Annotated in this window: 44 protein-coding genes; 16 read left to right on the top strand and 28 right to left on the bottom strand. The window is 73.8% G+C overall.

Translation table 11 applies throughout. The annotated features are described in order from the left end of the window. Nucleotides 1-173 precede the first annotated feature (173 nt). Together MNZ39_RS09555 and MNZ39_RS09550 are read left to right on the top strand one after the other, a co-directional pair. Nucleotides 174-2,552, top strand: a complete 2,379-nt coding sequence (locus MNZ39_RS09555; RefSeq protein WP_242337766.1) for an alpha-amylase family glycosyl hydrolase — start codon at nucleotides 174-176, stop codon at nucleotides 2,550-2,552. 119 nt (nucleotides 2,553-2,671) lie between these two features. Then, nucleotides 2,672-4,690, top strand: coding sequence for a PAS domain-containing protein (locus MNZ39_RS09550; protein WP_242337763.1), 2,019 nt, complete (start codon nucleotides 2,672-2,674; stop codon nucleotides 4,688-4,690). Between the two features lie 6 nt (nucleotides 4,691-4,696). Here MNZ39_RS09550 and MNZ39_RS09545 read toward each other — a convergent pair whose 3' ends face one another. The 5 genes from MNZ39_RS09545 to MNZ39_RS09525 all read right to left on the bottom strand — a co-directional run bounded on the left by MNZ39_RS09545 (nucleotide 4,697) and on the right by MNZ39_RS09525 (nucleotide 12,193). Further along, entirely contained in the window at nucleotides 4,697-5,989 is a 1,293-nt protein-coding gene (locus MNZ39_RS09545) for an acetyl-CoA hydrolase/transferase family protein (protein ID WP_242337761.1), read from the bottom strand. Between the two features lie 44 nt (nucleotides 5,990-6,033). Then, the gene (locus tag MNZ39_RS09540) at nucleotides 6,034-8,037 is read right to left on the bottom strand and encodes an acetyl/propionyl/methylcrotonyl-CoA carboxylase subunit alpha (RefSeq protein ID WP_242337759.1); all 2,004 of its coding nucleotides are present in this window, start codon (nucleotides 8,035-8,037) and stop codon (nucleotides 6,034-6,036) included. A gap of 17 nt (nucleotides 8,038-8,054) precedes the next feature. Next, nucleotides 8,055-9,662 carry a carboxyl transferase domain-containing protein gene (locus MNZ39_RS09535; protein WP_242337757.1) on the bottom strand — a complete coding sequence of 536 codons (1,608 nt, stop codon included), beginning with the start codon at nucleotides 9,660-9,662 and terminating at the stop codon, nucleotides 8,055-8,057. A 136-nt stretch (nucleotides 9,663-9,798) separates the two neighbouring features. After that, complete coding sequence (locus MNZ39_RS09530; protein WP_242337755.1) at nucleotides 9,799-10,968, bottom strand: isovaleryl-CoA dehydrogenase; 1,170 nt, start codon at nucleotides 10,966-10,968, stop codon at nucleotides 9,799-9,801. A 67-nt stretch (nucleotides 10,969-11,035) separates the two neighbouring features. Then, the gene (locus MNZ39_RS09525) at nucleotides 11,036-12,193 is read right to left on the bottom strand and encodes an acyl-CoA dehydrogenase family protein (RefSeq protein ID WP_242337753.1); all 1,158 of its coding nucleotides are present in this window, start codon (nucleotides 12,191-12,193) and stop codon (nucleotides 11,036-11,038) included. A gap of 299 nt (nucleotides 12,194-12,492) precedes the next feature. Between MNZ39_RS09525 and prpR the strand changes: the two genes are divergently transcribed. From prpR to MNZ39_RS09505, 4 genes are all read left to right on the top strand, one after another. Then, nucleotides 12,493-14,472 carry a propionate catabolism operon regulatory protein PrpR gene (gene prpR, locus MNZ39_RS09520; RefSeq protein WP_242337751.1) on the top strand — a complete coding sequence of 660 codons (1,980 nt, stop codon included), beginning with the start codon at nucleotides 12,493-12,495 and terminating at the stop codon, nucleotides 14,470-14,472. A 165-nt stretch (nucleotides 14,473-14,637) separates the two neighbouring features. Continuing rightward, on the top strand, nucleotides 14,638-15,378 hold the full coding sequence (locus MNZ39_RS09515; protein ID WP_242337749.1) for a sigma-70 family RNA polymerase sigma factor: 741 nt from the start codon (nucleotides 14,638-14,640) through the stop codon (nucleotides 15,376-15,378). 28 nt (nucleotides 15,379-15,406) lie between these two features. After that, a complete protein-coding gene (locus MNZ39_RS09510; protein ID WP_242337746.1) occupies nucleotides 15,407-15,883 on the top strand; it encodes a type II TA system antitoxin MqsA family protein in 477 nt (158 codons plus the stop codon). A 159-nt stretch (nucleotides 15,884-16,042) separates the two neighbouring features. Next, the gene (locus tag MNZ39_RS09505; RefSeq protein WP_242337744.1) at nucleotides 16,043-16,327 is read left to right on the top strand and encodes a hypothetical protein; all 285 of its coding nucleotides are present in this window, start codon (nucleotides 16,043-16,045) and stop codon (nucleotides 16,325-16,327) included. A gap of 37 nt (nucleotides 16,328-16,364) precedes the next feature. Here MNZ39_RS09505 and MNZ39_RS09500 read toward each other — a convergent pair whose 3' ends face one another. The 9 genes from MNZ39_RS09500 to MNZ39_RS09460 all read right to left on the bottom strand — a co-directional run bounded on the left by MNZ39_RS09500 (nucleotide 16,365) and on the right by MNZ39_RS09460 (nucleotide 27,650). Then, complete coding sequence (locus MNZ39_RS09500) at nucleotides 16,365-17,858, bottom strand: carotenoid biosynthesis protein (RefSeq protein WP_242337742.1); 1,494 nt, start codon at nucleotides 17,856-17,858, stop codon at nucleotides 16,365-16,367. Between the two features lie 7 nt (nucleotides 17,859-17,865). Beyond that, the gene (gene shc / locus MNZ39_RS09495; RefSeq protein ID WP_242337740.1) at nucleotides 17,866-19,830 is read right to left on the bottom strand and encodes a squalene--hopene cyclase; all 1,965 of its coding nucleotides are present in this window, start codon (nucleotides 19,828-19,830) and stop codon (nucleotides 17,866-17,868) included. Continuing rightward, nucleotides 19,827-20,762 carry a phytoene/squalene synthase family protein gene (locus tag MNZ39_RS09490; RefSeq protein ID WP_242337738.1) on the bottom strand — a complete coding sequence of 312 codons (936 nt, stop codon included), beginning with the start codon at nucleotides 20,760-20,762 and terminating at the stop codon, nucleotides 19,827-19,829. The genes shc and MNZ39_RS09490 overlap by 4 nt, the downstream gene beginning before the upstream one ends. Continuing rightward, on the bottom strand, nucleotides 20,750-22,474 hold the full coding sequence (locus MNZ39_RS09485; protein ID WP_242337736.1) for an NAD(P)/FAD-dependent oxidoreductase: 1,725 nt from the start codon (nucleotides 22,472-22,474) through the stop codon (nucleotides 20,750-20,752). The genes MNZ39_RS09490 and MNZ39_RS09485 overlap by 13 nt, the downstream gene beginning before the upstream one ends. After that, a complete protein-coding gene (gene fni, locus MNZ39_RS09480; protein ID WP_242337734.1) occupies nucleotides 22,471-23,523 on the bottom strand; it encodes a type 2 isopentenyl-diphosphate Delta-isomerase in 1,053 nt (350 codons plus the stop codon). The genes MNZ39_RS09485 and fni overlap by 4 nt, the downstream gene beginning before the upstream one ends. 11 nt (nucleotides 23,524-23,534) lie before the next feature. Continuing rightward, nucleotides 23,535-24,545 carry an adenosyl-hopene transferase HpnH gene (gene hpnH, locus MNZ39_RS09475; RefSeq protein WP_242337732.1) on the bottom strand — a complete coding sequence of 337 codons (1,011 nt, stop codon included), beginning with the start codon at nucleotides 24,543-24,545 and terminating at the stop codon, nucleotides 23,535-23,537. Next, a complete protein-coding gene (gene hpnA, locus MNZ39_RS09470; RefSeq protein ID WP_242337730.1) occupies nucleotides 24,530-25,561 on the bottom strand; it encodes a hopanoid-associated sugar epimerase in 1,032 nt (343 codons plus the stop codon). The genes hpnH and hpnA overlap by 16 nt, the downstream gene beginning before the upstream one ends. A 309-nt stretch (nucleotides 25,562-25,870) precedes the next feature. Further along, nucleotides 25,871-26,107 carry a hypothetical protein gene (locus MNZ39_RS09465; protein WP_242337728.1) on the bottom strand — a complete coding sequence of 79 codons (237 nt, stop codon included), beginning with the start codon at nucleotides 26,105-26,107 and terminating at the stop codon, nucleotides 25,871-25,873. Between the two features lie 82 nt (nucleotides 26,108-26,189). After that, nucleotides 26,190-27,650 carry a YhjD/YihY/BrkB family envelope integrity protein gene (locus MNZ39_RS09460; RefSeq protein WP_242337727.1) on the bottom strand — a complete coding sequence of 487 codons (1,461 nt, stop codon included), beginning with the start codon at nucleotides 27,648-27,650 and terminating at the stop codon, nucleotides 26,190-26,192. A 187-nt stretch (nucleotides 27,651-27,837) separates the two neighbouring features. On the opposite strand from MNZ39_RS09460, the gene MNZ39_RS09455 reads away from it, so the two are divergent. After that, nucleotides 27,838-28,275 (top strand): universal stress protein, encoded by a 438-nt coding sequence (locus MNZ39_RS09455; RefSeq protein ID WP_242337725.1) that lies wholly within the window; start codon nucleotides 27,838-27,840, stop codon nucleotides 28,273-28,275. 57 nt (nucleotides 28,276-28,332) lie between these two features. Here the strand turns inward: MNZ39_RS09455 and MNZ39_RS09450 are convergent, their stop codons facing one another. Further along, nucleotides 28,333-28,527 carry a hypothetical protein gene (locus MNZ39_RS09450; RefSeq protein WP_242337723.1) on the bottom strand — a complete coding sequence of 65 codons (195 nt, stop codon included), beginning with the start codon at nucleotides 28,525-28,527 and terminating at the stop codon, nucleotides 28,333-28,335. Nucleotides 28,528-28,722: 195 nt separating this feature from the next. Here MNZ39_RS09450 and MNZ39_RS09445 point away from each other — a divergent pair, with 195 nt between their 5' ends. Continuing rightward, on the top strand, nucleotides 28,723-29,505 hold the full coding sequence (locus tag MNZ39_RS09445) for a DUF169 domain-containing protein (protein ID WP_242337721.1): 783 nt from the start codon (nucleotides 28,723-28,725) through the stop codon (nucleotides 29,503-29,505). Between the two features lie 36 nt (nucleotides 29,506-29,541). Here the strand turns inward: MNZ39_RS09445 and MNZ39_RS09440 are convergent, their stop codons facing one another. The 3 genes from MNZ39_RS09440 to MNZ39_RS09430 form a co-directional block, all read right to left on the bottom strand. Then, nucleotides 29,542-29,739 (bottom strand): hypothetical protein, encoded by a 198-nt coding sequence (locus MNZ39_RS09440; protein ID WP_242337719.1) that lies wholly within the window; start codon nucleotides 29,737-29,739, stop codon nucleotides 29,542-29,544. Between the two features lie 229 nt (nucleotides 29,740-29,968). Beyond that, nucleotides 29,969-30,175: a hypothetical protein gene (locus tag MNZ39_RS09435; protein ID WP_242337718.1), complete on the bottom strand. Its 207-nt coding sequence runs from the start codon at nucleotides 30,173-30,175 to the stop codon at nucleotides 29,969-29,971. After that, nucleotides 30,172-31,128 (bottom strand): hypothetical protein, encoded by a 957-nt coding sequence (locus MNZ39_RS09430; RefSeq protein WP_242337716.1) that lies wholly within the window; start codon nucleotides 31,126-31,128, stop codon nucleotides 30,172-30,174. The genes MNZ39_RS09435 and MNZ39_RS09430 overlap by 4 nt, the downstream gene beginning before the upstream one ends. A 334-nt stretch (nucleotides 31,129-31,462) precedes the next feature. Between MNZ39_RS09430 and MNZ39_RS09425 the strand changes: the two genes are divergently transcribed. Next, a complete protein-coding gene (locus MNZ39_RS09425) occupies nucleotides 31,463-31,660 on the top strand; it encodes a hypothetical protein (protein ID WP_242337714.1) in 198 nt (65 codons plus the stop codon). Between the two features lie 133 nt (nucleotides 31,661-31,793). Here MNZ39_RS09425 and MNZ39_RS09420 read toward each other — a convergent pair whose 3' ends face one another. The 3 genes from MNZ39_RS09420 to MNZ39_RS09410 form a co-directional block, all read right to left on the bottom strand. Then, the gene (locus MNZ39_RS09420) at nucleotides 31,794-34,769 is read right to left on the bottom strand and encodes a biotin carboxylase N-terminal domain-containing protein (protein WP_242337712.1); all 2,976 of its coding nucleotides are present in this window, start codon (nucleotides 34,767-34,769) and stop codon (nucleotides 31,794-31,796) included. A gap of 43 nt (nucleotides 34,770-34,812) precedes the next feature. Further along, nucleotides 34,813-36,537, bottom strand: a complete 1,725-nt coding sequence (locus MNZ39_RS09415; RefSeq protein ID WP_242337710.1) for an acyl-CoA carboxylase subunit beta — start codon at nucleotides 36,535-36,537, stop codon at nucleotides 34,813-34,815. Nucleotides 36,538-36,828: 291 nt separating this feature from the next. Beyond that, on the bottom strand, nucleotides 36,829-37,377 hold the full coding sequence (locus tag MNZ39_RS09410) for a class I SAM-dependent methyltransferase (protein WP_242337708.1): 549 nt from the start codon (nucleotides 37,375-37,377) through the stop codon (nucleotides 36,829-36,831). Between the two features lie 287 nt (nucleotides 37,378-37,664). Between MNZ39_RS09410 and MNZ39_RS09405 the strand changes: the two genes are divergently transcribed. The 6 genes from MNZ39_RS09405 (at nucleotide 37,665) to MNZ39_RS09380 (ending at nucleotide 42,391) form a co-directional block, all read left to right on the top strand. Then, on the top strand, nucleotides 37,665-38,447 hold the full coding sequence (locus MNZ39_RS09405) for a hypothetical protein (RefSeq protein WP_242337706.1): 783 nt from the start codon (nucleotides 37,665-37,667) through the stop codon (nucleotides 38,445-38,447). Between the two features lie 23 nt (nucleotides 38,448-38,470). Further along, nucleotides 38,471-38,746 (top strand): FeoA family protein, encoded by a 276-nt coding sequence (locus tag MNZ39_RS09400; protein WP_242337704.1) that lies wholly within the window; start codon nucleotides 38,471-38,473, stop codon nucleotides 38,744-38,746. Nucleotides 38,747-38,760: 14 nt separating this feature from the next. Further along, on the top strand, nucleotides 38,761-38,988 hold the full coding sequence (locus tag MNZ39_RS09395) for a FeoA family protein (protein ID WP_242337702.1): 228 nt from the start codon (nucleotides 38,761-38,763) through the stop codon (nucleotides 38,986-38,988). Next, nucleotides 38,985-41,198 carry a ferrous iron transport protein B gene (feoB, locus tag MNZ39_RS09390; RefSeq protein ID WP_242337700.1) on the top strand — a complete coding sequence of 738 codons (2,214 nt, stop codon included), beginning with the start codon at nucleotides 38,985-38,987 and terminating at the stop codon, nucleotides 41,196-41,198. The genes MNZ39_RS09395 and feoB overlap by 4 nt, the downstream gene beginning before the upstream one ends. A gap of 2 nt (nucleotides 41,199-41,200) precedes the next feature. Next, entirely contained in the window at nucleotides 41,201-41,425 is a 225-nt protein-coding gene (locus tag MNZ39_RS09385) for a hypothetical protein (RefSeq protein ID WP_242337698.1), read from the top strand. Between the two features lie 102 nt (nucleotides 41,426-41,527). Further along, on the top strand, nucleotides 41,528-42,391 hold the full coding sequence (locus MNZ39_RS09380; RefSeq protein WP_242337696.1) for a hypothetical protein: 864 nt from the start codon (nucleotides 41,528-41,530) through the stop codon (nucleotides 42,389-42,391). 48 nt (nucleotides 42,392-42,439) lie between these two features. Here MNZ39_RS09380 and nrfD read toward each other — a convergent pair whose 3' ends face one another. Genes nrfD through MNZ39_RS09350 form a run of 6 tightly spaced genes read right to left on the bottom strand, consistent with a single transcriptional unit; the run spans nucleotide 42,440 to nucleotide 49,195 of the window. Continuing rightward, complete coding sequence (gene nrfD, locus MNZ39_RS09375) at nucleotides 42,440-43,375, bottom strand: NrfD/PsrC family molybdoenzyme membrane anchor subunit (protein WP_242337694.1); 936 nt, start codon at nucleotides 43,373-43,375, stop codon at nucleotides 42,440-42,442. A 16-nt stretch (nucleotides 43,376-43,391) separates the two neighbouring features. Further along, on the bottom strand, nucleotides 43,392-44,591 hold the full coding sequence (locus MNZ39_RS09370; RefSeq protein WP_242337692.1) for a YeeE/YedE thiosulfate transporter family protein: 1,200 nt from the start codon (nucleotides 44,589-44,591) through the stop codon (nucleotides 43,392-43,394). Further along, nucleotides 44,588-45,097, bottom strand: a complete 510-nt coding sequence (locus tag MNZ39_RS09365; RefSeq protein ID WP_242337690.1) for a YeeE/YedE thiosulfate transporter family protein — start codon at nucleotides 45,095-45,097, stop codon at nucleotides 44,588-44,590. Before MNZ39_RS09365 ends, MNZ39_RS09370 begins: the two co-directional genes overlap by 4 nt. 9 nt (nucleotides 45,098-45,106) lie before the next feature. Then, nucleotides 45,107-45,646 carry a 4Fe-4S dicluster domain-containing protein gene (locus tag MNZ39_RS09360; RefSeq protein WP_242337688.1) on the bottom strand — a complete coding sequence of 180 codons (540 nt, stop codon included), beginning with the start codon at nucleotides 45,644-45,646 and terminating at the stop codon, nucleotides 45,107-45,109. Then, nucleotides 45,643-47,877, bottom strand: coding sequence for a molybdopterin-dependent oxidoreductase (locus tag MNZ39_RS09355; RefSeq protein WP_242337686.1), 2,235 nt, complete (start codon nucleotides 47,875-47,877; stop codon nucleotides 45,643-45,645). Before MNZ39_RS09355 ends, MNZ39_RS09360 begins: the two co-directional genes overlap by 4 nt. A gap of 43 nt (nucleotides 47,878-47,920) precedes the next feature. Then, the gene (locus MNZ39_RS09350) at nucleotides 47,921-49,195 is read right to left on the bottom strand and encodes an OmpP1/FadL family transporter (RefSeq protein WP_242337684.1); all 1,275 of its coding nucleotides are present in this window, start codon (nucleotides 49,193-49,195) and stop codon (nucleotides 47,921-47,923) included. 236 nt (nucleotides 49,196-49,431) lie between these two features. On the opposite strand from MNZ39_RS09350, the gene MNZ39_RS09345 reads away from it, so the two are divergent. Continuing rightward, complete coding sequence (locus MNZ39_RS09345) at nucleotides 49,432-50,874, top strand: sigma-54-dependent Fis family transcriptional regulator (protein ID WP_242337682.1); 1,443 nt, start codon at nucleotides 49,432-49,434, stop codon at nucleotides 50,872-50,874. A gap of 21 nt (nucleotides 50,875-50,895) precedes the next feature. Here the strand turns inward: MNZ39_RS09345 and MNZ39_RS09340 are convergent, their stop codons facing one another. Then, nucleotides 50,896-52,992, bottom strand: a complete 2,097-nt coding sequence (locus tag MNZ39_RS09340; protein ID WP_242337680.1) for a hypothetical protein — start codon at nucleotides 52,990-52,992, stop codon at nucleotides 50,896-50,898. Nucleotides 52,993-53,204: the final 212 nt, after the last annotated feature.

The raw sequence follows: 53,204 nt of genomic DNA, 5'->3' as shown, positions 1-53,204 counted from the left end.
ACGCCCGCGCTCGCGCGGTGAGGCCCGCCCCGCGGCGGCCGTCCCGGGACCCCCCCCGCCGGCCGCCGCGGGCGGAGGCCCGCGCTCGCCCGGCGAGCCGGCGCCTCCTGCGCCTTTCGTGCGCGTCCGCGCGGGCCCTCGACGCACGCCGGTGGCGCGCGTAGACGCTCCGCATGCCGGACGTACGCTTCGTGTACTCGAGCGGCCTCCTGAGGTCGCGCTTCGCGAACGCGCTGCTGCGCGGGAGCTGGGACGCGCTCGGGCGCGCCGGCGGCGCGTGGAGCGAGCGGCCGATGGCCGAGGCCACCTGCGAGGACGGCTGCCCGGGATTCGAGGCGACGGTGTCCTTCCCTGCGACCGAGGTCGGCAAGCGCTTCGAGTGGGACGTCCTCGGGGACGGTCCCTGGGGCCGCCGGTGCCTCGTCGCGACGGAGGAGGACGACTCGCTCTCGCGCCGGACCGTGCGGTCGTTCACGCTGCGGGAGGGCGGTCAGGTGGAGCGCTACCACCTCGCCCTCGGCCGCAGCCTGGGCGCGAACCCGATCCCCCGCGAGGGCGGCGCTCGCGCGCTGCGCTTCGCCCTGTGGGCGCCGAACGCCCGCGCCGTGGAGGTGGTGCTCGGCGACGGGACGAACGGCTACGTCTCCGACGACGGCGCGGGGAGCGCCCCGCTGCCGCCGCTGCCGCTCGCGCCCGCCGGCGGGGGAATCTGGGAGACCCGCGCCGGCGACCCCGCGCTCCTCGAGTACGGCCGCTGCGAGTTCACGCCCTACGTGTTCCGGGTGACGCGCGACGACGGGTCGGTGTCCTACCGCACGGACCTCTACTCGCGCTGGCAGGTGGGCCAGGGAAGCTTCGACCCGCGGGGCAGCATCTACGGCGGCACGGCCGCCGGGCTCGACGGGGCGGTGAGCTGCTCGGCGGTGGTGGACCCGGAGACGGTGCCGGCGCCCAGGCGCGGCGAAGAGGCGTTCATCGGCTGCGCTGACTTCTGGTGCGACGAGTACGACCCCGCGCGTCCGGTGCCCTCCCGGCTCGAGGACCTCGTCATCTACGAGCTCCACGTGGGCGCGCTCGGCGTCGGCCGTCCCGACGCCGGGAACCTCGAGGACGCTGAGGCGCTGCTCGACGCGCACCTCGTCCCCCTCGGCGTGAACGCGGTCGAGCTCCTGCCGATGGCGGAGTTCAGCGGCGACGCCGCGTGGGGCTACGGCAACTCGCACCACCTCGCCATCGAGGTCACCGCCGGCGGGCGCGACGCCCTCATGCGGTTCGTGCGCGCCTGTCACCGCCGCGGCGTCGCCGTCATCCAGGACGTCGTCTACAACCACTGGGACCTGAACGCCGCGCGGGCCGAGTGGCAGGTGGACTCGGCCGCGCCGGAGCGGAACCTCTACTACTGGTACGAGGGCGTGCCCGGGGAGCACTCGCGGCCCGAGGGCGGCTACGTGAACAACGGCTCCTCCGGGTGGGCGCCGCGCTACTGCGAGGAGCAGGTGCGCCGGCTGTTCGCCTCGAGCGCCGCCATGCTCGTGGACGAGTTCCACATGGACGGCTTCCGGGTGGACCTCCTCGACGCCATCCACCGCGACAACCGCCTGAACGAGCCGGGCGGCGCCCCCGTGCCGCGCGCCAACGTTTACGGCGCGAAGATGCTCCGCGAGTGGTCGCGGACCCTGCGCCTCATCCGCCCTTCCGTGATGCTCGTCGCCGAGGATCACACCGGCTGGGCCGAGGTGACCCGGCCGCTCGACGAGGGAGGCCTCGGCTTCGACGCCGCCTGGTACGTGGACTTCTTCCACCACCTCGCCGGACCGCGCGCCGAGGGCGGCTGGGCCGCGCTCCTCGCCGAGGCGGGATACGGCGACGACCGTCCGCTCGGGATCGACCGCTTCGACGGCGCGCTGCACGGCGCGGCGGACCGCAAGGTCGTCTACCACGAGTCCCACGACGAGGCGGGGAACTCCTCCGGCTCCGCCCGCACGATCGTCCTCGCGGTGCAGGGTGCGCCCCTCGCCGGCGCGACGCGCGACTTCGCCGAGGCGCGCTGCCGGGTCGTCGCGGGGCTCTCGCTGCTCTCGCCGGGGACGCCGATGTTCCTCATGGGCGAGGAGGTGGGGGCGGCGAACCCCTACCGCCACGACGACTTCCTCGAGCACCGGGAGGACCTCCTCGGCCTGCGCCGCGGCCTCGGCGCACGGCTCTTCCGCTGGTACCAGGAGCTCATCCGCCTCAGGCTCGGCCGGCCGGCGCTGCGCTCGCGCCGGCTCACGACGGTGCACCGCCACGAGGCGAACCGCGTGATCGCGTTCCTCCGCGGGGACGCCGAGCTGCTCGTCGTCGCGAGCCTCGCGAACCGTCCCTTCGCGGCGGGGTACCTGCTCGAGAGCGCCGGCCTCCCCGACGCGGAGTGGCACGCGATCCTCAACAGCGACGCCGCGGTCTACGGCGGCGCCGGCGTCGGAGACGGCGCCTCGCCGCGGCGATCCTCCTCCGGCGTGCTGGAGGTCGTCCTCCCCGCCTGCGGGCTCGTCGTGCTGGAGGCGCGCTGACGGAGCGCGGGGCGGCGGACCGGCCGCCCGGGCACGGCGGATGCGCGAGACGTTGAAGAACCCGGCCGCCCCGGTAAAGGAAGCGGGATCGCCGGGCACGCCGTCCGGCTGGAGCCTGCATGCCCGAGCACCCGAGCCCTCGATCGATCCCGTCCATCCCGCGCGAGCCGGGCGCGGAGGAGGATCGCGCCCGCGCGCGCACCGAGGAGCTGGAGCGAACGGTCGACGAGCTGACGCGGGCGGAGCAGGCGCTGCGGGAGAGCGAGGCGAAGTACCGCGAGCTGTTCCAGCACATGACGAGCGGGTTCACGCTCTGCCGCGTGATCTTCGACGGCGATCGCCCGGTCGACTACGTCCACGAGGAGGCGAACCTCGCGTTCGAGACCCAGACCGGCCTGTCCCGCGACGCGGTGCTCGGGCGCCGCATCACAGAGGTCCTGCCCGGCCTGCGCGAGGACCCCGCCGGCTGGATCGAGCTCCTCGGGAACGTCGCCCGGACCGGAGCGCCGGTCCACTACGAGCGGCACTTCGCGGATCTCGACCGCTGGTACGAGGCGACGGCGTACCGGCCGAAGCCGGGGTACTTCGCCGTCTTCTTCTCCGACGTGACCGAGCGCAAGCGCACCGAGGAGCGGCTGCGCGAGAGCACGACCCTGCTGCGCGCGATCAGCGACACCTCGGGCGACGTCATCTTCGCGAAGGACCGCGACGGGCGGATGCGCTTCGCGAACCCCGGCGCCGTCGCGCTCGTCGGCAAGCCCGCCGCCGAGCTCCTCGGCAAGACGGACCTCGAGTTCCTCGCAGATCCCGCGGTCGCCCGGCAGATCATGGAGACCGACGGGCGCATCATGGCGACCGGAGCGCCGGCCGAGGTCGAGGAGCACGTCCCCGATTCCGAGGGCCGCCCGCGCGTCTGGCTCTCCCGCAAGACGCCCTACCGCGACGCCGACGGCAACGTCATCGGCCTGCTCGGCATCTCGCGCGACATCACCGAACGCAAGCGGGTCGGGGACGCGCTGCGCGAGGCGAACGACCGGCTGCGCGAGGCGGACCGCCGCAAGGACGAGTTCATCAGCGTCCTCTCCCACGAGCTCCGCAACCCCCTCGCGCCGATCCTGAGCAGCATCCAGCTCCTCGCCCGCGCCGCGCCGGACAGCCCCCAGGCCGCGCGCGCGCGGGAGGTCATCCATCGCCAGACGGAGCACCTCACCCGCCTCGTGGACGACCTGCTCGACGTGACCCGCGTCACGCGGGGGAAGATCCAGCTCCAGCCGCGCCGCCTCGACCTGCGCGACGTCGCGCGCCGCACGTGTGACGACCACCGCGCCATCTTCGACGCCCGCGGCATCGCGCTGCACCTCGACACGGTGCCCGGCGCCATCTGGGTGGACGGGGATCCGACCCGCCTCTCGCAGATCGTGGGGAACCTGCTCCAGAACGCGGCGAAGTTCACGCCCGAGGGCGGCACCGTCACCGTCCACACCGGCGTGGCGCGGGGCCAGGCGGAGCTCCGGGTGCGCGACGACGGCGTCGGGATGGAGGCCGGCGAGCTCGAGCGCATGTTCGAGCCCTTCGCGCAGGCGGAGCGCAGCCTCGCGCGCACGCGCGGCGGGCTCGGGCTGGGGCTCGCGCTGGTGCGCGGGCTCGCCGAGCTGCACGGCGGCACGGCGCACGCACGCAGCGAGGGCCCCGGCCGTGGCGCGGAGCTCGTCGTCACCCTGCCGCTCGCGCCGACCCCCGAGGCGGAGGCGGGCCCCGCGCGGGAGCGCGACGCGCCCACGGGCCGGAGCGTGCTCATCGTCGAGGACAACCTCGACGCCGGGCAGTCGCTCGCGGACCTGCTCGAGCTCTCGGGCCACCGGGTCGCGCTCGCGCGCGACGGACGGACCGGGATCGCGCTCGCCGGCGAGCTGCGGCCGGACGTGGTCCTGTGCGACATCGGCCTGCCGGACATGAGCGGGTTCGACGTCGCGCGCGCCCTGCGCGCGGACGAGCGGCTGCGCCGCACGCGCCTCGTCGCCCTGAGCGGCTACGCGCAGCGAGAGGATCTGGAGAAGGCCCGGGAGGCGGGCTTCGACGCCCACCTGCCGAAGCCGCCGCCCCTCGAGCGCCTCGAGGCGCTGCTCGGGGCCTCGTGACGAGGCTCAGATCCGGTTCAGGCGCCGCGCGGCGAGGGTGAGCTCGCGCCGGAAGTCCGGGTGGGCGATGGCGATGAGCGCGAGCGCCCGCTCCCGCGCCGTCCGCCCGCGCAGCCGCGCCACCCCGTACTCGGTCACCACGTGGTCCACGTCGTTCTTGCCGGTGGTGACCACGGCGCCGGGCTCGAGCGCCGCCACGATGCGCGACACGGTCCCCTTCCTCGCGGTGGACGGCGCCGCGATGAAGCTCTTGCCGCCGCGCGACAGGTTCGCGCCCCGCACGAAGTCGACCTGCCCGCCGCTCCCGCTCCACTGCGCGGGGCCGATCGCCTCCGAGCAGCACTGGCCGAGGAGATCGACCTCGAGGGTGGAGTTGATCGCCACCACGCGGTCGTTCCGGCCGATCTCCCGAGGATCGTTCGTGTGGTCGACCGGGTGCATCTCGACGGCCGGGTTCTCGTGCATGAAGTCGTAGAGCCGGCGCGTCCCGAGCGCGAACGTCGCGACCGACGTCCCCGGGTGCGTGGTCTTGCGCGAGTTGTCCACGGCCCCGCAGCGCACGAGGTCCACCACGCCGTCGGTGAGCATCTCGGTGTGGATCCCGAGGCCCCGCTTGCCGGTGAGGGCGGCGCAGACCGCGTTCGGGATCCCGCCGATCCCGAGCTGGAGCGTGGAGCCGTCCTCGATGAGCTCGGCGATGCAGCCGCCGATGGCCCGCTCCACCTCGGTCACCGGCGCGGGCGCGAGCTCGAAGAGCGGGTCCTCGCACTCGATGATGCGATCCACCTGGGACACGTGGATGCGGCAGTCCCCGCGGGTGCGCGGCGCTGCGGGGTTCACCTGCACCACGACCGCCCTCGCCTTGCCGAGCGCCGCCATCGTGTAGGCCACGGAGAGGCCGCAGGTGAAGAAGCCGTCCTCGTCCATCGGCGAGACGACCGTCCCGACCACGTCCACCGGCCAGTGCTCGCGGAGGAGCCGCGGCACCTCGTGGAAGTGGTTCGGGACGAAGTCCGCCCAGCCCTCCTGCACCGCCGTCCGCGAGGCGGCGCTCGTGAACCAGGAGCAGAGCCTCACGTGCGGCGCCGACTCCCGGTCGAGGTACGCGCCGGTGAGGGTGTGCTGCTGGTGCACCACGACGCCCGAGAGCTCGTGCCTGCGCGCGCCGAGCGCCTTCACGAACAGCGTCGGCTCCGCCGCACAGATCGGCAGGACGAGCTGATCGCCGGACCGCACGATCGCGGCCGCCTCCTCGGGCGTGCAGCGCCTCTGCCGGTACAGCTCCTCCGCGCTCGCCATTCGCTCCCCCTCCCGGGCCGGGTGCGACCGGCGCGAGGACCCCTTCAGGCCTCGTGGACCTCGAGCGCGAGGAGCTGCGCGCCCTCCTCCACGATCGCCCCCACGCCGTAGTGCAGCTCCGCCACCTTGCCGTCGCGCGGGGAGGTGATGGTGTGCTCCATCTTCATCGCCTCGAGCACCACGAGCGGGGCGCCCTTCTTCACCTCCGCGCCCGGCTCCACCATCACCGCCACGATCTTCCCCGGCATCGGGGCGGTGAGCCGCCCCGCGTCCGCGTCGCGGTCCGCCGCCGCGGCGCCCGGGTCGAAGAGGCCGAGCCGGTGCGCGTGGCCGGGGGTCAGGATCGTGATCGCGTCGCCGCCCCGGACGACGGTCGCGCGCGTCCGCGCGCCGCCGAGGTCCGCGAGGAGGTCGCCCGCCGGGTCGCGCTCGGCGCGCGCGAGGATCGTGCCGCCGGGGAGCTCGAGGAGGTGGCCGCCGGGCCGGTAGTGCGCGACGACCCGGGCGCGCCGCTCGCCGTCGTCGAAGGTGAGCACGTGGTGGGCGTCGGCGTTGAGCCGCCACCCGTCGGTCCGGTGCCACGGCGAGTGGGGATCGTGCGACTCGCGCGCCGCCGCCGCCGCCTCCTCGCTCCGCGCGAGGAGCACGTCGAGCGCGGCGAGCGCGAGCACGGTGTCGGGCACCGGCGCCGCCTCCGCCACGAGCCCGGCGCGGTGCCGCTCGACGAAGCGGGTGTCGAGGTCCGCCGCGGCGTACGCCGGGTGCGCGGCCACGGCGGACAGGAACGCGAGGTTCGTCGCCACGCCGACGATCTGGTACTCGGCGAGCGCGGCGCGGAGCCGGCGCAGGGCCGCGGGCCGGTCGACGTCCCAGACCACGAGCTTCGCGATCATCGGATCGTAGTGGACGCTGACCACGTCCCCCTGCCGGACGCCCGTCTCGACGCGGACGTGGGCGTTCTCGGCGGGCGCGCGCAGGTGCGTGAGGGTCCCGGTGGCGGGGAGGAAGTCGCGCGCCGGGTCCTCCGCGTAGACGCGCGCCTCGATGGCGTGGCCGGCGGTGACGAGGTCCTCCTGCGTGCACGGGAGCGGCTCGCCGGCCGCGACGCGGAGCTGCCACTCGACGAGGTCCTGGGCGGTGACGAGCTCGGTGACCGGGTGCTCCACCTGCAGGCGGGTGTTCATCTCCATGAAGTAGAACTGGCCGTCCTCGTCGAGGAGGAACTCGACCGTGCCCGCGCCGACGTAGCCGATCGCGCGCGCGGCCGTGACGGCCGCCCTGCCCATCCGCTCGCGCAGGCCCGCGCCGAGCCCCGGCGCCGGCGCCTCCTCGAGCACCTTCTGGTGGCGGCGCTGGATGGAGCAGTCGCGCTCGAACAGGTGCACGACGGCGCCGAGCGTGTCGCCGAACACCTGGATCTCGACGTGGCGCGGCTTCGCGAGGTAGCGCTCGAGGAGGACGCGGTCGTCGCCGAACGCCGCGAGCGCCTCGCGCCGCGCGCCCGCGAGCGCGGCCTCGAGCTCGCCGGGCCCCGCCACCGCGCGCATGCCCTTCCCGCCGCCCCCCGCGGTCGCCTTGACGAGCACCGGGTAGCCGATGCGCTCCGCCTGCGCGGCGAGCGTCTCGGGGCGTTGGTCGTCGCCGTGGTAGCCCGGGACGAGCGGGACGCCCGCCTCTCCCATGATCTTCTTGGCGGCGCTCTTCGAGCCCATGGCGCGGATGGCCGCCGCCGACGGGCCGATGAAGGTGAGGCCCGCGGCGGCGCACGCCTCCGCGAAGTAGGCGTTCTCGGAGAGGAAGCCGTAGCCGGGGTGGATCGCGCGCGCGCCGCTCCTCCGCGCCGCCTCCAGGATGGCGGCCCCGTCGAGGTAGCTCTCGCGCGCCGGCGCCGGGCCGATGCGGTACGCCTCGTCGGCCATCGCGACGTGCAGCGCCCGCGCGTCGGCGTCGGAGTACACGGCGACGGTCCGCACGCCGAGCCGCCGCGCCGTGCGCATCACCCGGCAGGCGATCTCCCCGCGGTTGGCCACCAGGATCTTCTCGAACATGCCGTGGGTCTCCGAGGTCACATCCGGAAGACGCCGAACGTGGTCGCCTCGACGGGCGCGTTCAGCGCGGTGGAGAGGCCGAGCCCGAGGACGGTGCGGGTCTCGGCCGGATCGATGATCCCGTCGTCCCAGAGCCGGGCGCTCGCGTAGTAGGGGTGCCCCTGCGTCTCGTACTGCTCGCGGATGGGGGCCTTGAACGCCTCCTCCTCCTCCGCGCTCCACCGCTCGCCGCGCGCCTCCAGCGCGTCGCGCTTCACCTGGGCGAGGACGCTCGCCGCCTGCTCCCCGCCCATCACCGAGATGCGCGCGTTCGGCCAGCTCCACAGGAAGCGCGGGGAGTACGCGCGCCCGCACATCCCGTAGTTGCCGGCGCCGAAGCTGCCGCCGATGAGCACGGTGAACTTCGGCACCCGGGCGCACGCGACGGCGGTCACCATCTTGGCGCCGTCCTTGGCGATGCCGCCCGCCTCGTACTTGCTGCCCACCATGAAGCCCGAGATGTTCTGCAGGAACACGAGGGGCACGCCCCGCTGCGCGCACAGCTCGATGAAGTGTGCGCCCTTCAGGGCCGACTCGGAGAACAGGATCCCGTTGTTCGCGACGACGCCCACCGGGTAGCCGAAGACGTGGGCGAACCCGCAGACGAGCGTCGTCCCGTAGAGCCGCTTGAACTCGTCGAGCTCGGAGCCGTCCACGATGCGCGCGATCACCTCGCGGACGTCGTAGGGCTTGCGGGTGTCGGTGGGGACCACCCCGTAGAGCTCCTCCGGATCGTGGCGCGGCTCCGCCGGGCGACGCAGCGCGAGCCCGGGGCGCTTCACGAGGTTCAGGTTCCCGACGATCCCGCGGGCGATGCGCAGCGCGTGCGCGTCGTCCATCGCGTAGTGGTCGGTGACGCCGGAGGTGCGGCAGTGGACGTCGGCGCCCCCGAGCTCCTCCGCGCTCACCACCTCGCCGGTGGCCGCCTTCACGAGCGGCGGCCCGGCGAGGAAGATGGTCCCCTGCTTGCGCACGATGACGCTCTCGTCGGACATGGCCGGCACGTACGCGCCGCCCGCCGTGCACGAGCCCATCACCACCGCGATCTGCGGGATCCCCGCCGCCGACAGGTTCGCCTGGTTGTAGAAGATGCGCCCGAAGTGGTCGCGATCCGGGAACACCTCGTCCTGCTGCGGGAGGTTCGCGCCGCCGGAGTCCACGAGGTACACGCAGGGCAGCCGGTTCTCGCGGGCGATCTCCTGCGCGCGGAGGTGCTTCTTCACGGTGACGGGGTAGTAGGTGCCGCCCTTCACGGTGGCGTCGTTCGCGACCACCACGCACTCGCGCCCGCTCACCCGCCCGACGCCGGCGATGATCCCCGCCGAGGCGACCTCGCCGCCGTACATCCCAAAGGCCGCGAGCTGCGACAGCTCGAGGAAGGGGGAGCCGACGTCGAGGAGCTGGCGGATCCGCTCGCGCGGCAGGAGCTTGCCGCGCTCCACGTGGCGCGCGCGCGCCCGCTCGCCGCCGCCCTGCTCGACCGTCGCGACCTTCTCGCGCAGGTCGGCCACGAGCCCGCGCATCGCCTCGGCGTTGCGCCGGAACTCCGCGGACCTCGGATCCACCGCGCTCTCGAGCACGCTCATGCGAACCGTCTCCCGATGGTGTTGCGCGCCGGTGCCCTGACGGGGGCCGGGCCCCCGCCCCGGAGGCGCCTCGTCGCCGCCGCCCGGGCCGGGCTCGCCTCGCTCGCCGGCGTGTCTCGCATCGTCTCTCGGTCGCTCAAGCGGCGGTCTCGTCGAAGAGCTCGCGGCCGATGAGCATACGGCGGATCTCGCTCGTGCCCGCCCCGATCTCGTAGAGCTTCGCGTCCCGCAGGAGCCGCCCGGTGGGGAACTCGTTGATGTACCCGTTCCCGCCCAGGCACTGGATCGCGTCGAGCGCCATCCGGGTCGCCCGCTCCGACGCGTAGAGGATCGCGCCGGCGGCGTCCTTGCGGCTCGTCCGGCCGGCGCCGCACGCCCGCGCGACCGCGTAGACGTAGGCGCGGCACGCGGAGAGCGTCGTGTACATGTCGGCGAGCTTCCCCTGGATGAGCTGGAACGTGCCGATGGGCTGGCCGAACTGCTCGCGCTCGTGCACGTAGGGGAGGACCACGTCGAGGCAGGCCTGCATGATCCCGAGCGGCCCGCCCGCGAGCACCGCCCGCTCGTAGTCGAGCCCGCTCATGAGGACGTTCACCCCTCGTCCTACCTCGCCGAGCACGTTCTCCGCCGGCACCTCGCAGTCGGCGAAGAGCAGCTCGCAGGTGTCGGAGCCGCGCATGCCCAGCTTGTCGAGCTTCTGCGCGGTGGAGTAGCCGGGGAAGCCCTTCTCCACGAGGAAGGCGGTGATCCCGCGCGGCCCGGCGGCGGGGTCGGTCTTCGCGTACACGACGACGACGTCGGCGTGCGGGCCGTTCGTGATCCACATCTTGCTGCCGTTCAGGACGTAGCGATCGCCCCTGCGCTCGGCGCGGAGCCGCATGCTCACCACGTCCGAGCCGGCGTTGGGCTCGCTCATCGCGAGCGCCCCGACGTGCTCGCCGGAGACGAGCTTCGGCAGGTACCGCCGCCGCTGCGCGTCGCTCCCGTTCCGGAAGATCTGGTTCACGCACAGGTTCGAGTGGGCGCCGTAGGCGAGCCCCACCGAGGCCGAGGCGCGGCTCACCTCCTCCATCGCGACCACGTGCTCGAGGTAGCCCATGCCGGCGCCGCCGTACTCGGGGGAGACCGTGATGCCGAGGAGCCCGAGCGCGCCCATCTTGGGCCACAGGTCCATCGGGAAGTGGTTCGCGCGGTCGATCTCCGCGGCGCGCGGCGCGAGCTCGCGCGCGGCGAAGTCGCGGACCGACTGGCGCAGGAGGTCGGCGGTCTCGCCGAGGCCGAGGTCGAGGGCGGGATGGGTCTTCATGGTCGGGTCTCCTCCGCGGGGTGCGCGGGCGATCCCGCCTCGCGCGAGGCGGCGGGCAGGCCGCGCCTCACGCGAGCTCCTTCAGGATCTCTCCCGCGATGATCACGCGCTGGAGCTCGTTCGCCCCCGCGTAGATCGAGGTGAGCCGCGCGTCGCGCGCGTAGCGCTCGACGGGGTACGCGCGCGTGTAGCCGGCGCCGCCCATCAGCTGCATGGCGGTGTAGCAGGCGCGGTTCGCCGCGTCGGTCGCGAAGAGCTTCGCCATCGAGGCCGCCTTCACGAACGGCTGGCCGCGCTCCTTCCGCCAGGCGGCGCTCAGGAGCAGGAGCCGCGCCGCCTCGAGGTCGGTGTACGCGTCGGCGATCATCCACTGGACGCCCTGCAGCGCGGTGAGGCTGTCGTCGAACTGCACCCGCCGCGAGGCGTAGCGCGTGGCGAAGTCCATCGCCGAGAGGCCGATGCCGAGCGCGAGCGAGCCGATGCCGATGCGGGCCCGGGCGAGCTCGGTCACCGCCATGCGGAACCCGTCGTTGAGCCGGCCGACGAGCGCGCCGCGCGGGACGCGGCAGTCGTGGAACGCGAGCTCGGTGGTGGCGGTGGCGCGCTGGCCGAGCTTGTCCTCGGTCCGGCCGACGCGGAGCCCTCGCGTCCCCGCCTCCACGAGGAAGCAGCTCATCCCCTTCCCCTTCGGTGCGGCGCGGTCGGTGACCGCCCAGACGAGGAAGACGCCCGCGAACGGCGCGTTCATGGTGAAGCGCTTCGCGCCGTTCAGGATCCAGCCGTCGCCGTCCGGCACGGCGGTGGTCGCCACCGCGGCGGCGTCCGAGCCGGCGCCGGCCTCCGTGAGGGCGAAGCTCGCGGCGGGGTACTCGCCGGCGCAGAGCCTCGGCAGGTGGAGCGCCTTCTGCTCCGGGGTGCCGATGTCCTGGATGACCTCCGCGACCATGTCGTTCAGGACGAGGGTGGTCGCGGTCGAGGCGCAGACCCGCCCGATCTCGGTCATCGCCACGCTGAAGGCGATGGCCCCCGCCTCCGAGCCGCCGTGCTCGCGCTTCACCTCGAGGCCGGTGAGGCCGAGGTCGGCGAGCTTCTTGAGGTTCGCGACGAAGACGCGGCGGTCGAACTCCCGATCGAGCTGCGCGGCGACCGGCTCCAGCTCGGCCTGCGCGAACTCCCGCGCGGTCGTCTGGATCGCCTTCTGCGCCTCGGTCAGCTCGAGGTTCATGCGAGGACGGTGTGCATCGAGCGGACCGCGGCCGCGTCCCGAGGCAAGCCCGAACGCATCCCCCCGCCGTCACGAAGGTTTCCGGCGGGATCGCGCGTCCCGACCGGCGGCGGGATGAACGAGGGGCTGCCTCACCGCTGAAACACCTCCGGCGCTGGCCTCGCACGCCCCCGCCGCTCCAGTTCGCGCGGCGGGAACGCCCGCCGCGACTCCTGGACGCGTTCAGCGCCCCGTTCGGCCTCCCTGTTCCACGCTGACACAGATATGCTTCATCTCTGCAACAGCACCACGGAGACGCGATGCCCGACCCGAGTCGCCGGCCGATCATCTGGGTGTTCAGCACGAGCCGCCTGAGGCAGGTGTTCGAGGGCGTGGCGCCGAGCTACGCGGGCGCGGCCGACGTCCGCGTGTTCGACAAGGTCTTCGAGGAGGCGCTCGAGATCGCGCGCGCGCGGGTGGAGTCGGGCGAGGAGGTGGACGTCTTCGTCGCGGCGGGCTGGAACGCGGCCTACCTCCGCGACCACGCGCCGGTGCCGGTGGTGCTCGTCTCCCCCTCCGCGAGCGACGTCCTCCAGGCGCTCGCCGAGGCCTGCCGCCTCGCGCGGCGCGTCGCGGCCATCCCGTTCCGCAAGGCGCTCGCGGGCGTGGAGGCCTTCGCGGAGAGCCTGGGCGTCGTCCTCGAGCAGCGACCCTACGAGACGCTGGAGGACGCGCGCGCCGCCGTGGCGGACTTCGCCGCGCGCGGCTTCGAGGTCGTCGTCGGCCCGGGGCCGGTCTGCGACGTCGCCGAGAGGGCCGGGCTCCGCACCGTGCTCCTCTACGCGCGCGACTCGGTCTGCGAGGCCATCGAGCAGGCCATCGAGGTCGCCCGCGCCGTGCACGCGGAGGACGCCGAGCGCGAGCGGCTCCGCGGCATCCTCGATCACCTCGTGGAGGGCGTCGTCGCGGTGGACCCCGAGGAGCGGATCCAGTCCGTGAACCCCGCCATGGAGCGGCTCCTCGCCGCCTCCGCGGCCGAGGTCCTCGGCAGGAAGCTCTCGCAGCTCGCGCCCGACCTCTCGCTCGCGCGGGTGCTCGAGACCGGGAACGCCGAGCTCGACGACGTGCAGCGGATCGGAAACCGCACCCTCGTCGTGCACCGGATCCCGCTCAGGCAGCGCGGCGGCCCGCGCGGCGCGGTGCTCACCTGCCAGGACGCGAGCACGATCCAGCGGCTCGACCGGAACCTGCGCTCCCGCTACCGGCCCCGGCGCTTCGTCGCGCGTCACCTCCTCTCGAGCATCGCCGGCAGCTCGCCCGCGATGCAGGAGGTGCGCGCCCTCGCCGAGCGCTACGCGCGCACGGACGCTACGGTGCTCGTCACGGGCGAGAGCGGCACGGGCAAGGAGCTCGTCGCGCAGGGCATCCACAACGCGAGCACCCGCCGCGACCACCCCTTCGTCGCCATCAACTGCGCCGCCTTCCCGGAGGCGCTCCTCGAGTCGGAGCTGTTCGGCTACGACGAGGGCGCGTTCACCGGGTCGCGCCGCGGCGGGCGGCCGGGCCTCTTCGAGGCGGCGCACACGGGGACCATCTTCCTCGACGAGATCGGCGACATGCCGATGACCCTCCAGACCCGGCTCCTCCGCGTGCTCCAGGAGCGGCAGGTGCTGCGGCTCGGCTCGAACGACCCGACGCCGGTGGACGTGCGCGTCATCGCCGCGACCAACAAGGATCTCAAGCAGGCGGTCGCCGCGCGCGAGTTCCGAGACGACCTCTACTACCGGCTCAACATCCTGAAGCTGCACCTGCCGCCCCTGCGCGACCGCGAGGAGGACCTCGCCGCGATCGCGGCGGACCTCCTGCAGCGCGCGCTCCTCCGCCACGGCGCGCCCGGCGCGCACGCGCGGGCGCTCACCCTGCTGCTGCCGCGGCTCGACGGCTACTCCTGGCCGGGCAACGTGCGAGAGCTCGAGAACGTGGTCGAGCGCGTCGCGGTGCTGTTCGCGGACCGCGAGCCGGACGCGGCCGTGGCGGAGGGTGCGCTGCGCCGGATCGTGCCGGAGCTCTTCGCGGAGGAGGGGCCGGGAGAGGCTGCCCCGCCCGCGCGCCGCAGGGAGCCCGCCTCCGGCAGCGCGGCCGGCGCACGGCCGACGGACCTGCGCACCGCCCGCGACGAGCAGGAGCGGGAGCTCATCCGGCGCGTGCTCGACGAGGTGGGCGGCAACCAGTCGGAGGCCGCGCGTCGGCTCGGCATCGGCCGCTCCACGCTGTGGCGGAAGCTCAAGGCGGGCGCCTGAGCCGTCCACGCTCGACGCCTTCCCGGCGCCGCACACCCGACCCTCACCGGCGGCCGCTCGCTCGACCGTCCTTGCTCCTTCCGGCCGAGCGGTCTCCGCAGCCCCGGAGAGGTCAAATGCGAGGCGACTTGAATTTTCTTCAAACCACATGTGTTCCAGTGAGCGATGAAGGGAACGACCAAGAATCTGGAGCTGGATACGCTGACGCCGTACCTCGAGGCGGCGCGCCGTCAGGGCCCGCTGTCGCGCGAGGAGGAGCGCGAGCTCGCGCTCCGCGCACGGCGCGGGGAGGCGCGGGCGAAGGAGGAGCTCGTGCGCAGGAACCTCGCGCTCGTGGTGATGATCGCGCGCAAGCAGATGCGCGGGACGCTGCGCCTCGAGGAGCTCGTGCAGGAGGGCAACCTCGGCCTCCTGCGCGCCATCGAGAAGTTCGACCCGAATGCCGGGACGCGGTTCTCGACGTACGCGGTGTGGTGGATCCGGGCGTACGTCTGGAAGTACCTGAAGCAGGCGCGCTCGTCGGTGAGGCCGAAGAGCGGGACGGTGGCGGCGGCCGACCTGTCGCTCGACCGCACGGTCGACGAGGAGGGAGACGTCTCGCACCTCGATCGCCTGGAGGACGAGGGGCCCGGCCCGCACGAGCAGTACGCATCGGCCGAGCACGACCGCCACCTCCGCGCCGCGCTCGAGCGCGTGCGCGGACGGATCGGCGAGGTCGGCTGGGACATCGTCCAGACGCGCCTCAAGCAGGACCCGCCCGACACGCTCGAGACCATCGGCAAGCGCTGGGGCGTGTCGCGCGAGCGCGTGCGGCAGCTCGAGCTGCAGACGAAGCGCTTCCTGCACGGTTACCTGACGTCGATCCGCGACGCCGAGGGCGGCGAAGGCGACCGCGAGGCCGCCTAGCACCAACCAGGGAGCGCAGGAGGTCGGGATGGCGGGCGACGGCGAGGGGCGCTGCAGGCGGTGCGGAGACGGCGAGCTGCAGGAGCAGACCGAGACGCTCTCGGTCGAGCTCCCGCGCTCCGCGGTGACCGCCTCGGTCGCCGTGCCGGCCCGGCGCTGCGCGGCGTGCGACGCCGTCCAGGTGGACGGCGAGCTCCGCGACCGGGTCCGCCTCGCCACCTGCTGCGAGCTCGCCGACGCCGGCGTGGACACGGGAGAGGCGCTCCGGCACATGCGCAAGGCCCTCGGCCTGCGCGCCGCGGAGCTCGCGCGGCTGCTCGACCTCACGCCGGAGACCATCTCGCACTGGGAGACCGGCCGCGCCGCCCCCAACCGCGCCGCGTTCATCGCCGTGTGCGCGATGGTGCAGGACGCGCTCGACGGGCGGAGCACCACCCGCGACCGGCTCGCGCGCCTCGCGCAGCACCAGGGTTACCCGCACGCGCTCGCCGTGAAGCTCCGCTGACGCCGCGGGCCGCCTCGCCTCTCGCCATCGCGCCCGCCCGGCCGGCGGGTGTCTCACGAAGGGACGACGGGTCCGCCCGCCCGTGGCGACGCGCGAAGTTCACGCAGACTTCGCCGCCGCGCCGCCCGCCGAGCTACGCGCCGAGGCACGATCCCGGGCATGAACGACCAGCGAACCATCTACTGCGGAAAGCGGCACCGCCGCGCCGACGGCGTCCCCGTCGGGCACTCCTGCCGGATCCTCGCGCCCGAGTACCTGCGCGCGGAGCGGCTCGAGGAGTACGGATGGGCCGCCGCCTTGCTCGAGCGCATGCCCATCGTGCTCCATGCGGGGGCGGCCGACCTCGGGCAGGGTCGCGGCGGCGCGCCCGAGCATCCGAGGACCGCGGCGCTGAGGCCGCTCGACGGCTCGTCGGGCCCCGGGGCGGGACGTTGCAGTCAGTGAAGCGTGGGGCTCCTGCTCGCCGGACCGCCGCCTGGCCTCACGAGGCCGAGCGCGTCGGCTCGGCCTCCCGCGCGGTGGCGGCGAGGAGCGGCGCGAAGGTCCGCCACGTCTCGCGCAGCCGGCGGCACCAGCCGAGCGAGGCACGGACGAAGGCGATCGTCTCGCGCGGCCTGCCGAGCGCGTCCGAGAGCGTCCGGACGAGGTGCCCGCCGCGGGAGAGGCCCCGCGCCGCGAGGGCGGCCGCGACGCTGCGGGCCACGGGAGGCAGCGGCGCCGCGGGCGTGTCGGTGACGACGCGGAGCACCGAGAACGCGATCCCGGCCTCGGCGGCGGTCCGCGCGAGCGCGGCGGATTCCATGTCGCCGGCGGCGGGCGCGCGGAGGCCGTGGCCGGCGGCGGCGAGCACCTCGGCCGCGGACGAGAGCTCGACCGGGCGGGCGCCGGGCGCGAGCCGCAGGAGCGCCGGGGGCAGCTCCAGCGCGGCCCGCTCTCCGTCCGCGAGCCGGTGCACCGACCGCGCGGTCACGACCGCGCCCACCTCGAGCCCCGGCGAGAGCGCGCCGGCGAACCCCGAGGACACCACGAGCGAAGGCCGCGGCCCGCGCGCGAGCCGCGCCGCGAGCGCCGCCCGCGCGCGCTCCGGCCCGACGCCGGTGCGGAGCACCTCGAGCCCCGTCGCGTCCGCGTCCGAGATCCCGCGGCGGCAGGCGGCCGCCTCGGCGAAGGTCGCGGCGCAGACCACGATGCCCGCCGCCCGGCGGGGCGCGCGGAGCCGCACCGCCAGCGCCGCGAGCGTGAGGGCGGACACCGCCGCGCTCGCCGCCGCGAGCGCGTGATCGCCGATCGCGATCGTGACCGCGAGGTTGAAGGCGAGGACGCCCGCGTACACGGCGTAGATCCCGGGGACGAAGCGCGGGTGCAGCCGCCGGAACGGCCCGCGGCAGCCCGGGAGGCTCGCGGCGCAGCGCTGGAACACCCACGCGCTCACGGCGCCGACGAGGAACCAGCCCGCGAAGTTGGCGGCGGTCACGCCGAAGTAGAACCCGCGGTAGGGGTAGTCGTAGATGCGCCCCAGGAACCACTTCTCCCCCTGCAGCGTCACCGGGTCGATGACGACGTCGAGGAGCGTCATGAGCACGCCGGCGAGGAGCGGCGCCAGCGGGTGGAGGAGGCCCGGGGCGCGCCCGCGGGCGCGCTCCTCCGGCCGCGACAGGAGCGCGCCGGCCAGCGCGAGCGAGAAGTAGGTGAGGAACACGAAGGACAGCGAGTCCCAGAACGGCACGTTCGCGATCCAGAGCTCGCGCGTGCGCGTCTCGTCGAAGTAGCGGTACGGCCCGAAGGGGAAGCCGTTGCGGGTGGAGCTGTACTCCGCGCCGAAGGCGAGGAGCCAGGTCGTCACCCCGAAGACGAGCGTCCGCCGCGGACCGAGCTGGTGCAGCGCGAACACGAGGAAGCACGCGAAGAACGCGTACACGTACGGACGGTGGACGACCGTGCCCCAGAGCAGCGCCGCCGTGTCCGCGAGCGCCATGGGCGGCCTAGCCGCTCCGCGCGAACCGCCCGAGCGCCATGAGCGGGAAGTAGTGCCGGTAGAGGTGGTAGCGGAGGTAGAAGTGGCGCGGGAAGCCGGTGCCGGTGAACGCCTCCTCGCTCCACGACCCGCCCTCCTCCCCGTCCGTCAGCTGCCGCTCGACGAGCCACGCCACGCCGCGCCGGATCGCGTCGTCCTCCCCGGAGCCGTAGGCGAGGAGCCCGATGAGCCCCCACGCCGTCTGCGAGGCGGTGGAGGGGCCGCGCCCCATCGCGGCGCGGTCGGCGTAGGACTCGAGCCCCTCTCCCCAGCCGCCGTCGGCGTTCTGCACCGACTCGAGCCAGCGGACCGCGCGCCCGACCATCGCGTCCGACCGGGGGACGCGCTGGCGCGCGAGGCCGGCGAGGACGTTCGACGTGCCGTACACGTAGTTCACCCCCCAGCGCCCGTAGAAGCTCCCCTCCGGCTCCTGCGCGCGGCGCAGGTAGGCGACTCCGCGCCGGCAGGCGCCTCGGAGGCGCGGGTCGTCGAGGAGCCCGAAGGCCTCGAGCACGCGCCCGGTCACGTCGGGGCTCGACGGGTCGCAGAGCGAGTCCATGTCCGAGAACGGGATGTCGTTCAGGAACCGCTTGTCGTTGTCGCGGTCGAACGCGGCCCAGCCGCCGTCCCGGTTCTGCATGCTCGCGACCCAGGCCGCCGCCCGGCGGACCGCGTCGCCCTCCCGCGAGGCGGGGTCCTGCTTCAGGAGGCCGATGATCACCGCGGCGGTGTCGTCCACGTCCGGGTACCAGCTGTTCGCGTACTCGAAGGCCCAGCCGCCGGGCGGGCCCCGCGGATCGTAGACGCGCCAGTCGCCCCAGTCGTTCGTGAGCTGCATCCCCTCGATCCAGCGGCGCGCCGCGAGGAGGCGCGGATCGGCGGGATCGGCGCCCGCGTCGACGAGGCCGGTGAGCGCCAGGATCGTGTCCCACACCGGCGACTGGCAGGCCTCCACCCGGAAGCCCTCCGCGTCGCTCAGGGTGAATCGCTCGATCGCCTCGAGCCCGCGCCGGACCGGGTCCGAGTCGAGCCCGCGGCCGGCCGCGTGGAGCGCGAGGACGCCGTTCAGCATGGGCGGGAAGATCCCGGCCCAGTCGCCGCTCGCCTCCTGCCGGGCCAGGATCCACTCCTCGCAGGCGCGGAGCGCCTCCGCCCGCAGCCGCGTGAGCGGCGGCACGCGCCGGACCCGCTCGTGCGCGCGGAGGGCCACGTCCGCGGCGTTGAAGAACGCCTTCCAGCCGAGCCCGTGCCGGCGCACCGTCGCGAGGACCGACTCGCGGTACGGCACGCGCTTCTCGGCGGGATCGAGCCAGAGGTGGTCGAGCCAGGGGTTCGCGTCGGAGCGGCCGTTCGGGAGCGCGAAGACCGGCCGGTGGTGGAAGAGCACGAAGAGCGGGATCATCGTCGAGCGCGCCCAGCTCGCGAGCCGGTACGCGTTCACCGGCGCCCAGCGCGGCAGGAAGATGACCTCCGCCGGGACGATGGGGACGGCGTCCCAGGGGAAGAGCCCGAAGAGCGCGAGGTTGATGCGCGTGAACACGCGCACCCGCGCGAGGCCTCCCGCGGCGCGGATGGCCCGCTCCGCGGCGAGGAGCCGCTCGTCCTCCCTGGCGACCCCGAGCAGGCGCAGCGCGAGGTACGCCTCGGCGGTCGTGGAGACGTCCCCGGGGAGCGTCGAGGCGATGCCGAAGCTGCCGTCCGGCTTCTGGCGGGAGCAGAGGTAGCGGACGAGCGAACCGCGGCGCGCGGTGAGGTCGAGCCCGAGCGCCTGGCGCAGGAGCACGTACTCGGCGGTCACCGTGACGTTCGACTCGAGCTCGCCGCGCCAGTGGTCGCGCCGCTGGGTGCGGTAGAGGAAGTCCTGCGCGGCGAGGGCCGCGCGGCGCGCCGCGCGCGCGAGGGGGTCCTCCGCGAGGCGGACGTGGCCGCTCATTGCGCGTGGCCGTTGGCGGCGAGCGAGGCCCTCCACAGGGCGCCCGGCACGAGCGCCAGCTTCTCGCTCGCCGAGAGGCTCGCGCGGCGGCGGAAGACGTCGTAGCCGTTCGCGCGGATCTTGCCGAGGATGGCGGAGTAGGCGTCCACGGCGAACTGGAACGCCAGGCGCCCGCGCGCGTCCGCGAGGAGCGGGATGAGCGCCAGGCCGCGCTCGTACAGCCCGCGCGCCCGCGCGATCTCGAAGTCCATCAGCGCCCGGAAGCGGCCGTCCACCCGCCGCGCCGAGAGGTGGCCCTCGCCGAGGCCGAAGAGCGCCAGGTCCTCCTCCGGCAGGTACACGCGCCCGAGCGCGAGGTCCTCGCCGACGTCGCGCAGGATGTTCGTGAGCTGCATGGCGGTGCCGAGCGTCTTCGCGTGCTCGAGCGCTTCCGTGCCGGCGCGGTAGCCCGCGACCGGGGTGATCATGAGCCCGACCGTCCCGGCGACCCGGTAGCAGTAGCGCTCGAGGTCGGCGAAGGTCCGGTAGCGCGCGCCGTCCAGGTCCATGAGCAGCCCGGCCACGAGGTCGTCGAACGGCTCGAGGGGGATGCCGTGGCGGCGCACCGTCTCGCCGAGCGCGACGAAGCGCGGCTGCACGCTCTGCCCGAGCACGGCCCGGCGCAGCTCCTCGAGCATCGCGGCGAGCTTCCCCCGGATGGCGTCGGGCGTGTCGTCCGGCCCGGGGACGTCCACCGCGTCGTCGGCCACCCGCGCGAACCCGTACAGCGCGGCGATGTCGCTCCCGCGCTCGGGCCCGAGCAGCTTCGCCATCATGTGGAACGTCTTCCCGTGCACGCGGAGGATGTCCCAGCACTCGGCGAGCCCCCGCCGCCCCAGCTCCGCCAGGGCGGGCGTGCGCCCGCGCTCGGCGCCCACTGTCACGGTGTCCATTCGGTCCCCCCTTCGACGAGCTGCTCGGACGGCGCGGCCGGCCGCGCGCGGGCGCGCCCCCTCCGGCGGGCGAGCCGCGCGTGGGCGCGGCGCGCGGCGATCTTCCCGGAGAGCGCCGCGGTCGGCACGGTGCCCGGCCAGACGGTGAAGTGCCCGGCGGTGTGGAAGTTCTCGAGCGGCGTCTCGACGTGCGCGAGCGGGTTCGAGAACGGGAAGCTCCTGAGGTTGAGCTCGAACCCGCAGGAGCCGCCGAAGGCGTTGCGCGTGAAGCGCACGGTGGACGGCGGCGCGCCGACGTCGAGGTGGACGACGCGGTCGGCCACCCCGGGGACGAGCCCGTCGAGCTTCTCGAGGAGCTCCGCGGCGACCTGCCGCTTCAGCGCGCGGTACGCCGCCGGCCTGGGCGGCGGCCGCGCCGCCTCGCGGGCCGGATCACCCGAGAGGCCCGTGCGCCAGCCGTCCTGCCAGTCGTGGCGCGTGAACGCCTGCACGACGAGCGCGGACTTCCCCGCGGGAGCGAGCGACGGGTCGCGGAGGCCGTGGGCCGTCACCTCCAGGAAGGCGTGCCGGTGCGCGTCCGGATCGGCGGGATCCAGCGCGGTCTTGCACGCGAACGAGGGGAAGTAGAAGACGTGCGAGGTGCGGAGCCGCTCGCGGAGCGCCTCGGGCGCGAGGTCGAGGCCCAGGTACACGGAGACGAGCGCGTCGGACGTGCGCGCGCGGTCGAGGCGCGCGAGCGCGGCGGGCGAGAAGCGCTCGCGCCCCACGAGCCGGTGGACCGCGAAGCGGTAGTCCCCGGTGTAGACGACCTCCTCCGCCTCCAGCCGCTCGCCGCGCGCGGTCCGCACCGCGACCGCGCGGTCGCCGCTCACGTCGAGCGCCGCGACCGTGCGCCGGAAGAGGAACCGCACGCCGCGCTCCTCGAGCCGCGCCACCCAGCGGTCGAAGAACCCCTGCAGCCCGCCCTCCGGGTACCAGTAGTCGCTCGCCCACAGGTGCCAGAAGGCCGACGCGACGAACACGTTCATCCGCGTGTAGCCGCAGCTCGCGAGGAGGTCGCGCACGCCGGACGGCGGGAGCTCGCGCGCGTACCAGGCCGCGGAGTCGTCGAGGAGCAGCGTGCGGAGATCGCGGAGGCGCCGGAGGAGCACCGCCGGCGAGCGCACCGCCTCGCGCTCCAGCGCCCCGAGGGCCCAGCGCGCGGCGCTCGTCCCGCCCGCGTCGCGGACGTAGGGGACCCGCTCCGGGACGAACAGGCGCGAGAGCAGCGCGGAGGTCCGCTCGTGGAAGGCGAACACCCGGCCGAGCGACGCCGCGCTCTCCGGGAACGCCTGCTGGAGCGCCCGGCTCACCGCGCCGAGCGAGGTCACGTCCACGTCCACCCCCGGCATGACGAGCCGGTAGTGGGCGCGGCGGAAGCGCGCGAGGTCCGCGAGCCCGTACTGCTCGAGGAGCGGGAAGACGATGCCCATGTCCTCGAACGACTGGCAGCCGACGTCGAAGTAGAAGCCGCGGCGGCGGATGCCGCCCATGAGCCCGCCCGCCTGGTGGTCGTGCTCGAGGACGAGGACGCGGTGCCCGCGCTGGCAGAGGTCGGACGCGGCCACGAGCCCTGCGATCCCGGCGCCGACGACGATCGCGTCGAAGCGGCCCGCCGCCGCCTCCTCGCGCGCCTCCCGGCGCGAGCGCGCCTTGTCGTCGGGCTCGGTCATTTCGGGGGGAACGCGGTGAGGTCGCGGGCGCGGGAGAGCGGGCGGTCGCGCAGCTCGGCGACGCGCGTGCAGCCGGTGAGGAACATGGCGAGGCGCAGCTCCTGGAGGAGCCGCTCGAGCTCCTCGGCCGCCGCCTCCCAGGACCGCTCCGCCGCGCGCAGGAGCGGCAGGGCGAGCGCCACCGCGTCCGCCCCGAGCGCCAGCGCCTTCGCGATCTCGATCCCGTTCCGGATCCCCCCGGAGGCGACGACCACCCGCTCCGGTAGCGCCGCGCGGCAGGCGGCGATGCTCTCGACGGTGGGGATCCCCCAGCGCGCGAACGTCTCGCCGAGGTCGCGCCGCGCCGGATCGCGCGCCCGCAGGCTCTCGACCCGGGCCCAGGAGGTCCCCCCGAGCCCCCCGGTCTCCACCCCAGCCACCGGCAGCGCCGCGATCTTCCGCGCGGTCGTGCGGGAGATGCCAGCGCCGACCTCCTTCAGCAGCACGGGGACGCCCAGCTCCGGGATCACCGCGGCGAGCCTCGGCAGGAGCGCCGCGAAGCGGGTGTCGCCCTCGGGCTGGATCGCCTCCTGGAGCGGGTTCAGGTGGAAGTTGAAGGCGTCGCAGCCGACCTCGGCCACGAGCCGCCTGACCTCCGGGACGCCCACGCCCAGGTTGAGCTGCACGGCGCCGAGGTTCCCGAAGAGGAGCGGCAGGCCCGGCGCGGCCTCGCGCACCGCGTAGCTGTCGCGGGTCGAAGGGTCCTGGAGCATGCGCCGCTGCGAGCCGAGCGCGAAGCCCACGCCGCAGCGCTCCGCGGCGCGCGCGAGGCGCCGGTTCACCTCGCCGGCGCGCGGCGTCCCGCCCGTCATCGCGCCGACCACGATGGGCGCGGCGAGCCGCTTGCCGAAGAGCTCCGTCTCGGTCCGCACCGCCGCGAGGTCCACCTCGGGCAGCGCGTCGTGGTCGAAGCGCAGCGCGGCGAACCCGGTGGCGTCGCCGCCCGGGAGCTCGACCTCCTCCGCGAGGCACAGGGCGAGGTGGCTGTCCTTCCGCTCGGCGATGGACATCCCTACCTCCCTCAGCGCATGAGCGACCGCACGGAGCGGACGACGTTCCCGACGGTGGCCATCGAGTCCTGCACCGCGGAGGGCTCGTAGCCCGAGTGCACCATGCAGTCGGCGCAGCGCGGGTGGCGCCCCGCCCCGAACTTCTCCCAGTCCGTCGTCTCCATGAGCTCGGCGAAGGTCTTCGCGTGGCCGCCCTCCGAGAAAAGGTAGCAGGGGCGCTGCCAGCCGAGGACGCTGTAGTTGGGGCTGCCCCACGGCGTGCACTGGTAGTCGCGGAGCCCGGCGAGGAAGTCGAGGTAGAACGGCGAGTGATTGAAGCGCCAGCCGCGCTCGCGCGCGGGCGCGAGCACGCGGCGGAACAGCGCGCGCGTCTCGTCCCGCCGCAGGAAGTGCTCCTGGTCCGGCGCCCGCTCGTAGCCGTAGCCGGGAGAGACCGTCATGCCCTCCACGCCGAGCGCCATCACCTCGTCGAAGAACCGGTGCACCTCCTCCGGGTCCTGGCCGACGAAGAGGGTCGAGTTGGTCGTCACGCGGAAGCCGCGCGCCCGCGCCGCGCGGATGGCCGCCACCGCGGCCCGGTGGACGCCGGCGCGCTGCACCGACGCGTCGTGGCGCGCCTCCACGCCGTCGAGGTGCACGTTGAACGTCAGCCGCCCGTGCGGCTCGAAGAGCGCGAGCTTCTTCTCGAGCAGGATGGCGTTCGTGCACAGGTAGACGAACCGGCCGCGCTCCACGAGCCCGCGCGCGATGCGGGCGATCTCGGGGTGGAGGAGCGGCTCGCCGCCGGCGATGCTCACGACGGGCGCTCCGCACTCGTCGGAGGCCGCCCAGCACTGCTCGGGCGTGAGCGAGCTCCGCAGCACGGCCTCGGGGTGCTGGATCTTCCCGCAGCCGGCGCACTCGAGGTTGCAGCGGAAGAGCGGCTCCAGCATCAGCACGAGCGGGTAGCGCGCCCGCCCGCGCAGCTTCTGGGCCACGATGTACCGGCCCACCGCCACCGCCTGCTTCAGCGGGATGCCCATGCCGCCTTCCCCTCTCCGGGGCGCGGGAAGTAGCCCCGCTCCCCGAACCACGTGAGCGCATCCTCGAAGGCGATCCGCACCGGCGTCTGGGGCAGCCCGAGCTCCCGCACCGCCTTGGCTGCGTCGAAGAACATGCGCCGGCGGGCCATGCGCACCGCCTCGAGCGCGACCGAGGGCGGCCGGTGGGTGACGAGGCGCGACACCGCCGTGTCGAGCGCGCCGACCGCGAGGGCGGCGAGGTAGGGGAGCCGCACGCGCGGGGCCGGACGTCCGAGGATCGCGCCGACCTCGGCGAGGATCTCGGCGAGCGTCATGTTCCGGTGGCCGAGGATGTAGCGCTCGCCGACGCGCCCGCGCTCCGCGGCGAGCAGGTGGCCCTCGGCGACGTCGCGCGCGTGCACCACGTTGAGCCCCGTGTCCACGAAGGCCGGGAGCCGGCCGCGCGCGAAGTCCACCAGGATCCGCCCGGTCGGGGTCGGCTTCACGTCCCACGCGCCCACCGGGGCGGACGGGTTCACCACCACGACCGCGAGGCCGCGCGCGACGTAGGAGAGCGCGGCCCGCTCCCCGGCGAGCTTCGAGCGCTTGTAGTGGCTGGTGAGCTGGCCGGGCGCGAGCGGCGTCGTCTCGTCGCAGGGCGTGGGGAGCGCTGAGAGCCCGACCGTCCCGACCGTGGAGGTGTGGACGACGCGCTCCACCCCCTCCGCGAGGCACGCGTCCATGACGTGCACGGTGCCGTCCACGTTGGAGGCGTACAGCTCGCGTGGGTCGCGCGCCCAGAACCGGTAGTCCGCCGCGACGTGGAACACGCGGCGGCAGCCTCGCACCGCCCGTCGCACCGCCTCGCGGTCGCGCAGGTCGCCCACGGCGATCTCGACGGGGAGGCCGTCGAGGTTCGCGCGCGGCGATCCGGGCCGCACGAGGACGCGCACCTCCGCGCCGCGCTCGAGGAGGAGCCGCGCCACGTTCGCCCCGACGAAGCCCGACGCGCCGGTCACGAGCGCACGGCCGGTCACGGCGTCCCCCGTGGCGCCGGATCTTCCGACGAGTCGATCTCCTCGCGCAGTCCCGCCATTCCGCCTCGCAGCGCGCCGTGGGGCGCGTCGCCCGAGAGTGAAGCTCCCGCCTGTGGCGAGGGGTGTAGGATTCGTTCCTCCCGCCGATCACGCAACAGTATTAGGGTCGTCCGGATGCGGTCGCGCGATGGGGTGCGACCGTCCGAGGCGTAAGCACCTCGACCGCGGGCCCACTCGGGGCGCATGCACCCCAGGTGAGCGCGATCCAGTGTGCGGATCCTGCGCGACTTGCCGCTGCGGTGAGCAGCCTCAGCCCGGAATGGCGGCAGCCCCGTGGCGCTCGGCCGCCGCCGCGGGCCGGACGTCGAGGCGGCGATCCCGGCTGTTGCACGGCGCCTGGCGCCCGAGGGTCCCCGCGCACGGCGCGAGCATCAGCCGGTCCGCCAGCGAGAACGCCGCCGCCGCCGGGACCACGAAGCGATCGACGCGCCCGCATCGGCAGCATCGGATCCGCAGCGTCGTCCACTCGGTCGCCCGCCTGGCCATGAGCTCCTCCTGGCGGTCTGCAAAGCATGGGACGTGCCGGCGCGCGCGGCCCCGGGAGCTCGGGCGCTCGCCGTGGCCTCGGCTATCCAGGCGAGTCCGGCGCCTTCCCGTCGAGCACCTCGGGGCGATCCCCCGCCCGCCCGCCCCCCGCTCCGCGCGCGCCGCCCGGGCCCGGCGCGGGGTCGCGCGCGAGGGCGGCGAGCTCGCGCAGCGTCGCGTTGTGCGGAGAGGAGCGGCGCTCCTCCTCGGTCGCGTGGAGGAGCCGCTGCAGCTCCGGCCCGAGCCGCCGCAGGACCGCGGCGCGCACGTCGTCCACGCCCGGCTCGCGGCGGAGCGCCTCCCGCAGGTCGCTCGCGCGGATGGCGTCCACGTCGCGCCCGGGGACGTAGCCGACGCCGTGGCTTGAGACGGCGCGGACGAGGAGCCCGGCCCGCGCGAGCGCCTCGAGGATCTCCTCGACCTCCGCCGGCGGGACCTCGAGGAGCTGGGCGAGCTCGACGGGCGTCCGTCGCGTCCCGCCCGCGAGGTAGTCGCGCGTGAGCTGCGCGGCGGCGGCGACCGCGAGCGTCTCCTTCAGCGCCTGGTCCGCCCGGTGGCCGCGGAGCCGCTCGCGCACGACCTGCTCGTTCTGGTGGCTCGCCGCGACCTCCGCGCCGACGAGCACGATGAGCCACGAGACGTAGGTCCAGACGAGGAAGATCGGGATGGCGCCGAGGACGGAGTAGAGCGCGTTGTACTTCGCGACGCCCATCTGCAGCTGCACGTGCACGACGAGCGATCCCTGCCAGCCGATCGCGGCGAGCAGCGCACCGAGGAGCGCCGACAGCGGGCGGACCCGGACGTTGGGCAGGATCACGTACATCGCGAACAGCGCGAGGCCGACCACCACCACCGGGGTGAAGCCGAGCGCGAAGTCGATCGCGGGACCGAGGCCGAGCCGCTCGCGCAGGAACACGACCACGCTCGAGCTCTGCGCCGCAGTGGAGACCGTCGCCGCCGCGAAGACCAGGATCGGCGTGGTCACGAGCAGCGTCACGTAGTCGGTGATCTGGCGCAGGAACGGGCGGGTGGTCTTGGCGCCGAACACGTCGTTGAGGGCCATCTCGATGCTCGAGACGAGCGACACGCTCGTGTAGACGAGGACGAGGAGCCCCACAGCGCCGAGGCGCGACACGTCGGTTCGATCGACGAACTCGAGGATCCGCTCGCTCGCCTGGAACAGGGCCGGGTTCGGCCCGAACGTGTCGGCGAGGTACGGCCTCACGAAGCCCTCGACGAACGCCTGGTAGGCGCCGAAGCCCTTCAGCACCGCGAAGGCGAACGCGAGGAACGGCACCACCGAGAGCACGCTGTAGTACGTGAGCGCGGCGGCGCGGACGGTGAGCCGGTTCTCGAGGAACCCGCGGAGGGTCGAGTAGCCGAGCCGGCTCGCGCGGAACAGCGCGGCCTTCGCGCGGGGCAGCTCCGCGGGGCGGACGTCCCAGATGCGCACCGCGAAGAACTCGCGCAGCCGGTCGACGGGGTGCGAGGCGGCGTCGCTCACTCCTCCATGATCCTTCGCCTCGCAGGATCGCGCCGCGCCGGGCGCTCACCGCCCCGGCCGCTCGTCTGGCGCCGGGACGCCCGGCCGGGACACCGCGGCGAGGGGAGCCCCTTCTTTTCGCGGTCCGCCGGCGATCACCGCCCGGCGGCACAGGAGGAAGATCGCTCTGGGAGCACGGAGGGAAGCCATGGCCACGTTCAAGCACGTCCTCGCCGCGACCGACTTCAGCGAGGCCTCGGGCCGGGCGCTCGAGATGGCGGTCACGATCGCGCGCGACGCCGGCGCCCAGCTGACGGTCGCGCACGTCGCCGAGGTCCCGACCTACACGGAGTTCGCCGCGCCGGTCGACCTCGTGACTCCCATCACCGATCTCGCGGAGACCAAGCTCGAGGAGCTGCTCACGTCGATCCGCGACGTGTGCCCCGGGGTGAAGGGCACCGTGCGGGTGGGCGCGCCGTGGGAGCAGATCCTCGCGGCCGCCGCGGAGGCGGGCGCGGACCTCGTCGTGCTGGGCACCCACGGGCGGCGCGGCTTCGCGCACGCGTTCATGGGGAGCGTCGCCGAGCGCGTCGTGCGCCTCTCGCCCATCCCCGTGCTGACGGTGCGCTCGCGCATCGCCTCCTGAGGCGCGCGCGGACGCGCCCGCGGCGGGCGCACCGCGCGCCGCCTCGGGCGCGCTCGCTCAGGCGTCCGCCGCGACGGCAGCCTCGGGGGCGGCGACCGGCAGCCGGCGCTCGCGGAGGAGCGTGCTGCAGAGCTCGCAGTTCACCCGGCTGCGAATGGTCCAGTGGGCGCCTGGGTCCACGACACCGCACAGGATCCGCTGCAGTTCGCGGTCGTAGTAGTGGACGATCTTCTTCTGCGCGTGCTGCTCCATTGCGTCTCCGTCCGTCGAAACCGCGGGCCGGGTGAGGGACCAGCCGCCCCTGCACCGGGCCCGCCTGCCAGGGGTTGTAACGTGCGGCGGCGGGGCTCGCAGAGGCCAGGCGGTCCGCTCGTCCCCCGCGGAGCGTCGAGCAGCACCCCCGGAGCGTGGCATCGTGGGGCGCCCCGCATGACCGAGGAGCCCCTCATGGACGCCCCCACGCTCGCGAAGCACCTCGAGAAGCACCTCCGCGTCGCCACCTTCCCGGTCGCGATCCGCCCGCTCGCGCCCGGCGAGCCCGTCCCCGCGAAGGCGAAGCGGCCGTCGAAGGACCTCGGCGCGCAGGTCGCGATCTGCCAGTGCGTCGCGCTCGCGCGCCGCTACGGCTGGACGATCGCGTTCACGGGCGAGGATCTCGCCTGCCCCATCGCCAAGGCGGCGTTCGGGTTCGAGGATCGCATCCCGTACTACGAGCGCGGCGCGCTCGCCGAGGGGATGTACGCGTCGTGCCAGGAGGCGGGCGCGGCGTTCGAGTCGGCGCTGCCGCGCCTCGCCCGCGACGAGATCGCCGGCGTCGTGGTCGGCCCCCTCGAGCGATCGACCTTCGAGCCCGAGACGGTGGTGGTCTACGGAAACTCGGCCCAGGTGCTCCGGCTCGTGAACGCCGCGCTCTACGAGCGGGGCGGCAGCTTCAAGGCGGAGTTCACCGGGCGCGGCGACTGCGCCGACATCGTCATCCGGACGCGCCAGACGAAGGAGCCGCAGCTCATCCTGCCGTGCTACGGCGATCGGCTGTTCGGCCTCGCCGCGGACGACGAGCTGGCGTTCACCTTCCCGTTCGGGATGGCGGACGCGATCGTCGCCGGCCTGGAGGGGACGAGCCGGGGCGGCATCCGCTACCCCATCCCCTCGTTCGCGCTGCGGGCGCAGCCGGCGTTCCCGCCGAGCTACGTCGAGCTCGAGCGCCGCTGGCGTGCGGGCGAGGAGTGAGCGCGCTCGCAGGCGCCGGCGGCCGCTCGCGCAGGCTCAGCCCGCGTCGGCGGCGTGCGTCGCCTCCGGCGCGGACGGCCGCTGCTCCCGCGCCCGCAGCATCTCGCTGCAGCGCGGGCAGTTGACGGTCCTGCGCGTGGTCCAGTGGGCGGTCCGGTCCTCGATGCCGCAGAGGATGCCGGCCCGCTCCCGGTCGTAATGGTGGATGAGCCTGGCCTTCTCCGGGTGCTCCATCTCGTCTCCCTTGGGCGCGGCCGGGGAGGGAGCCACGGCTCCGAGCGACGGTCACACCTTGGAAGCTTGTAGCGCCCCGTGCCCGGCTCTGCAGGCATCGAGCCGCCGCTCGCCGCGCCGAGGAGGGAGCGCTCGCCGCGCCTCGCGGGGCGTGCCGCCTCCCGGATCGGACGGAGACCGCCGCTGCCGGGACCATGCCCGGCGCGGCGGCGGAGGACGCCGGAGCGGCTCAGGTGCTCTTGCGAGCGAGGGTCTCCGCGCGCTCGAGCAGCCCGCGCAGCTCCGGGCTCGGCTCCCGCGAGCGATCGCCGTGGCGCACCGCGCGCCGGACCCGGCTCACCGCCTGCGCGAAGTCGACGTCGACGTGGCCGCGTGCGACGAGCTGCTCCTCGAGCTTGCGGATGCGGCCCTTGAGATCCTTGAACCCGTCGTTCACCGCGTCCTCCTCGAGCGAGTGGTCGCGCCGTCGACCGCCGCGGGCTGCGGGCGGCGAGCCGTGGCGACGACGTTCAGAAAGACCTCGACGTCCACGAAGTCCTGGGCGCCGAGCGGAGCGAGGCGCTCCCGGAGCTGCGTCGCGAACGCCCGCACGGCGGAGTAGGTCGCCCAGTTGGGCGCGGGGTCGTAGCGGAGGTCGCAGCCGAGCCGCTCCGCGGCGGCGCGGGTCGACTTGGGCCAGATGACGACGTGGCGGCCGGGGTCGGCGAGGAGCGGGAGCGCCGTGGCCAGCGCCCAGCTCGAGGCGGGCGCCACGGCGAGCCCCGCGGCGGCCGCGAAGAGCTTGTCGAAGCGGGCGCGGGCCGGGACCGGGACGGAGAGCAGGCCGAACAGCGCGTCGAAGAAGGTGCGAGCGGCGGCCTCGTCCTCGAACACCTCGGCGAGGCCGTCCTCCTCGAGCACCGGGTCGAACAGCGCCGCGAGCGGAGCGGAGCGGGAGATCCGCTTCACGAGCTCGCCCACCTCGCCCTCGTCGGCCAGCCGCGCGCCCTCGCCGCTCGGGAACGTCTCCTTCCACGCGGCGCTCGCCGCGCGCCACCGCGCCGCCCGCTCGCGCTTGCCGCTCGCGGTGTAGGCGGGATCGGCGAAGCCCTGCGGATAGAGCGCCTGGAACTCGGCGACCGCCTCCTCGTGGGTGAGGAAGTTCGCGGCGAGCGCGTAGCGGCCGCTCTGCGCGTCGAGCGCGAAGGACGAGAGCCCCTCGAGCCAGGAGTTCCGCTCCAGGCCGTCGGTCGAGAGCAGCGCCCTCGCGGCGGGCAGGCGGAGCTTCGCGGCGAAGCGCTTCTCGCTGTCGGGGAAGAAGACGTGCACCGCGTTCGCCTCGAGGGCGACGACCTTGCCGACTCCCAGGGACGCGTGCTGTACCAGCATTCCTTCCTTCAGATCGGCCATCGACGTCCTTTCGCAAGGCTTGTAGCGCGTGTGTCGCGAGAGGACGCGCGCACGCGCCCGACGCGGTGATGCCTGCGTCGCAAAGCGGGAGAGCGCGGTCTGGGGTCTGCCGTCGAGGAGGGCGCTCGCTCGTTTCCGGTCGCTACGCCCGATCCGGCCGGCGCGCGTCTCTTGTACGCCCTGCGCCCTCCGCTGGGAAGCCCCGAGCGCCGGCTCGCCCGGCACGGACCCGGCTTGACCGCTCGTGGAGGGACGTCCGAGCCCCGTCTCTCCGAGCCGCGCTCCGGCCCCTCGTGGGCGGGCTTTTCACCGCTGGCGCGATTAACAATGAACGATGAGCGCCGCGCGCATCACCCGGTCCGTTCGCGGGCACCTCGTCGCGATCGAGCGCGTCGACTCGCACCTCTGGCGCGTGACCGTGGACGGGCAGCTGCTCGCGAGCTTCTGCACCGAGAGCCGCGCGCGCGCCGCGGGGACGGCGGAGGCACGTCGCCTCGAGCTCGTCGCGGGCGAGGGGCGCCGCCGCCAGTGAGCGGCGGGCGCCGCGCGCGCCGGCAGCCGCCGCCCCGTCTCGTCTGGACGAGGTGCCCCGCCAAAGAAGAAACGAAGAGCCCCGCCCGCCGGGCGAGGCTCTCGAGTGTCCGGCGGCCGGGCGGGCCGCCCGGCTACACGGCGAGGACGTAGTCGCCGGCCCGCACGAGGTCCAGCTCCACCTCGCGCGGCTCGACGTCGTACAGCTTCTCGTACGGCGTCATGAGCACCGCCTGGAGCTGCTCGGCGGTGCGCGCGCGCCGCTCGCGCTCGATGAGCTTGGGATCCTGCGCGACGAACTTCTCGTCCGGGGTGATCTTGAAGAGCGGCTGGCCCTTCTGCACGACCGTCCCGTCCGGCCCCGTCATGAGGACCCGGTCGATCGTGCCGGAGAACGGCGCGCGGACGGTGTTGAACATCTTCATGACCTCGATGATGTAGAGCGCCTGCCCCTTGTCGAAGTGCACGCCGTCGCTGACGAAGGGCGGCCTCCCGGGCGCCTCCTGGCGGTAGAGCATGCCGCCGAACGGGGCGACGAGCTCGTCGGCCTTCGTCGCGGGCGGCGGCACGAGGACCTTCTTCATGCGCGCCTGGAGCTCGGGATCGTTGAGGTACGCGGGGATCGTGACGTCGAGGTTCGCCTCCACGCGGAAGTCGAAGAACTTCACCGCCTCGGCGGCGGTGAAGAGGAGCCCGAGCAGCTCGTTGCCGGCCTCGTAGCCGAGGTGCGCGGCGCGGATCTGGCTCCAGGTCTCGGCGTCGTAGCCGCCCTGCGGGGCCTCGCTCTTCAGGATCTCGTTCAGCTTGTAGAACTCCTCCTTCTTGAGGCCGAACGTCTTCCGGAGCGCCACGTAGAACCGGATCGACTTCTGGAGCAGCTCGTGGTCGTGCTGCCAGATCACCTCGGCGGCCGGCTTCCGCGCGTCCCACCCCATGTTCAGGTACTCGTACGTGTCGTTGAGCACGCCGAGCGGGTTGCGGATCCAGAACACCTTGCCCTGCTCGAGCCGGTAGTGCTTGCGGTTCAGGCTGAGCCAGCCGGCGAGGAGGTGCGGCGCCTCGAGCAGCCGATCCATCACGCGCGTGAGCAGGGTGAGCTTGCGGTCGATCACCTCCGCCATGGCCTTCGTGACCGACGGGTCGCCGGGGCTCTCCTTCGCGATCTGCGCCGCGTAGTGCTTCTTCATCTCGGCGAACGCGTAGGCGGTGTCGAGCTTGCTCCCCTCCTCGGCGAGGAGCCCCACGAGCGTGAGGTACGGCACGACGAAGCGGGTGGTCGGCTTCGCCATCACGTTCTGGCCGAGGAACCAGTTGACGAGCCCGTAGTGGAACTCGAGGTTCGTGGCGAGGTTCACGCCGCGCAGGCTCGTCTTGCGCAGCACCTTGGCGAGGTGGAGGTAGCTGTCGAGGCGATCCTCGCCCTTCGTGAGGAGCAGCGCGATGTTGGAGTCGTACGCGCCCGCCACGTGGTAGCGCATGAACATGCCGGTGTCCGGGTTCGGCATGCTGATGCCCTGGTCGTCGCGGATCTCGCCCTCGATGGGCTTCGACCAGAAGCGGATGAGGCCGCCCGCGTGCGGCGAGAGCGAGGCGTCGGTCGCGTTGAGGCGCGCCTCGGCCGCGGCGCCGAAGCGCGGGATCCGCGTGGGCTTCGGGAGCCGCTCCTTGTGGCGCGCGAGGAGCGCCATCGCCTCGACGAGCGACTCGACCACGAACGCGTCGCTCGGGTCGTCCGGGTTCGCGAAGCGCAGCGAGTAGCAGAGCTCCGTCACCCGGTGCTCGACCTGGATGCGGGTGTTGACCTCCATGAAGTAGTAGCGGTCGCGATCGACGATGCACTCGAAGGTCGAGGCCGAGTCGAGCCCGACCGCGGCGCCGAAGCGGGCCGCGTCGTCCTCCATCCGCTTCAGGATCTCGAGGTCGGTCGCGAGCGCGCGGGCCTCGTCCTTCCGCCCCGCCCGCTCCGAGCGCTCGATGGCGGCGGCGAGCCCCTCCTGCGTGACGGAGATCTCGAGGAGCTTCTGCTCGTGCATCTGCAGGGAGCAGTCGCGGCCGCCGAGCGAGACGCACCACTTCCCGTTGCCGAGGAGCTGGATCTCGTTGTGGCGGGTCTGCTCGATGTTGAGCTCGATGAGGACGTTCTTGTTGTCGCCGACGCCGGTCGCCTTGACCTCGTTCAGGACCTCGCGGACGAGCGTGGGGGCCTCGGCGGCCGCCTCCTCGATGAGCTTCGCGTCGGCGTGCCTCGCGGTGAGGAGCGCGCCGCCCAGGATGCGCTGGCCCTTGCCGCCGCCGCCGCCGATGGCCTTGAGGCGCACGCGCGTGCCGGGGTGCTTCTTGAACATCTCGGCGACCTCGCGCTGCACCTGCCAGCCGAGCTCGTCGATGGTGTAGAGGTCGATCCCCTTGGCGTAGGACGCCATGAGGACGTGGTCGGCGAGCTCCTCGAGCGACAGCTGCTCGTCCTTGAGGAGCTTCCGGTCGACGGTGAGGTCCTCCGCCTCCACGAGCGCGAGGAGCGCCTTGCGCGTCTTGTGCTTCGAGAGGAGCGTGCGCGCGGTGACGTTGTTCACGCCGGGCGTCACGGAGACGCCCACCTCCAGCGCGGTCCGCTTGGCCTCGTCCTTCTTGCCGGCGCGCGCCTGCGTCACCGAGTTCGGGCCGATGAACTTGAGGCCCGCCCGCTCGAGCGTCGCGACGAACTCCTCGTCCTCCGCCATGAACCCGTAGCCGGCGAACACCGAGTCGTAGCCGTTCTCGTGCGCGATGCGGACGATCTGGTTCATCCGCTCGACGCGCTCCTCCTTCGTCGCGCCGGTGTAGTCGGGGACCCGGTGCACGCGGCTCGTGTCGGTGAGCTGGCGCAGCTCGGGGGCGAGCGCGTTCGCGTAGACGATGGAGTCCTTCTCGGAGAGGAGGATGCCGTAGTGGCGGATCCCCATCTCCTCGAAGACGTCCATCGCCTCCTTGCGGATCGGGCCGCGGCAGACGATGAGCGGCTTCAGGTCCTCGCAGGCGAAGGAGCGGATCCACGCGGAGCCGGCCTTGCCGAGGCGGCGGTCGCGGTGAACGAGGGGGTTCGTCTTGTAGTAGTCGGCGGTCGGAGCCATCGGTCTCAAGTCTCCAGTCTTGGATTCGGGTCGAGCCGCGGACCTAGTGGAACTCGCGCTGCGGGCCGGACATCGGGGACGGCTTGTAGTGCCGGAGCAGGAAGCCCATGTTCTCGCCGAGGACCTTGCGCAGCTCGGTGGGCATCACGAGCGAGGAGATGGAGCCGAGCGCGAGCCCTTCCTTCGGGTTCATGAGCTCCTTCTCGTAGCGGCGGTTGAGCGCGGCCTCCTGCTGCTTCAGCCACTCCGCCGCCTCCTTCTCCGCGTCCTTCTTGGCGGCGGGGCCCTCCATGCCGGCGGCGGTGCGCTGCTCGACGCCCTTCTTCACCATCTCGGCCGCCGCGCCGCGGACCTTGCGCAGCTCGTCCTTGTAGACGAACTCCTTGCCCGCCGGCCCCATCACCGCGAGGCGCGTGGTCGGCAGCGCGAGCACGAGGTCCGCGCCGGTCGGGTAGTTGTTGTAGGACGCGTACGCGCCGCCGAAGGCGTTGCGCAGGATGAGCAGGATGCGCGGGGTGCGCACGTCGACGATCGCGTCGAGCATCGAGCGGCCCGCCTGCACGATGCCGCGCGCCTCCTGCTCGCGGCCGGGGAGGAAGCCGGTCGTGTCCTCCATGAAGATGATGGGGATGTTGTAGATGTTGCAGAACCGCACGAACCTCGCGATCTTCAGCGCGGTGTCGCAGTCGATCTGCCCGGAGCCGACGGCGCTGTTGTTCGCGACGAAGCCGACGACGTTCCCGCCGAGCCGGCCGAACGCGGTGACGACCTCCCGCGCGCGCTCCGGCTGGATCTCGAAGTAGTCGCCGTAGTCGCACACCTGCTGGATGATGATCGACACGTCGAACGGCGTGTTGAAGCCGGTCGGCGAGTTGAACGCCTTCTTGAGCAGCGTGTTGATCTCCCAGGTCTTCCGGTCGAGCGGGTCGCTCGTCGGCTGGAACGGCGCGGAGACGCCGTTGTTGTCGGGGAGGTAGGCGAGCAGGCGCACCGCCTGGCGGAGCGCGGCGAGCTCGTCCGCCACGGTGAGGTCGGCGACGCCGGAGGCGCCGTGGACCTTGGGGCCGCCGAGCTCCTCGGGCGTGATGTCCTCGCCGAGCACCGACTTCACGACGCCCGGGCCGGTGAGGCCGAAGAAGGTGTCGTTCGGCTGGATGACGAAGCTGCCCTGGCGCGGCAGGTACGAGCCGCCGCCCGCGTTGAAGCCGAACATGCACATGATGGACGGCACGACGCCGCTGATCTTGCGCAGCGCGGTGAACGCCTCGGCGTAGCCGTCGAGCCCGCCCACGCCGGCCGGCACGTACGCGCCGGCGCTGTCGTTCATGCCGATGAGCGGCATGCCCTTCTCGCCGGCGAGCCGGAAGAGGCGCGCGAGCTTCGAGCCGTTCGTCGCGTCCATCGAGCCCGCGCGCACGGTGAAGTCGTGGCCGTAGCAGGCGACGTCGCGGCCCCGGACGTTCAGCACCGCCGTGACGAGCGACGCGCCGTCGAGGTTCTTGCCCCAGTTCTGGTAGAGGACGATCGGATCCTTGTCCGTCAGGACGCGGATGCGCTCCCAGACCGTCATGCGCCGCTTGAAGTGCTGCTTCTCGATCTGCTCGATGCTGACCGAGCGGATGGGGCGCTGGACGAGGTCGTGCCCTTCCCTCATCGCCTCCTCGTAGCCGCCGGTCTCGCGGGCGATCTCGCCCGGGATGTTGAACTCGACCTTCTCGACCGGATCGAGCGGGTTGGTCAGGATCGGTTTGATCGCCTTCGTGGCCATGGGCTCGGTCCTCTGTACGACGCTGTGTGAATCCCGCGCAAAGCGTGCCGATCGCCCGGTCAGCCTGGCGGCGAACCGCGCTCGGGCTTCGTCACGAAAAAGTGCGTGATTGTCACAAAGCACCGCGCGCCCGGGCAAGGGGTCTCGCAGCTTTTGCGCCCCGGATCGCACCTCGGAGCGCCCGCTTCGTGGACCGGTGGGGGCGGCGACGCAGCGCGCCGCGCCGGCCGCGGAGGGGCGCACGAGCAGGCGCCGCCCGGCCTCCGGCGGGCCTCTCTGCGCGGGGAACCGCTACGCCTTGACGAGCACCGCCGCGTGGCTCCGCCACACGGCCGGACGCGCGGCGACGAGGAGCCCTGCGTCCGAGGCGGCCACGAGCTCGCGCTCGAGCTCCGCCGTAGAGACGTGCCCGCTCGGCTCCCCGAGGAGCAGCCGGCCGCCGGGCCGGAGCGCCGCGGAGGCCTCCCCGAAGAAGCGCGCCGCGCTCGGCAGCTCGTGCACGATCGCGAACGCGACCACCACGTCGACCTCGCCCGCGAGATCCTCGACGCCCAGCGTGTCGGGGTGGGCGAGCCGGAGGTCGAGCCGCTCGGCGAGGCCGGCGCGACGGCGGAGGGCCTCGAGCATCTTCGGCTGGAGCTCCACCGCCACGACGCGGCCGGAGGGCCCGACGAGCCTCGCGAGGTCGAGCGTGAAGAAGCCCATGCCCGGCCCCGGCTCGAGCACCGTCATCCCCTCCGCCACGTACGGGCGCAGGAGCGTGAGCGGGTTCTGCACGAGCCGCCGGAGCGGGTTCACCAGCAGATAACCCAGCCACCAGGGGCAGACGCGGTGGGCCATGGGCTCCGGGATCGCCCATCCGGCGGGGGCACGGTAGCGCGACGTTGGGGTGCGGCCACGGGGCGCGATCTCGCGGCGAGGATCACGTGAGCCCGGGCGGACTTGGCCCATTCCCTTGATTGTCGTCAACTCAGCCGCACTGCGAGTCCGTGGATCGGACCCGCTGAGACCGAGTATCGTCCGTTTCGAAATTGAGAATGATTCGCAAGATTGGCGGCCAGAGGACCTCGAGCCCAGCGCCCCGACCCCGGAGCCCGCACGCGGGCGCCGGCCCGAGGTGACCGAACATGCGCCCCACGCACTCCTGCTGCTCTTCGCGCTCCCGCCGCTACCGCCGCGCCGCCCTCCTCGCCCTCGCCGCCCTCGCCGTCGCGCCGCTCCTCGCGCGCTCGCAGGAGGACGCGCCCGGCCAGGAGGAGCCCGAGCTCGTCGCCGAGGCGCTCTTCCTCTGCGACACGCTCCCACCCGCAGGGCGCGACCTGAACCTCTCCCTCGCCCTCGCCGAGGGCGAGCCGGATCCCGTCACCGGGGAGACCGCGCTCCAGGCCTCGCCGCGCGTCCAGCTCGCGATGGGGCTGGGTGAGCGCGTCGGCCTCTCCGCGGACGTGGGGCTCGGCACGGGGGGCACCGTCGCGCTCGACACCCCCGGCGCGTCGCTCAAGCTCCTGCTCCGCGCCCCGAGCGCGACGCGGACCGGGCTCTCCGCGTCGGTCGATCTGTTCGGCTCGACGCACTCCCTCCACGAGGCGGAGGCCGGCCTCGGGCTCGGCGCCATCCGCGCGCTCGGCCGCATGGCGCTGCGCGCGAGCGCGAGCGTCGCGAGCGGCGTCACCGCGTGGTCGCCGCACCTGCACTTCGGCACGTCGGCCGCGGTGGCGCTCGGCGCCCGCTGGCGCGCGCTCGCCGAGGTGGTCTCCGAGGTCTCCGCCGGCGAGGTCGCGGTCTCCGCCGGCCCCACCGTGAAGGTCGCGCTCGCCGAGAACAGCGCGCTCATGGCCGGCGCGCTCTTCCCGGTCTCGCAGGGCGGTGGCCTGCCGGTCTTCACCTTCCAGCTCACGCAGTCGATGTGACTCGCAGTCGGAGAACCCGCCACATGCCTCGTTCCAGCAGCACCGCAGCGGACGGCTCGCCCGCCCCGCGCCCCGGGATGCCCCTCGGCCTCCTCGGCGACGGGGAGTCCGCGGAGATCGTCGCCGTCGCCACCGCCGCGCGCGGCGGGTGCGAGTCGCGCGCAGAGGAGATGGGCCTCCGCATCGGCAAGCGGGTCGTGATGCTCAGCAACGGCGCGGGCCCGGTGCTCGTCAAGGTGGACGAGTCGCGCATCGCGGTCGATCGCGGCGTCGCCATGAAGATCAAGGTCACCAAGTGACGGAGACGACGGAAATGAACCTGGCGAGGCTCTCTCCCGGCGAGAAGGGGCGCATCACGGCGATCGGGGCGATCGGCCCGATGCGGCGGCGGCTCATGGACATGGGGCTCCTCCCCGGCGAGGAGGTGCGGGTGGAGAAGGTCGCCCCGCTCGGCGATCCCATCGAGGTGCGGATCCGCAGCTACCACCTGTCGCTCCGCAAGAAGGAGGCGGAGGGCATCGCGGTGGAGGTGACGCCGTGAGCGCCGCGCCGAAGCTCTCCCCGGTCTCCGCAGAGCACCCCGGCGCCGCGCGGTCGATCACCATCGCGGTCGCCGGCAACCCCAACTCCGGCAAGTCCACGCTCATCAACGCGATCGCCGGCAGCCGCCTGCACGTGGGCAACTGGCCGGGCGTCACCGTGGAGAAGAAGGAGGCCGCCTTCGAGCACGAGGGGCGGCGCCTGCGGCTCGTCGATCTGCCGGGCACCTACTCCCTCTCGCCCTACTCGCAGGAGGAGATCGTCGCGCGCGACTACCTCGCCCACGAGCGGCCCGACGTCATCGTGAACGTCGTGGACGCGACGAACCTCGAGCGGAACCTGTACCTCACGGTGCAGCTCCTCGAGCTCGGCATCCCGGTGGTGATGGCGCTCAACGTGTACGACGAGGCGCAGGCGAAGGGCCACCGCATCGACGTGCGCGGCATCGAGGCGCGGCTCGGCGTCCGCGTGGTCCCGACCTCCGCGACGCGCAAGCAGGGCCTCGAGGAGCTGCTCGGAGCGGTCGTCGCCACCGCCGACCGCAGCCACGTCCGGACGATCGCCCCGCTCTCCTACGGCCCCGACCTCGACGGCGCGACCGCGGGCGTGGCGCGCGCCCTCGAGGAGCGACACCCGGAGCTCACCGCGCGCCTCCCCGCGCGCTGGCTGGCGCTGAAGCTCGTCGAGGGGGACGCGCGCGTCCTCGAGGAGACCGGCCTCGAGCGCGACGCCCTCGTCGCGGCGCCGCTCGCCCACCTCGTCGCCGCCCACGGCGACGACGTGGAGGCGATCGTCGCCGAGGCCCGCTACGGCCTCGCGGCGGGGCTCACCCGCGAGGTGCTCGAGAGGCCGAGCCTCCAGAAGACCGAGCTCACCGAGCGGATCGACCGGGTGGTCCTGAACCGCTTCCTCGGGATCCCCATCTTCCTCGCCGCCATGTGGCTCGTCTTCAAGCTCACGTTCGATCTCTCCGCCCCCTTCGGCGACTGGATCGACGCGATGACGAGCGGCCCCTTCAAGCGCTGGGCGGCGGTCCTGCTCGGCGCGATCGGCGCGCCGGGCTGGACGGTGTCGCTCGTGAACGACGGCGTCATCGCGGGCGTCGGCTTCGTGCTCGTCTTCGTCCCCGTCATCTTCGCGATGATGTTCTTCATCACCTTCCTCGAGGGCTCCGGCTACATGGCCCGCGCCGCCTTCGTGATGGACAAGGCGATGCACGCGATGGGGCTCCACGGGAAGTCGTTCATCCCGATGGTCCTCGGCTTCGGCTGCAACGTCCCCGGCGTGTACGCCACCCGCACGCTGGAGAGCGGGCGCGACCGCATCCTCACCGCGCTCCTCATCCCCCTCATGTCCTGCGGCGCGCGCCTCCCCGTGTACGTGCTGTTCGTCGGGGTGTTCTTCCCGCAGCGGCCCGGCACGGTCATCTGGTCGCTCTACGTCATCGGCATCGCGCTCGCGATCACCATGGGCGTCGTCTTCAAGAAGACGCTGTTCCGCGGCGAGGCGCCGGCGTTCATCATGGAGCTCCCGCCCTACCGCATGCCGTCGCTGCGCAGCCTGTGCCTCCACACCTGGGAGAAGGGGAAGCACTTCCTCACCAAGGCCGGCACCTACATCCTCGCGGTGTCCGTCATCGTCTGGTTCATGCTCAACCTGCCCTGGGGCGTGGAGCACAAGAAGGACTCGTACCTCGGCAAGGCGGGGCAGGTGATGGCGCCCGCGCTCGCGCCGCTCGGCTTCGGCACCTGGGAGGCGGCGTCCTCGCTCATCACCGGCGTCATCGCCAAGGAGATCGTGGTCGGCACGATGTCCGAGATCTACGCGCCGAAGCCCGCCCACGAGGAGCAGGCGCCGACGTTCGCCGAGGACCTGCGCGAGATCGGCACCTCGTTCGTGGGCGCCGGGCGCGAGGCGCTCTCGAACGTGGTGTCCACCGCGGGGCTCTCCTCCATCTCCATCGACAAGGCCGACGAGGCGCCCTCCCCGCTCAAGGACGCCGTGCGCGGCGCGTTCACGCCGCTCACCGCGCTCGGCTTCATGGTGTTCGTGCTGCTCTACATGCCGTGCGTGGTGGTCGCCATCGCCATGCGCCAGGAGTTCGGCGGCTGGAAGTGGTTCGGCGTCGCCTTCGCGTACCAGACGGCGCTCGCCTGGGGGATGGCGCTCCTCGTCTACCAGGGCGGCCGCCTGCTCGGGCTGGGGGCGTGAGCATGGGCCTCGAAGACGCCGTCATCGCCGCGCTCGTCATGGCGGGCGCGCTCTACCTCCTCTACCGCTCGCTCTGGAGGGGCGGAGGCGCCTGCCACGGGTGCTCGTCGGGCGGCGCGTGCAGCGCCCGGGCACGCGCACCCGCGCCCCTCGTGACGCTCGGCCGCCGCCCGGAGCCGCGCCCACCGCGGCCGTCGGCCTCCGCCGGCGGCGGCACGGGGACCTGATCCGCTCCTCGCACCCCCTCGCCCATCCCGCAGCCCGACTCGACCCGGGGAGGAAGCTCCCCCGGGACCCCACCCCACTCGAATCGCCGGAGCACGCACCCGATGTCCTCGAACCGCCTCCTCGCCCTGCTCACCGCCGTCGCCCTCTCGGCCCCCGCCGCCGCCCTCGCGGAGGGGGACCTCCCGATCCAGGACAACAGCTTCCTCATCGAGGAGGCCTACAACCAGGAGCCGGGCGTCATCCAGCACATCAGCACCTTCAGCCGCGTCGGCGGCACGGGCGCGTGGCTCTACTCGTTCACCGAGGAGTGGCCGGTGCTCGGGCAGACCCACCAGGCGAGCGTCACGCTCAACTACGCCGGCCTCGAGGCCCCCCGCGCCACCGGGCTCGGCGACCTCATGCTCAACTACCGCTGGCAGGCGATCGGGAGCGGGGAGACGGAGGTCGCGCTGGCGCCGCGCCTCTCGGTCCTCGTCCCCACCGGCGACGAGCGGCGCGGGCTGGGGCTCGGTGGCGCCGGCGTCCAGGTGAACCTGCCGCTGAGCGCCATGCTCGGGCGGCGCTTCGTGACGCACGTGAACCTCGGCGGAACGTACGTTCCGTCCGCGCTCGCCTCCGACGGCGGCCACGGTGCGCTCACCTCGTTCTCAGCCGGGCAGAGCCTCATCTGGCTCGCCCACGCGCGCTTCAACGTGCTGACGGAGGTGCTCTACACGCGCTCGGAGACGGCGCGTCCCGGCGCGAACGATCACGCGGAGACGTTCACCGTCAACCCGGGCGTGCGCGGCGCGATCGACTTCGCGAGCGGGCTGCAGATCGTCCCGGGCGTCAGCGTGCCGCTCGGCGTCGGGCCGAGCCACGGGGAGCGCGCCGTGTTCCTGTACCTGAGCTTCGAGCACCCGTTCCGCCTCGCCGGTCCGACGGCCGAGGCGTCGGCGAAGCCGAGCGCGGACGGGCGTGGATGACGGTGGCGTGCCGCCGGCGCGCGGGCACGGCGCCGGCGCCCCGCGCCCTCAGGCCTGGCCCGCCGCGACCAGGATCCAGCGCAGCGCGAGCCCGCCCGCGAGCACCAGCGCGGGCGCCACGCGGGTCGCGCCGAGGTGCAGGCGCACCTCGAGCGTCTCCATGAGGAGCGGCACGGCGAGGCCGCCGAAGACCACGAGGGCGAAGAACTGCGCCGTGAACGGGCCGCCCAGCAGGAGCCCCGCGGCGGCGTGACCCGCCGCGCCTCCCGTGGAGAGCCCGACGAGGAACAGGACGATGAGCGCCGCCTCGACGGTGATCGCCGCACGGTCCCAGCGCGCGACGAGCCGCCGCTCGTCCGCGTCGAGCCCGAAGAGGAGCAGGAAGGCCGCGCCGGTGGAGAGGCCCGAGACGAGGAAGAGCGGGCCGAGCAGGGCGGAGCTCCACAGGGCGCGCGCGCCGAGCGTGGAGAGGAGGACGCCGGTGTACACGCCGAGCGCGACGCCCACCCACAGGTTCGCGCGGAGGAGCGCCGGCGCGCGGCGGAGCGCGTACGCCCGCGCGGTCCGGACGAGGCCGCCCAGGCCGACGCGGCCGGCGAGCGCCGCAGCCCGCGCGGCCTGCGCCTCGTCGAGCCCGCCGAGCGCGACGAGCAGGCTCACCGGGTAGACGGCGACCAGGATCCACGCGCCCCACGACATGGGCGAGGACGGCCGGAGCGCGAGGTAGAAGCGCGCGATGTGGAGCTTGTGGGCGAGGTCGAGGAACAGGGCGCCCATGCCCACCGACACGAGCACCGGCGCGGCGAAGGCGAGCCAGCGCGCGGCGGGGGAGCGCTCCGGCCGCCGCGCGGCGAGGAGTGAGGTGACGATCATGAGCCCGGCCGCCATTCCGCCGAGGAAGAGGTAGACGGGGACCTCCCAGCCCCAGACGTGCAGCTGCGGATCGATGAGCCGGCTGTGCCGCGCGAGATCGAGCTCGGTCATGGTGGTCTCCCGTTCGTTAGCCGCTGCAGCCGCCGCCGCCCGCCTTGCGCGGCCCGCCGGGCGCCGCGGCGGGCACGGGGGGCGGCGGCGCCGCCTTCATTCCGGTCATCGCCGCCTGGATCCCGGCGCGCAGCCGGTACGCCTCGAGGTCGGAAGCCGGCGCGCCCGGAGCGGGCGGAGCGGGCGGGGTGAGCGCGAACGCCTCCCACGCCGCAAAGCCGCCCTCGAGGGCGTACACGCGGCCCGGGTAGGCCGCGGCGGCCTCCGGCATGGCGGGGAGCTCGGCGGCCCCGACGAGCACGAGGTCGCGCCCGGGGCTCGCGTCCGCGAGCCCGAGCGTGCCGAGCTTGTCCTGCGGGACGCACTCGGCGCCGGGGATCCGCTTCGCCGAGCAGGCCTCCATCGGCCTCAGATCGACGATGCGGAGCTTCCAGGGCTCGTCGAACACGCGGCGGGCCAGCGCGAGCGGCGCGAGGCCGGTCGGCGCGCGCCCGCCCTCGCGGGCCACCGTCGGCGCCGCGAGGCCCACGAGGCCCAGGGCGGCCGCGACGGCGAGCCCCGCGAACACGAAGCGCCCGGGCCGCCCCGCCGGCGTCGGGACCGCGCCGGGATGGGAGCGGCCTGCGAGGACGCGCTCCAGCTTCTCCGCGCCGACGAAGCACCCGACCGCCATCGCGGTCACGGCGAGCGCGACGACGTACGGGCCGGAGCGCGGCGAGAGGTGGAACAGCTCCCAGAGGTAGAAGTTGCCGAGGTCGCCGGCGTTGTGGAAGGTCGCGAACCCCGGCCGCCACTCGAGCTCCGCCCAGAGGACCTGCCCCACGATGACGCCGAGCACGGTCATGAGCCCGTCGAGCTTGCCGGAGGCCATCGCCACGAACGAGGTGCCCGGGCAGTAGCCGGAGACGATGAAGCCCGCGCCGAGCAGGAACCCGCCGGCGACCATCGGCACGAGGTAGGTGCCGCTCACGGCGTGATCCGCGAGCGCCTTGAAGTCGGCGAGCCCCAGCGCCGAGGCGAGCACGACCCCGAGCATGGCCGTCACGATCGCGCTGAACATGACCTTGAAGACGGTCATGTCCTCCCCGTAGAACTGGGCGGCGAGCTTGTTGGCGCGCCCGAAGCCGGCGCGCTCGAGCACGAACCCGAACCCGAAGCCGATGAGGACCGCGGCGACGAGCCCGAGCTCGAAGGGCGGCAGGATGGGGAACGTCATCTCCACTCCCTCCTCAGGAACCAGGCGAGCGCGTAGCCGCCGCCGAACACCGAGAACATGAAGGCCCAGGCGCCGACCGACAGGAGCGCGCCGCCCGAGAGCGCCTGGCCGGAGGTGCAGCCGCGCGTCATCTTGGCGGCGGCGCCCATGAGCACGCCGCCCGCGAGCGCGAGCGCGAGCCGCGCGCCGTTGCCGATGCGGGGCCCCTTCAGCACCTCGCCGCGCAGCCGGCCGGAGGTGTAGGCCGCGACGACGCCGCCGAGCAGCGCGCCGAAGATCTCGAACACGAGCCAGGTCACGTGCGGGCTCGCCTCCGCGCGCGCGAGGGACGGCGTGCTCGCCACGTGCGAGGGCGCGAAGACCTCGAGCGCGGCGATGCCCGCGCGGAGCGACGCGCCGGAGGCGCCGAGGCCCGAGCCCATCACCAGGAACGAGGTGAAGAGCACGAGGCCGAGGGCCACGCCGGCGAGGTACGGGTTCCAGAACTTGTCGGGGTTCCGTTGCATCTCGGGCTCCTACGTGAGGAAGAACACGTTCGGCTCGTTGCCCGACCCGGGCTGGAGCACCTTCACGCGGCGCGAGCGGGTGAGCTCCGCGACGCGGCTCGCCGGGTCGGCGAGGTCGCCGAAGGTGAGCGCGCGCGTGGGGCAGGTCTCCACGCAGGCGGGGAGGTTCCCCTCGCGGACGCGGTGCAGGCAGAAGGTGCACTTGTCCACGAAGCCCTCCGGGTGGACGTAGCGCGCGCCGTACGGGCACGACGCCACGCACGCCTTGCAGCCCGTGCACTTCGACCGCGTCACGGCCACCACCCCGCCGTCGGCGACGTGGCTCGCGCCCGTCGGGCAGGCGGAGACGCAGGAGGGGCGGCTGCACTGGTTGCAGCGCTCCGAGCGGATCTCCATCGAGAGCCCCGGGAACGCGCCGTGCGTCTCCTCGGCGATCCAGCCGCGGAACCCGCCGCTCGGCAGCGCGTTCTCCGTCTTGCAGGCGATGACGCAGGCGTTGCAGCCGACGCAGCGGGCGGTGTCGACCGCCATGGCGTAGCGCTTCCTCATGCCGACCTCTCGGCGCGCTCGAGGCGCACGAAGTTCACGCTCATGCCGGTGCCGCCCATGATGGGGTCGACGGCGTAGCGGGTGACGAGCGCGCTGTCGGAGGCGCCGCGGCCGTACGCGTAGCCGAGCCGCTTCGCGGTCTGCCCCCAGCCGTGCACGAGGTACACGCAGTCACCGCGGATCCGCTGCGTCACCTTCGCGCGCACCGGCCCGGAGCGCGCGCCGTCCTGGTTCACGAGGAACACGCGCTCGCCGTCCTCGAGCGGCTGCGCGAACCCGGGCAGCGCGCGCGCGACGTCCGCGTTCACCCACACCTCGTTCTCCGGGTAGGGCTCGGCGAGGAGCCGGTTGTTCACCGTGCGGCCGAAGGTGTGCGTCGGGGCCCGCCCCATGAGCAGCCGGAACTGGCCCGGGGGCGGCTCCTCGTGCGGGTAGTACTGGGGGAGCGGGTCGAAGCCGAGCTTCGCGAGCTCCTCGCTGCGCAGCTGGATCTTGCCCGACTCGTGGGGCACCTCGACCGCGAGCCCCTCCTCCTCGCAGGTCGCGACCTCGCGGCCGAGCACGACGCCCGTCTCGCGGGCGCGGGCGACGTCGTGGCCGCCCGCGCGGAGCCGCGCGTCCACGTACTCGCGCGCGTCCTTCCAGGGGAAGTGCTCCGCGAGCCCCACGCGCCCGGCGAGCTCCTTCGCGATCCACCAGCCCGGCTTCGAGTCGTGGAGCGGCGGCACCACCTCCTGCCGCACCGCGAGGAACGGCCGCTTGTACGCGGGCGCCGCGATGTCGTCGTCGCGCTCGAGGTAGGTCGCCTCGGGGAGCACCACGTCGCTCCACCCGCAGATCTCCGCGGGCAGCACGTCGATCGACACGACGAGGTCGAGCCCCTCGAGCGCCTTCACCGTCTGGCGCCGGTCGGGCAGCGCCTGCATGAGGTTGCAGCCGTAGATGAGCCAGGCCTTGAGGTCGTAGAGCGCCTGGCCCGACACGCTCGCGTCGCACAGGCCCGAGGCGATGACCTCGGTGGCGACCGGGAAGCCGCCCTTCTTCGGCCGGTCGGCCGCGCCCTTCCCCCCGTGCGGAGGCTCGGCCGTCACCGGGTACGGCGGGAGCGAGAGCTTCGCGTGGCTCACGTAGCCGCCGCGCCGGCCCCAGCTGCCGAGCAGCGCGGAGAGGATCGCCATGGCCCGCGCGCGCTGGGTGTCGTCGCCGTACCAGGTGGTGTGGCGGCCGGGGTGGACGAGCGAGGCGGGGCGCGCGGAGGCGATGAGCCGCGCGCTGTCGCGGATGAGCTCGGGGCGGAGGCCGGTGATGGGATAGGCCCACTCCGGCGTCTTGTCCGCCACGTGCGCGCGGAGCTCCTCGAGGCCGACCGCGTGCTTCGCGAGGTACTCGGCGTCGTAGGCGTTCTCCGCCAGCATCACGTTCATCCAGGCGAGGAGGAGCGCGATGTCGGTGCCGGGCTTGATGGGCAGCCAGTAGCGCGCCTTGCTCGCGGCGACCGAGAAGCGCGGGTCGACCACCACGAGCTCGGCGCCGCGCCCGACCGCCTCGGCGAGGTCCTGCACCTGGGTGTTGTGCATGTTCTCGCCGAGGTGGCTGCCGATGAGCGTGATGACCCGGGCGTTCGCGAGGTCGATCGGCTCCGGCGAGCCGAGCGGCGTGCCGAAGGTGAGGAGGTAGCCCGCCTCGCGCGGCCCGCGGCACTGCGCGTAGGACGGCGCGCCGACGTTGGGCGAGCCCCACGCCTTCATGAAGTGCTTGAACCAGGTGCCGCCCGAGCCGTGCGTGAAGAGCGCGACCGCCTCGGGGCCGTGCCGGCGCTTCACCTCGAGGAGCCCCTCGCCGACGCGGTTCAGCGCCGCGTCCCAGCTCACCTCCTCGAACACGTCTTCGCCCCGCTTCTGCGTGCGGACGAGCGGCCTCCTCAGGCGATCGGGGTCGTAGAGGAGGCCGGTCGCGCCGGCGCCGCGCGGGCAGAGCATGCCGCGGGAGAGCGGGTGGTCGGGGTTGCCGACCACCTTCGTCACCCGCCCGTCCTTCACGTGCGCCCTCACCCCGCAGCCCCAGAAGCAGAGCTCGCAGTACGAGGCGACCACGCGGTCGCCGTCGGTGGCGGGATCCTCCACGCGGTCCGCGTCGAGGCCCCACCAGCGCGTGGTGAGCCCGGACGCGAGGGCCGCGCCGCCGGCCGCCGCGCCGCCGATCTGGATGAACTTCCTGCGGGTGAGAGTCATCGCTGGCGCTCCTTCGAGGGAGATCCTGACGCGCCTTGCCGCGCTAGAAGTGGTAGGCGAGGCCGACGTCGATCTCGAGCTGCGACATCTCGGTCGAGTAGGCGGCGATGCCCTGGCCGTTGCCCATCGGCGGCGGCGGCGCGGCGTTCGAGCCCTCGAGCTTCGAGTTGAGCGCGTACATGCCGGCCACGTTCACGTTGAGCTTCTGGCCGATCGCGTAGCCGACGCCGGCGGTGAGGTGGTGCTCCGAGACGGCCGGGAACGCCATGTTCTCGAACGCGCGGTCCGGGTCGAGCGGCATCTTGCCGTAGTTGTAGCCGGCGCGGAGCGCGAGCTGCGCGGTCGGCTTCACCTGGGCGCCCACCTTCACCACCCACTGATCGCTCCAGCCCATGTTGAACGGCATGGCGCCGGTGGCGCTCGGGTCGCTCGTGTACTGCGGGAGCCCGTCACCCATCGTGCTCGACCAGTCGATCCACTGGACGTCCACCGCGAGGAGGAGGGCGTCCACCGGGGTCACGGCCACGCCGAGGGTGGCGCTCTGCGGCTGGTCGAACGAGAGCTTGTCGGTGCCGCCCGGGATCGTCGTGCCCGGCGCCATCGGGTTCGGGCGCGCCGGGACGTCGAACGAGAAGTCCTGGAACCAGCTGCGCGTCTCGTACGCGGCGCCCAGGGTGACGCGCTTCACCGGCGTGAACTTGACGCCGAAGGTGGCGCCGCCGCCCACCGCCGTGGAGGTGTCGTGCGCCGCCTGGCCGGCGCCGGAGGCGACGTCGTACTTCATCTGCGCCACCATGACGTTCGCGGTGACGCCGAGGCTGAGGCGATCGCTCACCCGGTAGGACGCGCCGGGCGTGAAGCGGCCCTGCATGTAGGAGGTGAGGGTCGGCCCGTAGTAGAGGTTCGTCGCGTAGTCGACGCCCATGCCGGCGACGCCGAACACGCCGAGGCCGGCGGAGATCCGGTCGGTCACCGGCTGGACGTAGGCGATGACCGGGATCGGCGAGGCGCCGCGGTCCGAGTCGAGGGACGCGCCGTCGTTCGCGACGAACATCGCGGGCATGCTCCCCGTCGCGCTGTAGCTGACCGACGGCTTGAAGTACGAGCCGCCGAGCTCGAAGCACCGCCCCAGGTCGGCGATGCCCGCCGGGTTGGTGAGGAGCGAGGCGCCGTCGAGCGTCGCGCCCACGCCCACGCCGCCCATGGCGTCCTGCACGGCGCCGAAGCCGATCATCCGCATGCCGTTCGTCGCGTGCGCCGCCGCCGGCGCGATCGTCGAGATCGCGGCGAGGAGCACGGTGAGCCTCTTCATCGTCATGGCCTCTTCCTCTCTCGTGGCACGCCGGGCGAGCCGGCGCGCGGTCCGTCGCCAGGCGGTTCGCTGCGTGGCGCAACTCTCGTCGCAGGCGGGCATTGCGCGCCGCGTGCCCGTTCGGGAGTCACGTCGAATCGCGGACTTGGCTCGAGCACGCGACTCTGCGTTTCAGGTGCGACGACACACCGCGTTTCACGGCGAAACGCGGTGTGTCAGGGTGTGCGACGAGGGAGAGTCCGATGGAACAGGCCCAGCACCCCACGAGCAACCGCGACGTCGCCTTCGCCGCCGTGAACGCCGCGTTCGGCTCGATCGGCCGCATCTGCATGGCGCTCGACGGACAGTTCCGGATCCGCCACGCCTCCGAGCGCGTGGAGTCGCTGCTCGGGCCGGGGGCCGCCGCGCGGATCACGGGTGCGCCGGTCGAGACGGTGCTCGGCAGCGAGCTGTTCGGGCCTGAGGGACCCCTCCGTCAGGCGCTCGTCGCGGGCGAGCGTCGCGAGGGGTGGCGCGCCTACCTCCAGTGCGAGCGCGGCCCGCGGCTGCTCTCGGTCACCGCCGCGCCCCTGCAGCACGACCCGCACGGCGTCTGCGATCCCTCCGCCGCCTACCTCGTCATCCTCCGTCCCGCCGACGACGAGTCGCCGGACGTCTGCGCGCCCGTCGCCGGCTTCGGCGTGATGTGCCGCTCGCAGGCCATGACGCGGGTGTTCCGCCTCATCGAGACGCTGCAGCACAGCGAGTCGACCGTGCTCGTCACCGGGGAGAGCGGGACGGGCAAGGAGGTGATGGCGCGCATCATCCACGCGCACTCGCCGCGCCGGAACGGCCCGTTCATCGCGGTGAACGCCGCGGCCCTCCCCGCCGAGCTGCTCGAGAGCGAGCTCTTCGGGCACGTGCGCGGCGCCTTCACCGGCGCGATCCGCGACCGGACCGGGCGGTTCGAGTCGGCCGAGGGCGGGACGCTCTTCCTCGACGAGATCGGCGACCTGCCGCTCGCCGTGCAGGTGAAGCTCCTGCGCGTCCTGCAGGAGCACACCTACGAGCGCGTCGGCGACGACAAGGTGCGCAGGACGAACGCCCGGATCATCGCCGCGACCCACCGCGATCTCCGCCGCGCCGTCGCCGCCGGCACCTTCCGCGAGGACCTCTACTACCGGCTGCGGGTGTTCCCGGTGGAGCTCCCGCCCCTGCGCGCGCGGCGCGAGGACATCGAGCCCATCGCGCGGGTCCTCCTCGGGCGCGTGGGCGCTCGGACGGCGCGGGCGCTGCACTTCTCGCCCGACGCGCTCCGCGCCCTCCTCTCCCACGACTGGCCCGGCAACGTGCGCGAGCTCGAGAACGCGCTCGAGTACGCCGCCACCGTGTGCAAGGGGCAGACGCTCCAGCCCGAGGACCTGCCGCCGGAGGTCGGCGCGGCCGCGGCGGCGCGCGCGGAGCCGCTCGTCGCGCCCGCGCCCGCCCTCGCCCCCTCCTCGACCCCGGCGGCCCTCCTCGCGATCGCCGGGCGCCGCGCCGTCCCGCACGACGAGCGCGCCACCCTGCAGGCGACGCTCGACGCCCACCGCTGGAACCGCGCGGACACCGCCAAGGCGCTCGGCCTCTCCCGCAGCACGCTGTGGCGGCGCATGCGGGCGCTCGGGCTGCTCGACCCCGCGGAGGCTTCCGGCGCGCTCGCCTGACGAGGTCCGCCGGCCTCGCGCTCAGGGCGCGCGCCGCCAGAGGCCGCCGTGGTGCGACACCCACGCGCCGGACCCGCACATGAGGCCCACGGGCATCTCGGCGCGCTCCCACGTTCGCCCGTCCCAGCGGAATCGATTCATGGGATCGTGGTTCCAGCGCGACGTCGGGACGGCCCAGACGTCGTCCGCGCCGGTCCCGAAGATGCAGCGCACCGGGTAGGTGGGGCCGGCGGTCCCCGCCCAGCGGCTGCCGTCCCAGCGGTAGGCGACCTCCCCGATCAACGCCCAGGCATCGTGCGGCGTCGCGCCCCACATCGCGCCGCGCTCCCAGGACGAATCGCGGGCCGTGAGCGCGCGGCACTCGGTCGCTCCGCGGAGCTCCTCGCTCCAGCCGCCGTCCGACCAGCGCCAGATGACCTGCTGCAGCACCGCCTCGTACGGCGGGTCGCCCTGGATCGGCGTGACCTCGAACCCCAGCGCGAACAGCAGCCCCGGGCGCGGCGTCCAGATCGCGTGCACCTCGCCCGGCGAGCCGCGGCCCGTCCACCGCTCGCCGTCCCAGTGGAAGACGCCCGCCTCGTTCGACGCCCAGGCGTCGGTCGCGCCGGTGCCGGTGAGCTTCTCCCGCAACGCGCGGTACCGCGGGTCCCAGGCCGAGGCCGCGCTCCGGTCGACACGGGTCGGCGTCCAGCGCACGCCGTCCCAATGGAGATAGCCGTCGCGGTGGGCGAGCCAGACGTCGCTCGCGCTCGAGCCGTACGTGGCCGTGTAGAGGAGCCCCACCTCCGAGGCGGGGAGCCGCGAGCCGGAGACGCGGACCCAGGTTGCCCCGTCCCAGCTCACGAGCTCCGCGCCGCCGTCCTCCGTCGGCGCGAGCACCCACGCCTCGTCGGCGGGCGCCAGGTTCCGGTCGATGACCCGCAGCTCGCCTCCGAGGTGAGCGCGAGGCGTCCAGCGCTCGCCATTCCAGTGGTAGAGCGCGCCGGACACGTCGTCCGTGCGCATGCCCCACACGTCGTGCGCCCCCGCCGCCCAGAGGACGCGGTCCGGCGCGTCCGCGACCTCGCTCCAGGCGCCGTCCGCGAGGTGGTGCTCGCCGACCCAGACGTCGCCGCGCGTCGCGACGAACACGGGGCCCGAGATCGACGCGTCCTGCGGCCACCACTCGGCCCCGTCGAACCTCCAGACGGTGGGCTCGGTCGAGCGGAACGGCTCCCGGGCCCGCGAACCGGCCTGCGGAGGAGACAGCGCGCTCGCCCACACGTCGTCCGGCGCCGAGCCCGAGATCGAGCCCAGCCCATCGGGCAGGCGGACGAGGCCTCCGCCCAGGCGCCACTCGGACCAGCTGCCGCCGCGACGCCGCACGACGGCGACCGCCCGCGTGTTCACGCCCGCCCGCAAGCCTTCCCACGGCAACGTGACGCCGAACACGTCGTCGATCCCCGCCGCCCAGACGCCGTACACGTCGCCGGCGTAGCCTTCCGGGCACGCGAACGTCTCCGCGACGGTGCCGTCGAACCGCTGGAAGCCGCAGCTCCACGTGCCGGTCCACGCCACCCCGTCCGAAGAGGAGATGGAACCCTGGGTGAACACCTCGCCGCGGGCCTGACGCGTCCAGCGCGTTCCGTCCCATCGGAGGAGCGTGAGCGGATCGGCCGTCCACGCCTCCGTCGCGCTCTTGCCCCACACGTCCCTCAGGTCGAAGCCGACGTACAGCGGGATCCCGCCCGGCTCGCGCGCGACGCCGAGCCACTCCGCGGACCACGCCGCGCCGTCCCAGTGGAGCATCCCGCCGAGCGTGGTCGTCGCCCACACGTCGCTCGGGCCGCTGCCCCACATGCTCCGGACGGGCGCGCCGCGCGGGAAGTTCCACCAGCACCAGCCCCCCGCGCACGGGCGGTCCGAGGTCGCGACGCCTGCCTCGACCGGCAGCAGCGACGCGGGGACCTCGACGTCCGGGGGGATCGGCCCGGAGGGTTGGCGCGGGTCCGGCGGCGGCCCGCTCGCGGGCGGTTCCCCTCCCGCCGGCGGTTCCGCGCTCGATCGGCCCGCTTCGCCACGCGAGAAGCAGCCGGCCGCCAGCACGGCCGCCACCACCACCACCCCCGTCGCGCGCATCGCCGGCCCCCGCTTTCACGCAGGGTACCCATTCACCATCCGTGCGCCCACGAGTCCGTGAGGGGCAGGCCCACCGTGGGGGGTGCGCCTCGTCCGACGCTCTCCGCCGAGGCCCGATCGCGGAGTCGCGGGGCGAGTGCCCGCCCGCGCCGCGCCCGGCCGGGCGGCGGCCTCGCCGCGCGCGCTCGGCCGCGCTCAGCCCGCGCTGCCCC

This window comes from Anaeromyxobacter sp. SG66, assembly GCF_022690805.1.
GTDB classification, from domain to species: Bacteria; Myxococcota; Myxococcia; order Myxococcales; family Anaeromyxobacteraceae; genus Anaeromyxobacter; species Anaeromyxobacter soli.
This window is presented reverse-complemented; position numbering and strand designations above follow the sequence as displayed.

Coding starts and splice junctions, on each gene's coding strand:
- MNZ39_RS09485 (WP_242337736.1), bottom strand. CDS start 22,474: ATGACCGAGCCCGACGACAAGGCGCGCTCGCGCCGGGAGGCGCGCGAG.
- MNZ39_RS09465 (WP_242337728.1), bottom strand. CDS start 26,107: ATGGCCAGGCGGGCGACCGAGTGGACGACGCTGCGGATCCGATGCTGC.
- MNZ39_RS09510 (WP_242337746.1), top strand. CDS start 15,407: ATGGCGGGCGACGGCGAGGGGCGCTGCAGGCGGTGCGGAGACGGCGAG.
- MNZ39_RS09365 (WP_242337690.1), bottom strand. CDS start 45,097: ATGCAACGGAACCCCGACAAGTTCTGGAACCCGTACCTCGCCGGCGTG.
- hpnH (WP_242337732.1), bottom strand. CDS start 24,545: ATGGGCATCCCGCTGAAGCAGGCGGTGGCGGTGGGCCGGTACATCGTG.
- MNZ39_RS09400 (WP_242337704.1), top strand. CDS start 38,471: ATGCCTCGTTCCAGCAGCACCGCAGCGGACGGCTCGCCCGCCCCGCGC.
- MNZ39_RS09415 (WP_242337710.1), bottom strand. CDS start 36,537: ATGGCCACGAAGGCGATCAAACCGATCCTGACCAACCCGCTCGATCCG.
- MNZ39_RS09530 (WP_242337755.1), bottom strand. CDS start 10,968: ATGAAGACCCATCCCGCCCTCGACCTCGGCCTCGGCGAGACCGCCGAC.
- MNZ39_RS09380 (WP_242337696.1), top strand. CDS start 41,528: ATGTCCTCGAACCGCCTCCTCGCCCTGCTCACCGCCGTCGCCCTCTCG.
- MNZ39_RS09405 (WP_242337706.1), top strand. CDS start 37,665: ATGCGCCCCACGCACTCCTGCTGCTCTTCGCGCTCCCGCCGCTACCGC.
- MNZ39_RS09450 (WP_242337723.1), bottom strand. CDS start 28,527: ATGGAGCAGCACGCGCAGAAGAAGATCGTCCACTACTACGACCGCGAA.
- MNZ39_RS09535 (WP_242337757.1), bottom strand. CDS start 9,662: ATGAGCGTGCTCGAGAGCGCGGTGGATCCGAGGTCCGCGGAGTTCCGG.
- shc (WP_242337740.1), bottom strand. CDS start 19,830: ATGAGCGGCCACGTCCGCCTCGCGGAGGACCCCCTCGCGCGCGCGGCG.
- MNZ39_RS09360 (WP_242337688.1), bottom strand. CDS start 45,646: ATGAGGAAGCGCTACGCCATGGCGGTCGACACCGCCCGCTGCGTCGGC.
- MNZ39_RS09500 (WP_242337742.1), bottom strand. CDS start 17,858: ATGGCGCTCGCGGACACGGCGGCGCTGCTCTGGGGCACGGTCGTCCAC.
- MNZ39_RS09350 (WP_242337684.1), bottom strand. CDS start 49,195: ATGACGATGAAGAGGCTCACCGTGCTCCTCGCCGCGATCTCGACGATC.
- MNZ39_RS09385 (WP_242337698.1), top strand. CDS start 41,201: ATGGGCCTCGAAGACGCCGTCATCGCCGCGCTCGTCATGGCGGGCGCG.
- MNZ39_RS09505 (WP_242337744.1), top strand. CDS start 16,043: ATGAACGACCAGCGAACCATCTACTGCGGAAAGCGGCACCGCCGCGCC.
- MNZ39_RS09425 (WP_242337714.1), top strand. CDS start 31,463: ATGAGCGCCGCGCGCATCACCCGGTCCGTTCGCGGGCACCTCGTCGCG.
- MNZ39_RS09545 (WP_242337761.1), bottom strand. CDS start 5,989: ATGGCGAGCGCGGAGGAGCTGTACCGGCAGAGGCGCTGCACGCCCGAG.
- fni (WP_242337734.1), bottom strand. CDS start 23,523: ATGTCCATCGCCGAGCGGAAGGACAGCCACCTCGCCCTGTGCCTCGCG.
- MNZ39_RS09555 (WP_242337766.1), top strand. CDS start 174: ATGCCGGACGTACGCTTCGTGTACTCGAGCGGCCTCCTGAGGTCGCGC.
- MNZ39_RS09550 (WP_242337763.1), top strand. CDS start 2,672: ATGCCCGAGCACCCGAGCCCTCGATCGATCCCGTCCATCCCGCGCGAG.
- MNZ39_RS09430 (WP_242337716.1), bottom strand. CDS start 31,128: ATGGCCGATCTGAAGGAAGGAATGCTGGTACAGCACGCGTCCCTGGGA.
- MNZ39_RS09345 (WP_242337682.1), top strand. CDS start 49,432: ATGGAACAGGCCCAGCACCCCACGAGCAACCGCGACGTCGCCTTCGCC.
- MNZ39_RS09340 (WP_242337680.1), bottom strand. CDS start 52,992: ATGCGCGCGACGGGGGTGGTGGTGGTGGCGGCCGTGCTGGCGGCCGGC.
- MNZ39_RS09420 (WP_242337712.1), bottom strand. CDS start 34,769: ATGGCTCCGACCGCCGACTACTACAAGACGAACCCCCTCGTTCACCGC.
- nrfD (WP_242337694.1), bottom strand. CDS start 43,375: ATGACCGAGCTCGATCTCGCGCGGCACAGCCGGCTCATCGATCCGCAG.
- MNZ39_RS09525 (WP_242337753.1), bottom strand. CDS start 12,193: ATGAACCTCGAGCTGACCGAGGCGCAGAAGGCGATCCAGACGACCGCG.
- MNZ39_RS09355 (WP_242337686.1), bottom strand. CDS start 47,877: ATGACTCTCACCCGCAGGAAGTTCATCCAGATCGGCGGCGCGGCGGCC.
- MNZ39_RS09410 (WP_242337708.1), bottom strand. CDS start 37,377: ATGGCCCACCGCGTCTGCCCCTGGTGGCTGGGTTATCTGCTGGTGAAC.
- MNZ39_RS09540 (WP_242337759.1), bottom strand. CDS start 8,037: ATGTTCGAGAAGATCCTGGTGGCCAACCGCGGGGAGATCGCCTGCCGG.
- MNZ39_RS09490 (WP_242337738.1), bottom strand. CDS start 20,762: ATGGACACCGTGACAGTGGGCGCCGAGCGCGGGCGCACGCCCGCCCTG.
- MNZ39_RS09440 (WP_242337719.1), bottom strand. CDS start 29,739: ATGGAGCACCCGGAGAAGGCCAGGCTCATCCACCATTACGACCGGGAG.
- prpR (WP_242337751.1), top strand. CDS start 12,493: ATGCCCGACCCGAGTCGCCGGCCGATCATCTGGGTGTTCAGCACGAGC.
- MNZ39_RS09395 (WP_242337702.1), top strand. CDS start 38,761: ATGAACCTGGCGAGGCTCTCTCCCGGCGAGAAGGGGCGCATCACGGCG.
- MNZ39_RS09445 (WP_242337721.1), top strand. CDS start 28,723: ATGGACGCCCCCACGCTCGCGAAGCACCTCGAGAAGCACCTCCGCGTC.
- MNZ39_RS09370 (WP_242337692.1), bottom strand. CDS start 44,591: ATGACGTTCCCCATCCTGCCGCCCTTCGAGCTCGGGCTCGTCGCCGCG.
- MNZ39_RS09455 (WP_242337725.1), top strand. CDS start 27,838: ATGGCCACGTTCAAGCACGTCCTCGCCGCGACCGACTTCAGCGAGGCC.
- MNZ39_RS09515 (WP_242337749.1), top strand. CDS start 14,638: ATGAAGGGAACGACCAAGAATCTGGAGCTGGATACGCTGACGCCGTAC.